The organism is Ehrlichia canis str. Jake (genome assembly GCF_000012565.1).
GTDB lineage: Bacteria > Pseudomonadota > Alphaproteobacteria > Rickettsiales > Anaplasmataceae > Ehrlichia > Ehrlichia canis.
Genome location: NC_007354.1, coordinates 1,211,104 through 1,268,774, shown reverse-complemented (window position 1 = coordinate 1,268,774; position 57,671 = coordinate 1,211,104). Strand labels below are relative to the sequence as shown.

The 57,671-nt window shown below is 28.6% G+C and carries 46 protein-coding genes and 1 tRNA gene (2 of these 47 only partly in view); 18 read left to right on the top strand and 29 right to left on the bottom strand.

Going from position 1 to position 57,671, the window contains the following annotated elements; translation table 11 throughout:
* The 11 genes from ECAJ_RS04645 to ECAJ_RS04590 all read right to left on the bottom strand — a co-directional run.
* Positions 1 to 542 carry the 5' portion of a P44/Msp2 family outer membrane protein gene (locus tag ECAJ_RS04645; RefSeq protein ID WP_011305012.1) on the bottom strand. Its footprint begins 298 nt before the window's first position, so the window shows 542 of its 840 coding nt (coding positions 1-542); it begins with the start codon at positions 540 to 542; its stop codon lies beyond the left edge, outside the window.
* A gap of 8 nt (positions 543 to 550) precedes the next feature.
* A complete protein-coding gene (locus ECAJ_RS04640; protein ID WP_011305011.1) occupies positions 551 to 1,420 on the bottom strand; it encodes a P44/Msp2 family outer membrane protein in 870 nt (289 codons plus the stop codon).
* A 560-nt stretch (positions 1,421 to 1,980) separates the two neighbouring features.
* A complete protein-coding gene (locus ECAJ_RS04630; RefSeq protein ID WP_011305009.1) occupies positions 1,981 to 2,817 on the bottom strand; it encodes a P44/Msp2 family outer membrane protein in 837 nt (278 codons plus the stop codon).
* A gap of 24 nt (positions 2,818 to 2,841) precedes the next feature.
* A complete protein-coding gene (locus ECAJ_RS04625) occupies positions 2,842 to 3,711 on the bottom strand; it encodes a P44/Msp2 family outer membrane protein (RefSeq protein WP_011305008.1) in 870 nt (289 codons plus the stop codon).
* Positions 3,712 to 3,725: 14 nt separating this feature from the next.
* Positions 3,726 to 4,520, bottom strand: a complete 795-nt coding sequence (locus ECAJ_RS04620) for a P44/Msp2 family outer membrane protein (protein ID WP_011305007.1) — start codon at positions 4,518 to 4,520, stop codon at positions 3,726 to 3,728.
* A 16-nt stretch (positions 4,521 to 4,536) separates the two neighbouring features.
* Positions 4,537 to 5,388 carry a P44/Msp2 family outer membrane protein gene (locus ECAJ_RS04615; RefSeq protein ID WP_011305006.1) on the bottom strand — a complete coding sequence of 284 codons (852 nt, stop codon included), beginning with the start codon at positions 5,386 to 5,388 and terminating at the stop codon, positions 4,537 to 4,539.
* Positions 5,389 to 5,403: 15 nt separating this feature from the next.
* Complete coding sequence (locus tag ECAJ_RS04610; protein ID WP_011305005.1) at positions 5,404 to 6,354, bottom strand: P44/Msp2 family outer membrane protein; 951 nt, start codon at positions 6,352 to 6,354, stop codon at positions 5,404 to 5,406.
* A gap of 10 nt (positions 6,355 to 6,364) precedes the next feature.
* Positions 6,365 to 6,811 (bottom strand): hypothetical protein, encoded by a 447-nt coding sequence (locus ECAJ_RS04605; protein WP_011305004.1) that lies wholly within the window; start codon positions 6,809 to 6,811, stop codon positions 6,365 to 6,367.
* 106 nt (positions 6,812 to 6,917) lie between these two features.
* Positions 6,918 to 7,745 carry a P44/Msp2 family outer membrane protein gene (locus tag ECAJ_RS04600; RefSeq protein ID WP_011305003.1) on the bottom strand — a complete coding sequence of 276 codons (828 nt, stop codon included), beginning with the start codon at positions 7,743 to 7,745 and terminating at the stop codon, positions 6,918 to 6,920.
* 757 nt (positions 7,746 to 8,502) lie between these two features.
* Positions 8,503 to 9,393, bottom strand: a complete 891-nt coding sequence (locus ECAJ_RS04595; protein WP_011305002.1) for a P44/Msp2 family outer membrane protein — start codon at positions 9,391 to 9,393, stop codon at positions 8,503 to 8,505.
* Positions 9,394 to 9,620: 227 nt separating this feature from the next.
* Positions 9,621 to 10,268, bottom strand: coding sequence for a helix-turn-helix domain-containing protein (locus ECAJ_RS04590; RefSeq protein WP_011305001.1), 648 nt, complete (start codon positions 10,266 to 10,268; stop codon positions 9,621 to 9,623).
* A 244-nt stretch (positions 10,269 to 10,512) separates the two neighbouring features.
* Between ECAJ_RS04590 and ndk the strand changes: the two genes are divergently transcribed.
* The gene (ndk, locus tag ECAJ_RS04585) at positions 10,513 to 10,938 is read left to right on the top strand and encodes a nucleoside-diphosphate kinase (RefSeq protein WP_081425148.1); all 426 of its coding nucleotides are present in this window, start codon (positions 10,513 to 10,515) and stop codon (positions 10,936 to 10,938) included.
* Between the two features lie 451 nt (positions 10,939 to 11,389).
* On the opposite strand, the gene ECAJ_RS04580 is transcribed toward ndk, so the two are convergent.
* Both ECAJ_RS04580 and recJ read right to left on the bottom strand, forming a co-directional pair.
* Positions 11,390 to 12,580 carry a CCA tRNA nucleotidyltransferase gene (locus ECAJ_RS04580; protein ID WP_011304999.1) on the bottom strand — a complete coding sequence of 397 codons (1,191 nt, stop codon included), beginning with the start codon at positions 12,578 to 12,580 and terminating at the stop codon, positions 11,390 to 11,392.
* A 1,535-nt stretch (positions 12,581 to 14,115) separates the two neighbouring features.
* Positions 14,116 to 15,870: a single-stranded-DNA-specific exonuclease RecJ gene (gene recJ, locus ECAJ_RS04575; protein WP_011304998.1), complete on the bottom strand. Its 1,755-nt coding sequence runs from the start codon at positions 15,868 to 15,870 to the stop codon at positions 14,116 to 14,118.
* Between the two features lie 295 nt (positions 15,871 to 16,165).
* On the opposite strand from recJ, the gene icd reads away from it, so the two are divergent.
* A complete protein-coding gene (gene icd, locus ECAJ_RS04570; RefSeq protein ID WP_011304997.1) occupies positions 16,166 to 17,614 on the top strand; it encodes an isocitrate dehydrogenase in 1,449 nt (482 codons plus the stop codon).
* Between the two features lie 57 nt (positions 17,615 to 17,671).
* Here the strand turns inward: icd and ftsY are convergent, their stop codons facing one another.
* Entirely contained in the window at positions 17,672 to 18,604 is a 933-nt protein-coding gene (ftsY, locus tag ECAJ_RS04565; RefSeq protein ID WP_011304996.1) for a signal recognition particle-docking protein FtsY, read from the bottom strand.
* An 84-nt stretch (positions 18,605 to 18,688) separates the two neighbouring features.
* Here ftsY and bioD point away from each other — a divergent pair, with 84 nt between their 5' ends.
* The 7 genes from bioD to ECAJ_RS04535 all read left to right on the top strand — a co-directional run bounded on the left by bioD (position 18,689) and on the right by ECAJ_RS04535 (position 27,435).
* Positions 18,689 to 19,375, top strand: coding sequence for a dethiobiotin synthase (gene bioD, locus ECAJ_RS04560; RefSeq protein ID WP_044262233.1), 687 nt, complete (start codon positions 18,689 to 18,691; stop codon positions 19,373 to 19,375).
* Between the two features lie 588 nt (positions 19,376 to 19,963).
* Positions 19,964 to 21,037, top strand: coding sequence for a recombinase RecA (recA, locus tag ECAJ_RS04555; RefSeq protein WP_011304994.1), 1,074 nt, complete (start codon positions 19,964 to 19,966; stop codon positions 21,035 to 21,037).
* A gap of 26 nt (positions 21,038 to 21,063) precedes the next feature.
* Entirely contained in the window at positions 21,064 to 21,660 is a 597-nt protein-coding gene (gene pyrE / locus ECAJ_RS04550) for an orotate phosphoribosyltransferase (RefSeq protein ID WP_011304993.1), read from the top strand.
* Positions 21,661 to 21,663: 3 nt separating this feature from the next.
* Positions 21,664 to 22,446: a HesA/MoeB/ThiF family protein gene (locus ECAJ_RS04545; RefSeq protein ID WP_011304992.1), complete on the top strand. Its 783-nt coding sequence runs from the start codon at positions 21,664 to 21,666 to the stop codon at positions 22,444 to 22,446.
* 826 nt (positions 22,447 to 23,272) lie between these two features.
* On the top strand, positions 23,273 to 24,790 hold the full coding sequence (gene secD / locus ECAJ_RS04540; RefSeq protein WP_044262231.1) for a protein translocase subunit SecD: 1,518 nt from the start codon (positions 23,273 to 23,275) through the stop codon (positions 24,788 to 24,790).
* 28 nt (positions 24,791 to 24,818) lie between these two features.
* A complete protein-coding gene (locus tag ECAJ_RS04975) occupies positions 24,819 to 24,980 on the top strand; it encodes a zinc-finger domain-containing protein (RefSeq protein ID WP_011304990.1) in 162 nt (53 codons plus the stop codon).
* Positions 24,981 to 25,851: 871 nt separating this feature from the next.
* Entirely contained in the window at positions 25,852 to 27,435 is a 1,584-nt protein-coding gene (locus ECAJ_RS04535; RefSeq protein ID WP_011304989.1) for a hypothetical protein, read from the top strand.
* 334 nt (positions 27,436 to 27,769) lie between these two features.
* Here the strand turns inward: ECAJ_RS04535 and ECAJ_RS04530 are convergent, their stop codons facing one another.
* Complete coding sequence (locus ECAJ_RS04530) at positions 27,770 to 28,687, bottom strand: hypothetical protein (RefSeq protein WP_011304988.1); 918 nt, start codon at positions 28,685 to 28,687, stop codon at positions 27,770 to 27,772.
* A gap of 571 nt (positions 28,688 to 29,258) precedes the next feature.
* Here ECAJ_RS04530 and lgt point away from each other — a divergent pair.
* On the top strand, positions 29,259 to 30,044 hold the full coding sequence (gene lgt / locus ECAJ_RS04525) for a prolipoprotein diacylglyceryl transferase (protein WP_011304987.1): 786 nt from the start codon (positions 29,259 to 29,261) through the stop codon (positions 30,042 to 30,044).
* 206 nt (positions 30,045 to 30,250) lie between these two features.
* Complete coding sequence (locus ECAJ_RS04520) at positions 30,251 to 30,412, top strand: hypothetical protein (protein WP_155799214.1); 162 nt, start codon at positions 30,251 to 30,253, stop codon at positions 30,410 to 30,412.
* 1,385 nt (positions 30,413 to 31,797) lie between these two features.
* Here ECAJ_RS04520 and ftsH read toward each other — a convergent pair.
* From ftsH to ECAJ_RS04505, 3 genes are all read right to left on the bottom strand, one after another.
* Complete coding sequence (gene ftsH / locus ECAJ_RS04515) at positions 31,798 to 33,633, bottom strand: ATP-dependent zinc metalloprotease FtsH (RefSeq protein ID WP_011304986.1); 1,836 nt, start codon at positions 33,631 to 33,633, stop codon at positions 31,798 to 31,800.
* On the bottom strand, positions 33,630 to 34,931 hold the full coding sequence (gene tilS, locus ECAJ_RS04510; RefSeq protein ID WP_011304985.1) for a tRNA lysidine(34) synthetase TilS: 1,302 nt from the start codon (positions 34,929 to 34,931) through the stop codon (positions 33,630 to 33,632). The genes ftsH and tilS overlap by 4 nt, the downstream gene beginning before the upstream one ends.
* 22 nt (positions 34,932 to 34,953) lie before the next feature.
* A tRNA-Ser gene (locus ECAJ_RS04505) sits at positions 34,954 to 35,044 on the bottom strand.
* Positions 35,045 to 35,900: 856 nt separating this feature from the next.
* Here ECAJ_RS04505 and ECAJ_RS04500 point away from each other — a divergent pair.
* The gene (locus ECAJ_RS04500; protein ID WP_011304984.1) at positions 35,901 to 37,352 is read left to right on the top strand and encodes a TrkH family potassium uptake protein; all 1,452 of its coding nucleotides are present in this window, start codon (positions 35,901 to 35,903) and stop codon (positions 37,350 to 37,352) included.
* A 277-nt stretch (positions 37,353 to 37,629) separates the two neighbouring features.
* Entirely contained in the window at positions 37,630 to 38,865 is a 1,236-nt protein-coding gene (ftsA, locus tag ECAJ_RS04495; protein WP_011304983.1) for a cell division protein FtsA, read from the top strand.
* Here ftsA and ECAJ_RS04490 read toward each other — a convergent pair.
* The 4 genes from ECAJ_RS04490 to ECAJ_RS04475 form a co-directional block, all read right to left on the bottom strand.
* Positions 38,862 to 39,347: an ATP synthase subunit B gene (locus ECAJ_RS04490; RefSeq protein ID WP_011304982.1), complete on the bottom strand. Its 486-nt coding sequence runs from the start codon at positions 39,345 to 39,347 to the stop codon at positions 38,862 to 38,864. The two genes, ftsA and ECAJ_RS04490, sit on opposite strands and share 4 nt — an antisense overlap.
* On the bottom strand, positions 39,344 to 39,847 hold the full coding sequence (locus ECAJ_RS04485) for an ATP synthase subunit B (RefSeq protein WP_011304981.1): 504 nt from the start codon (positions 39,845 to 39,847) through the stop codon (positions 39,344 to 39,346). Before ECAJ_RS04485 ends, ECAJ_RS04490 begins: the two co-directional genes overlap by 4 nt.
* An 8-nt stretch (positions 39,848 to 39,855) precedes the next feature.
* Complete coding sequence (locus tag ECAJ_RS04480; RefSeq protein WP_006011614.1) at positions 39,856 to 40,077, bottom strand: F0F1 ATP synthase subunit C; 222 nt, start codon at positions 40,075 to 40,077, stop codon at positions 39,856 to 39,858.
* A gap of 747 nt (positions 40,078 to 40,824) precedes the next feature.
* A complete protein-coding gene (locus tag ECAJ_RS04475; RefSeq protein ID WP_011304980.1) occupies positions 40,825 to 41,556 on the bottom strand; it encodes a F0F1 ATP synthase subunit A in 732 nt (243 codons plus the stop codon).
* Positions 41,557 to 41,991: 435 nt separating this feature from the next.
* Between ECAJ_RS04475 and ECAJ_RS04470 the strand changes: the two genes are divergently transcribed.
* Positions 41,992 to 43,251, top strand: a complete 1,260-nt coding sequence (locus ECAJ_RS04470; protein WP_011304979.1) for an iron-containing alcohol dehydrogenase — start codon at positions 41,992 to 41,994, stop codon at positions 43,249 to 43,251.
* Between the two features lie 606 nt (positions 43,252 to 43,857).
* On the opposite strand, the gene ECAJ_RS04465 is transcribed toward ECAJ_RS04470, so the two are convergent.
* Entirely contained in the window at positions 43,858 to 45,708 is a 1,851-nt protein-coding gene (locus ECAJ_RS04465) for a pentapeptide repeat-containing protein (protein WP_044262072.1), read from the bottom strand.
* A 387-nt stretch (positions 45,709 to 46,095) separates the two neighbouring features.
* Here ECAJ_RS04465 and ECAJ_RS04460 point away from each other — a divergent pair, with 387 nt between their 5' ends.
* Positions 46,096 to 46,722 (top strand): SURF1 family protein, encoded by a 627-nt coding sequence (locus ECAJ_RS04460; protein WP_011304977.1) that lies wholly within the window; start codon positions 46,096 to 46,098, stop codon positions 46,720 to 46,722.
* Between the two features lie 738 nt (positions 46,723 to 47,460).
* On the opposite strand, the gene ECAJ_RS04455 is transcribed toward ECAJ_RS04460, so the two are convergent.
* Positions 47,461 to 48,723, bottom strand: a complete 1,263-nt coding sequence (locus ECAJ_RS04455) for a cbb3-type cytochrome c oxidase subunit I (RefSeq protein ID WP_231243037.1) — start codon at positions 48,721 to 48,723, stop codon at positions 47,461 to 47,463.
* Positions 48,724 to 49,062: 339 nt separating this feature from the next.
* Between ECAJ_RS04455 and pgsA the strand changes: the two genes are divergently transcribed.
* Positions 49,063 to 49,620 (top strand): CDP-diacylglycerol--glycerol-3-phosphate 3-phosphatidyltransferase, encoded by a 558-nt coding sequence (gene pgsA / locus ECAJ_RS04450; RefSeq protein ID WP_011304975.1) that lies wholly within the window; start codon positions 49,063 to 49,065, stop codon positions 49,618 to 49,620.
* Positions 49,621 to 50,579: 959 nt separating this feature from the next.
* On the opposite strand, the gene purH is transcribed toward pgsA, so the two are convergent.
* The 5 genes from purH to rseP are packed head-to-tail and all read right to left on the bottom strand — an operon-like array spanning position 50,580 to position 56,612.
* Positions 50,580 to 52,094: a bifunctional phosphoribosylaminoimidazolecarboxamide formyltransferase/IMP cyclohydrolase gene (gene purH, locus ECAJ_RS04445; RefSeq protein WP_011304974.1), complete on the bottom strand. Its 1,515-nt coding sequence runs from the start codon at positions 52,092 to 52,094 to the stop codon at positions 50,580 to 50,582.
* A 32-nt stretch (positions 52,095 to 52,126) separates the two neighbouring features.
* Complete coding sequence (gene fabZ, locus ECAJ_RS04440; protein ID WP_011304973.1) at positions 52,127 to 52,573, bottom strand: 3-hydroxyacyl-ACP dehydratase FabZ; 447 nt, start codon at positions 52,571 to 52,573, stop codon at positions 52,127 to 52,129.
* A gap of 21 nt (positions 52,574 to 52,594) precedes the next feature.
* Positions 52,595 to 53,143: an OmpH family outer membrane protein gene (locus ECAJ_RS04435; protein WP_011304972.1), complete on the bottom strand. Its 549-nt coding sequence runs from the start codon at positions 53,141 to 53,143 to the stop codon at positions 52,595 to 52,597.
* A gap of 12 nt (positions 53,144 to 53,155) precedes the next feature.
* Positions 53,156 to 55,465: an outer membrane protein assembly factor BamA gene (bamA, locus tag ECAJ_RS04430; RefSeq protein ID WP_011304971.1), complete on the bottom strand. Its 2,310-nt coding sequence runs from the start codon at positions 55,463 to 55,465 to the stop codon at positions 53,156 to 53,158.
* A gap of 4 nt (positions 55,466 to 55,469) precedes the next feature.
* Complete coding sequence (gene rseP, locus ECAJ_RS04425) at positions 55,470 to 56,612, bottom strand: RIP metalloprotease RseP (protein ID WP_011304970.1); 1,143 nt, start codon at positions 56,610 to 56,612, stop codon at positions 55,470 to 55,472.
* Between the two features lie 116 nt (positions 56,613 to 56,728).
* On the opposite strand from rseP, the gene ECAJ_RS04420 reads away from it, so the two are divergent.
* Both ECAJ_RS04420 and ECAJ_RS04415 read left to right on the top strand, forming a co-directional pair.
* The gene (locus ECAJ_RS04420) at positions 56,729 to 57,010 is read left to right on the top strand and encodes a succinate dehydrogenase assembly factor 2 (protein ID WP_011304969.1); all 282 of its coding nucleotides are present in this window, start codon (positions 56,729 to 56,731) and stop codon (positions 57,008 to 57,010) included.
* A gap of 277 nt (positions 57,011 to 57,287) precedes the next feature.
* Positions 57,288 to 57,671, top strand: partial view of a protein-disulfide reductase DsbD family protein gene (locus ECAJ_RS04415; RefSeq protein ID WP_011304968.1) — the start only. The gene runs 846 nt beyond the window's last position; only the first 384 of its 1,230 coding nucleotides appear in the window; its start codon is at positions 57,288 to 57,290; its stop codon lies beyond the right edge, outside the window.

Sequence of the window (57,671 nt, the reverse complement as noted above, 5' to 3'; positions counted from 1 at the left end):
TTTAAAGAGAGATCATAACAACCATTGAATATAACGGAGGTAATGGATACTCCATCATTTCTCATGACAGTATATTCCCCATTATCGTTGGGATGATTACCACTTGTTTTTCTAGCTAATGCAAAGTACCTGTAAGTATCTTTTATTATACAATCTCCAGGGTCTGTAACATCGAACTCTTCATAAGAGCCTTCTAGCTCAAACCTTACACCTGTGCTATCAGAATAACCAATAGCACCGCTAAAGCTAATGATGTTGTTTTGAAATGTTACTTTATAAAGAGTATTGAAATCTGTATTAGTTGTTAAATTTTTAGTAGATATTGCGTCATGTCTTAATCCTATTAATGCTTTAGTGAAATGATCAGTTTCTCTAACTGAGAACTTATTAAAATAAGAAAATCCTGGTTTATATTGACCACTTATATATAGTCTAGAATATTTATCAGTATCATTGTTGATTACTTCTGAAAAAGATATGTTAGGTGATAATAATAAATAAGCTAATGTTGTTCCTACTGTAATAATTTTCTTTTTGTTCATAAAACTCCTTAAAATATAAATTTTAATCCAAATTCACCACCAAAATACTCAATATTAAGAAATGCTGTTGCAGAAGTCACTTTAGGATCTGTAGTTAACTCATTAACAACATGTTCAACATTTAAATTTTTAAATTGGGAATTTATTACCTTGTGGTAATATCCATCAGTAAATAAAATTATGTTAGAAGATAATGAATAACTGATACCTATTTTACCTTGATAAGCAAACTTAAAACGTATAGCACTAAAAAACTCTATAAAATCTCCACCAAACCCTGTGCATATGTAAGGTGACACCTTAGAATCATTTAAAGAAATATCATAACAACCATTAATTATAATAGATACAATAGATATGCCGTTATTCTTTATAATTACATATTTGTTTTCTTTAGGAGAACTTAGATAGTAAGAAGTTTTTTCTCTAGCTAAAGCAATGTACCTATGAGCATCTATTGTTGTATAATTTCCTGGGTTTTTAACATCAAATTCTTCGTAAGATCCTTCTATTTCAATTCTTGGACCATTGTTAGCAATATATCCAACAGCTATGCTGAAACTCGCAAAGTCGTCTTGAAATTTTGCAGTATAGGGAACGTTAAAATTGTTATTATATTGTGTGGTCTCTTTATTACGTAAAATAGAACTAATATCTTGTTTTAGCCCAAACAATGCCTCAGTGTTAGTATAAGTTTCTTTAATTGAAAAGTCACTAAAATGGGAAACGCTTGGTTTGTATAGTCCGCTAATATATAATCCAGTATGTTTAGTATTATATGTAACATTACTTGACTCTGAAAAAGATTGAATAGGTAAGCATGCTGCTAAACATATTAATATTGATCCTAATATAGAAAATGTTTTTTTACTATTCATAAGAATTTTCCTGATTATTTAATATATTTTTTGCCAGAATTTTATTGCTGAAACTCTTGGTACTTTTGTTATGCTGATTTGTGATGGAATACTTAGTATATAACTTATGTTGATGGATGAAACTTGTTGTATATGTAGCATTGAAAAAGTTATGACTTTTATAAGTGGATTTATAGTATGATTCATTAGAGTTTTTTTGTGTTACATTATATTTTATAAAGTACAAACTATTAAAGTTTAATATCCTATCTTTGATGTTTTTGGTATAAAAGTACATTTCATAAAAACTCTGTGTGCTTTTAAATTTTGAGCACTTATTGTATAAGGTATACAAATTAATATTGTGAAGAACTGCAATATTATCTTTAACATTTATTAGTTTTTTTGTGATACTACTCAAAATAAGCTTATATAACTTGGTAATGCATATGATAAAACTGTTATGATCTTGAACATTATTTAAAATTGATAAGATAATGTAATCAGTGAGAATGGATGGTGAAAACATTGGTTCTATAATTTTTGCTTTGTGTATCATGTAGGTTGCCATATATGTTACCTTAGAGTATAAACCTTATTCCAACTTCACCACCAAAGTAGGCAACATTAAGTGTTGCTATTGCAGAGGTTACTTTAGGGAAGGTATCAAGAGCAACAGCATGAATAACATTTAAATTTTTGAATTGATTACCTATGACCTTGTGATAATACATATCAGCAAATATGTTAAACCTAGAAGATAGTGAATAGTTAACACCTAACTTACCTTGATACGCAAGTTTGATATATAAAGTATCAAAGAATTCAATAAAATCCTCGCCAATACCTGCGCATATATAAGGTGACACTACTAAATTATAAAAAGACATATTGTAGCAACCATTAATCATAACTGATGCAACAGATAATCCACTATTTTTCATAACCACATATTTATTATCAGATGGATTACTACTTGTTGCTTGACGTGCTAAAGCAAAGATAACAGCATTTGTTGATTGATAGTTTTTAGTGCTTTTAACACCAAATTTTTCATAAGAAATTTCAATTTCAAATTTTAAACCTTCAGGATAAGAATACCCAATAGCTCCACTGAAACTTGCAGCATTATCCTGAAATTTAGCAGTATAAATACCTGAAAAATTAGTTTTTTCTATAATATGATTCTCATTTTTATTTGTGTTTAAACTTACTAATTGTTGAGTAGCGATGTTAGTTTCTCTTACTGTAAAGCCACTAAAATGAGAAACAGCTGGTCTATATTGCCCTGTAAAATACAAACCGTTAACATTACTACTTATATCACTATGATTTATAACTGAAAAAGCTTTAATAGGTAAAGATGAAAACAATGATAATAGAATTGTTCCTATTAGGAGAGATTTTTTGTTATTCATAAAAATTCCTTTTTTTAATTGTTTTTAAAACACAAACCTTACACCAACTTCACTTCCAAAATAACCAATTCTGAGTTTAGCTCTTGCAGAAGTAATAGTAGGTGCATCTTGAAGTTTGTATATATACTTGACATGTAAATTCTTAAATACATTATCCATAACCTTATGATAATGGCCATTAGCAAAAATACTGATAGAAGGAGATACAAGATAGCTAATACCAAATTTACCTTGATAGGCAAACTTAATATGCATTGTTTCAAAAAGTGTTATAAAATCTCCTCCAATACCTGCACATACATAGGGTGATATTTTTACATTACTAAAAGCAATATCATAACAACCATTAATCATAACTGATAAGATAGATATTCCATTATTTTTTATAAAAGTATAGTATGACATGTTACTGCGACTATGATCTGATGGATAAATGTTTCCAGGTTTCTTGTCACGTACTAAAGCAATGTACCTATTAGCGTTTTTTACTGGGCAATTCTTACAGCTTGCAACGTCAAAGTTTTCATAGGAACCTTCTATTTCTAATCTTGGCCCTTGACCTGAATAGTAACCTATTGCTCCACTAAGATTTATTAAACTATTTCTAAATTTTGCACTATAAGGGGTATTGAATTTTGTATTATCTTTAAGTACATATTCTGTAACATGTGTAACATCATTTGCAAGGCCCATTAATTCTACAGTTTTGTGACTATTTTCTTCTATTAGGAAGTTTTTAAAATAAGGTATACTTGGTTTATATTGGCTGCTTATATACAAACCAACATTTTGTGTAATTTCATGATCATGTATATATAATGTGAATGATTGAAATGGAAAAAGAAGTAACAGAAATGCTAATATTATATTTATAAAATTAAGCCTTTGTAACATAGATATAACCTTATTTAGTTAAATATGAACCTTACTCCAACTTCACTTCCAAAATAACCGATATCAGTATTGGCAAGGACAGTTATAGCGTCTAGAAAAGCATTGATATCAACTGAATATTGTGTGAGTAAATTTTTAAGTTTATTCCTCATAACTTTATGGTAGTACACATTGAAAAATAGCATAACATTACTATTTATTAGATAACCTAATCCTATTTTTCTTTGGTATAAAAGTTTAAAACGCATGTCATTGAAGAATCCTGTAGAACATATACCAACTGCTGTACATAGATGTGGTAATACTGTAGTATTGTTAATCAAAATATCATAACAAATGTTAACTATAGCAGATGTAATAGATAATTTATTATCTGTTGCAATAGTGAAGTTTTGAAAATCTTCATTATACATTTTGTAAGAATATTTACTTAGATTTGCCTTTAATGAATCATTGTCTTTTATATGAAATTCTTCATAAGAATCTTCTACTGCAAACCTTAATCTTTTGAAAAAATAACCAATGATGAATCTGAAATTAGTAGTACTATTTTCAAGTTGCATATTGTAAGTAATAGTATTATTACTTAAGTTTAAGATATTAATTTTTTTCTCCTTAGAATTATTTTCTTGTATTAAATAGTTACTGATCTGAGAAATGCTTGGTTTATATTGACTGTTGATATGTACACTTAAGAGTTTTATACTTTTTTCTATATTACCTATTAGTATTGAAAATGATACTCTAGGTAACAGTAAAAAGGCTAATGCTATTGTGTATTTTATTACATAATTTATTATGTTATACATATAGTCCCTTTAACTTCTAAAATATAAAACTTAAACCAATTTCACTACTAAAATGTTCTAAATCTAGAGTTAATAGCGCAGTAACATCTTTGTCCTCTGGACTATTATCTGTTCTTTTTAATGCAACAGGTTGAATAAGTGGTAAGAATTTAAATTTGTTTCCTATAACCTTGTGATATTGCCCACTAATAGACAAGACTAACTTTGGAGTGATAGGGTAACTTATACCAACTTTTCCTTGATAAGTAAATTTTACTCTCATGACATCAAAGATTTCTATAAAATCTCCGCCAATACCTAAGCATATATATGGTGTGAAATTTTTAAATTTTGTTTCGCTACATAAATTTATTATATTAGATATAATAGATATACCGTTATTTTTTGCTACAGTATAATTATCTTCATTTGGGATAACACCGAAATTGGATGTACGTGGTATAGCAAAGAACTTGTGTCCTTCTCTAGAGTGGTAATATGCAAGACGTTTTGTATCAAAGTTTTTATAAGAACCTTCGAACTCTATTCTTAGATTTTTTACTAACAATCCAATGGATAAAGCCAACCCTGATAAATCATTCTCATAAAACTTATAAGAATCTTTGTGATATAATACAGAAAAATTGTAATTATGTTTTAAAAAATCAAAATTAGTGTTTGGTGCTATTATATCAAATCCAATAGGATCTTCTGTATCAAAATCTGTTTCTTTAATATGGAAATTCTTAAAATTTGAAATAGTAGGTTGATATTTTATTGTGATATAAGACCCATGTATATTATTGTTTTTATCTATTGAAAATGCAAACCCAGAAAATAATAACTGAGCTAATGATATTATAAAACTTAAATAATATAACTTATACATAAATACCACTCACTATTATGAAATAAATCTAATGCCAATACTACCAGCAAGGAAAATCATATTCAGTTTTGCTAACATGGTAGTAAATTCTGAATAAGCAGTTGCATTATCACCAGAAGGCATAGATACACTTATGTCTGTAGGATAATCCACTAGCAAACCGGGAAATTGATTATTCATATATCCATGAAAGGATCCATCTACAAAAAACGTTAAATTTGGAGATATAGCATAACTTAGACCAGCTTTAGCTTGATAAGAGGCCTTTAGCCTTGTTTGACCTAAGAAATCAATAAAATCTCCCCCAACTCCGAGACATAAGTAGGGGGCTATTTTTTTTGCTATTTTTAAAGTAAAATCATAGCACGTATTAACTAAAAAAGATGATAAAATAATGCCAGTATTTTTCATACAATGATAGTGTACAGGTTTTGTTTTACCTTTATAAACTACAGTTGCTATAGCAAAGTACTCAGTATCATAATTATAACCAGTAGGAGCTTTGATGTTGAATTTCTCATAAAAAGCTTCAAGTTCTATCCTAAGGTTATTTATTGAGTATCCTACAATACCACCTACTCCAAGTAAGTTGTCTGTATATGTGGGATTATAACCTGGAATGAACTTATTACTATCCTTTAATGTATTTAAAGTTGTTGATCCTCCTGTTGCATAGTGTAAAAGATTTTGTTGCTCTTGCGGTAAGGAAAATAAACCTCGAACTTCTGTTGAATAGGAAAACAAATAGTCTTTAGTGTGTGAAATAGCAAGTAGATTGAATGTGCTATCATCAGCAATTGAAAATCTATTAAAGTGTGGTGTGCCTGGCTTATATTGTACGCCTATATAGAAGTGACCTATACTTTTTCCAATTTCGTGCACAAAATAGTTATTATTAGTTGCAAAGGACAATGAAGGAAAAAGAAATATAATACATACTAATATAAAAACCTTTGCATAATTCATAACTTAAACCTTAATAACTGCAACTTAGAAAGTAAAAATATGCCCTACTCACACAAAAACAATTGGTAATATTGTGATGCTTACTGAAGTAATAGTTAGCAGAAAAATTTCTTAAACTATCTGTCAATACCTTATAATTAAGAAAAATATTTTTGAAATCAAATAAAGCAATTGTGGAAACCAATTTTGAAAGACTTGTACGTAAGTAATATATTACCTGACTATTAGAATAGTCGTTTGAAAACTTTAAAAACCAACCAATACTAGAAATTTTTTTTAATTTCAACAAGATGTACTTGTAATTTAAATGTTTTAACTGACTCTTAATAGTATTTTTATTTAACCTAGATAATTTTTTTATAGGTTGCTCGTTATATTCTATATCAATAGAATTGTGTAAAGAATATGGCAATGCTAAAAGCAGTAGAACTTCATTTTGTAATACTTTGTTATTCATAGCATAACCTTTTTACATATTTACTTAATAAGTAATAAACACACTAAAATATTATTTTATACTTATATACATATAAAGACAAATATAAATTTGTCAAAAAATATTTTTACAATATAAACTTTATTCCAACACTTCCACCATAATACCCAATACTTAATATAGCTGATGCAGTCGTATGTACGTGTGGTGGTTGTTGTGGTGGTGATGTATTAGCATTATAGTTTAAAGGAAGCTGCTCAAATTTTTTACCGAATAAACCATGGTAATAAACCTCTGTAAAGACTGACATTCTATGAGAAATAGGGTAGCTAGCTCCTAGCTTGCCTTGATGTGAAAACTTTGTAGTGTATTTACTTAGAAAATCTACTATATCTATTCCAAACCCTAAACATGAATATGTTATTATATTATGTGCAGGTATGAGTACATCATAGCAAGCATTAATTAAAGCTGAAGTGGTTGAAATACCATTGTTTATTAAAGTAACATGTCTATACCCTTGCGTAGATGACGGTGGAGCAAACTTTAGTGCAAAATATTTCTCGAATCCAACTCTTTTATGTCCTTCATTTTTTAGCTGGAAAATTTCGTGGGAAATTTCTGATTCTATCCTAAAATTTTTATTGTAGTAATAGCCAAATATTACAGAGAACCCTAACCTATTATTATCATAATGTGGATTGTATTTTATGGTAAAATTATTTACCTCTTTAGTGCTGTCCAATGGGCTACCTATTGCATCATATTTCAGTGCAAGCACTTCTACAACATCTGACTTACTTTCTTTGATAAGAAGATTTGATAGATGATGCCTAGCTGGTTTATATTGAATACCAAAATATACAAGATTGTGATCGTTTAAAACCAATGCTGAAGAAACATGTGATGTAAATAATATTAATGCAATATAAAGAAGGGAAAGTTTATTATTCATGCAATCTAAACCTTAATAATTTTCAAGTAACTACACGTTTACAACTATAAGTAAATATACTAAAAATTAATTAAGTCAACAAAACTAATTATTATATTTTTACAACATATTTTAAATGTTATTGAAAGTGTAGCATATAATGATTCACAATAGTTGCTTATCTTATAAAAGGAGTGTTTAAAAAAAGTTGTTAAATACAGTCAAATAATAGATGATGTTTATTAGAATATATCTTGAGTGGTTGGTATATGTGATTCTTGTACAAAATATAATGTGATTTTATTTTAATAAATAGCTTTTTTACTCGTTTATTTTTAATCAGGTAAATGCAAAAAGCTTTGATTTTTAAGTAATATGTTTATAATTTTCATTATCTGAGTTAGTAGAAATAATTGTGTTATTGTAAAAGAGCAGATTTTTTATTTTTGGATTATAAAAACATTTATTAAAAACAGTTGAATTTTAACAACTTAATTTATGTAAAACATTTATCATTAAAATATTTTGTGTATAATGATAATTGTTAACTAAATAATATAACTTGTTGTTTTTTAGTAAAAACAATACGCTAAGAATTACTTAACTTAGAAAATATTCAATCCAACTTTACTTAAGTATTTAGGTTGTTTCTATAATTTTACTATATAATTTATTAAAAACATAATGTTTTGTATCACATACTACTAATAACTAACACAGCAATTGACTTTCAATTTAAGTAATTCTTAACCCTACTAAGGTGCATACTTTGTAAAAGTTACAAGATAAATCTTAAACCAACTTCGCAACCATAATTGTCTGCATTGAAATAAACAATAGGATCTATATGTTTTGGTGCTGCAGAAATTTCAACTGGATATTGAACTGATAAATTAGTAAAAGCATTATCCTTAGCTTTCACATAATATCCATTTGCAAATAGGATAGTTTTTGGTGAAATTAAAAATCCTAACCCTAACTTAGCTTTAAATAGAGTATGAATATTTGTACCGCCTAAAAACCTAATTATTCCTTGCCCTATACCAATGCAAGCGTTTGGTACTAAAGAAGAATTACCAATTATCATGTCATAACAAGCGTTAAACATTAAAGAAATAGCATTAAACCCTTCGTTTTTCATCACTACATAATCCTTATTATTACTGCTGCTACCACTGCTACTATTTTGAATCTCTGAGTCTTTGCTTAATGCAAAGTACCGATGTCCATCAGGGTTTTTATATTTTTGTTTGTCAACATCGAATCTTGTAAATGATCCTTCTAATTCAACTCTGAGCCCGCCGCCTGAGTATCCAATAGCTCCGGAGAATCCTGTGTAGTTTCTATTGTATACAGGACTGTAGCCTTTTTTAAAATCTCCTGCTTTTTTTAGATCTATTGTTTCAGTTTCTTCTTTTAGGCTAAATAAAGTTAATTCTTTTTCTGACTTTTCATCGGTTTTGTACTTTGCAGAGATTGGACTAAATCTAGGAAAACCTATATTGTATTGCGCACTTGCGTAAAAACCAGCCATCTCACTTTCATTTGAAAAGTCAATAGGAACTGGTGATGGAAAAGCATTAGGTGCAAATAATGCTATAAAGGAAAAAACAATTCCTATAGCTGAGAATTTAATCATAATATTATCCAAATGATATAATAACTTCATATTAATAAAACCATGCTTTAAGTCAAAAATAATACTTTATAAACCTAAGTGTATTACGTAACACGCATAATTTAACTCTTGTGCTAACATTTTTGTAAAGACTATTAGCATATCATAATCAACACGTACATGATAAATTAATAAATATGTTGTATAACCATAATAAACCTACTAAATTATTATAATTTTTATAATATGACCTAAATAATAAACTGTAACTTATTAATTTATGATTTATTGTCTAAAGATAGTGCCTTAACTAAATTATAAATTATGTTGCGTACTTTTTCATTTTTTATACAAGTGTATGCTCTAACCATCATTAAAACTTCTTTGCTATCTATCTTGCTATCGTTAAATTCCGGTAAGAACTTTTCTTCGTTGTCTCTGAGTGCATGTGGAGGTGTGATAGGATTGTCACATGAGATATTTTTTAGATCTTCTTGTAATTTTAACATGATATCTCTTACTTCAACATTGAGTACACTTGCAAGCTGGTATAGTCTGCTAATTACTATGCGATTTGTTCCTTTCTCATATTTTTGTACTTGTTGGAATGTGATTCCTAATTTATTTGCAAGCTGATTTTGGCTCATACCTCTCATAATGCGTTGTCTTTTTATCTCTTTTCCAACACACTCGTCAACTGGATGTGGTCTAACCTTTGTTGCGCTTTTTAACTCTTTTGTAGATTCAGCACCTTCTTTCTTAAAATTTTTAGAAGCATAGTCATCTACATCAAGTCTTATTCCTTCACCTGTAAATTTATGTTGTTGTATGTTTTTTTCTATCAAATCTTCGATTAAAGGGTCATGTGCTTTTATTTCATTTGCATATTCTGGTTTGTTTTGTTTGTTTTTTGCATGTATGGACATAATCGTTTTCCTATAATAAAGCAACACTATGTAAGATAAATCATGCATAAAGTGAATGCAATAGTTATTTAATGGATATATACCATTGAGTTGGTTAAAGTAGAATATTTATTGTGTAATATCAGAAATAACATATTATGCTTTATGAAGTATAATATACTTTTTCCTGATTTTTTATATTGATTGGATTGATAATCTACATTAAAATATTGAGTTCAGTTTGTTTCTATGTATGGAGATTATTTTGTTAGAAAGAACTTTATCTATATTAAAGCCAGATGTGGTAAAGCGTAACATTACTGGACAGGTTAATTCATATATAGAGAATTCAGGACTAAAAATAGTTACGCAGAAGATGTGCCTGCTGACGCGTTTTCAAGCTGAAGAATTTTATGCAATACATAAATCACAGCATTTTTTTATACCTCTTGTTGATTTTATGGTATCTGGTCCGATAATTGTTCAAGTATTAGAGGGGGAAAATGCTATAAGCTTGTATAGAGAACTGATGGGTGCTACGGATCCTAAAAAGGCAAATCCTGGAACTATTAGAGGGGATTTTGCTGAGAATATAGATGCAAATTGTGTTCATGGGTCAGATAGTTTAGATAATGCTGTAAGAGAAATAAGGTTTTTCTTTAGTGATTATGAACTTTTATCATTAAAGTAATTAGTATACGTCAGGTTAATTACTTAGTTAGTTATTTTCAATAGTTTAGTCATGACTTCTTTATTATAGTTTATCAAGTTATTTTTAGGTGTTTGTAGGTATATAAGTAAGCTTTTTTATCAAAATTTTTTTATATTTAAGCAATGAATCTTTGTAGGTACTTAGCTTATTATAGTTTGCTCTGTGTGTTAAATATGTTCTGTTAATGAGTATATTAGTGATAAAAAAGCAAAAGTGGTATGCTAATTGATAATCTTAGTAATTGTTAAGTTTTATTGTATTACAGTTGAATGCTATTTTAAAAAGCTTTAATGTTTAAAAGTTTATGTTGCTGTATGTTTTTTCTCTAAAATTTTTAATTAGATGATCGTTTATTTTATTGTGTATTGTAGGTTACTTTGTTTTTCGTATGTACTAATCATTTTCCTATTTTGAAACCGTCAGTTGGTTCTTACTTTTCTAATAATTCCTTAGCATGATTTAATAGTTGGGATTTTGTGAGTTGATATGAACTGTCTTCCCACAAATCTTTTATTTTTTTTAAAGTCTTACCAAGGTTTTTTCCTTCTTGGTATCCTATGTTGAACAAGTCTTTTCCAGAGATGGGAAATTCTGGAATAATAAATTTGTCGGCATATTCAATGTATTGTACTAGATCATGATGATTTAAGTTTAACTCTGCATGCCTTATTTTCATTAAATTGCAGTATACTTTTTTACCTAGCTTATTAATATATTTTTGTTGTTCAATAATTGAAAGTGGAAGTTCCAAATTATTATTTAATAGTAATGCAAGTATTTTTTGATCATGATTTGACAAGCACAATGAGACTTTAATTGTGTCTAGTGAACATTTGTTTGTTCTTAGCAAAGCTGCTAGTTTTGTTAGTGGATCTGTATTTGATAAGATATCAGATGACATTATGTCTGGTGTGATGTCAAAAGGGATGATTTTTTCTAATACTTGACATTTTTGCATAATTTTTAATGTATTAGTTAAGTTTGCGTAAGATAAAAGTTTAAAAAATTCATCACGAATGCGTTCTTTAGATAATTTGTTAATGCAAGATGAGTATTTTGTACAACAGTAAATTATTTGATCACTTAATGTATTTTTACTACATATAGAAGTATAAAATCTAAATGCTCGAAGTATACGTAAATAATCTTCTTTTATTCTAATCTCTGGGTCTCCAATAAAATTCAACTGTTTTTTTTCTAAATCTTCAATACCAGAAAAGTAATCATACACTATTCCTTGTTCATCGCAGTATAAAGCGTTAAAAGTAAAGTCTCGTCTTGAAGCGTCTTGTCTCCAATTATTTGTAAATTTTACTTCAGCATGTCTTCCGTCACAATTGATATCTGATCTTAGTGTAGTTATTTCATATGCTGTATTGTTCACTATTGCAGTTATTGTACCATGTTTAATACCTGTTGGAATTGTTTTAATATTAGCTGTAGTAAGAGATTCTACGATTTGATTGGGTAATAATGTGGTAGCGAAGTCGATGTCTGTAGTTTGTCTTTTTAGCATATTATCCCTTACACAGCCACCTACTAGCCTGATTTCTCCTTGAAATTTTTTTATTGCATTTATGATTGATAGAATATCATCATTGCTTACAAGAGTGTCGTACATTTATAGCGTTAGGTTATTAAATAAGAAAAATGTTAATATAAATATTGATAGTATTGTATTGTTTTTTTAAATTTCATTGATTGTCAAACACTTTGTATTTTGTTATGTTAGAACATGCTAATATAATCATAGCGTATGTTAGGGTTTTTAATACTTAATAGAATATGACTATTTGTATAGTTTGTTGTTATGAATGGCGTTGAGTAAGCTTAGTCCTATAGTGTTAGGAAATTGCTCAATGTTTTTCTGTTTGTTAAGTAAATATGTAGATTATAAAAAGAAGATGTTAGTTCCTTTCATTTTTACTTATGTAAAGTATTTTGTATAATTGCATTGGATTTTCATATAGTTTAGCCTCTATTAATTTTTTTAATACTTAGATACTTAACAGAATAAAAATATGATTCTTTATCTACATTTTGTTTTTGTTGATAACTTTGATAGAAAAACCTATTTAGCAAATCTCTCAGTATCTGTCCATGTATTGTGGTTCTAGTGTTGTAAATTATAAAAATAGAGTTTGATTTTGTTTAAAAGATTTTTTTAGACATGTTGAAGTTTTGTTTTATTGTTTGAGAACTACTAATGCTGTTATAGCATTTGTTGAATGTTTTATACTTAAGTGTGACCATTTGTAGAGTTTATGTTTGTATGCATAGTTTTGAATAAACCTGGTGAATTTAGAAAGTTACTCAATACTATAGTATAACTATAGGTTACAGAAGGAATATATTAGTGTCTTTTAAAGTATTGTATTATATTGTATTTAAACTTCTAATATAAGTTGTACCGTCTGTTAAATTTTTAATACTTAATGAGATAAAGGTATTGCTATTATAGAGACTACACTTTTGTTTTTGTGTAAGATTTTGATAGAAGTAGTACAATGAACTTAGCAAGTCCTTGGTATCTTTGTATGTGTTTAGTGTTCTAGTTCTGTAATTATAAAGGATAGATATTGATTCCTCGTTTAGGTATATTGAGATTTCTAATATAATTTTAGTATCTATTATAAGTTTAGTATTTACTATAATTTGACAAGTGTGCTCAGTGCCTTTGTATGTGTTTAGTGTTCTAGTGCTTGTAATTATAAAGGATAGATATTGATTCCTCGTTTAAGTATATTGAGATTTCTAGTATAATCTTAGTATCTATTAAGTTTAATATTTACTATAATTTGACTGTTGTGATATCCACACTCTTGTTTTTGTGTATTATTTGATAGGAGTAGTCCATTAGTAAGATATATATTGTATGTTTTGGTATTATAGTTCTGTAGATTATAAAAAATAGATATTGGAATTTCTAATATAATAATAGGATCTATTAGGTTTTAGTATTTGCTGGAACTTCACTATTGTAGCATACACGCTTTTATTTTTATGTATGATTTTAAACCGGGATTAGTACAGTAAATTTTACAGGCTACTAAGCAGTTCTTCTGTATGTTATGTGTACTAATTCTGCAATTATCTTAATTCTTTTAAGAATTACGTTCTATTGCAATGTATTTTGTATTACAGTAACTTTTAAATTTAATAGTTTTTTGTTATAGCATCTTCTATTATGAACTGTATGTTTTCGTTACCGCGCCAATAATTTACACTGATTTTGCCTAATAACATAACTGCAGTGCGTTCTAACAAAGCTAAACCTAATTCTGTGTCTACACATCTAAAACAGATGCCTTTGATAAAAGTTTTATTGTCATAGATTAAACATCTTATATGGCTATCTCCTATAATTTCTGGATTTTTTATTTTTATGTTTGTTAAAATGAATTTTGGTTCTGGATTACCTATGCCAAATGGTTCCAAAAATTGTAGTTCTTTCCATAAAGTCAGATTAATTGCTGATGCAGTGATAACGCCATCTACTTTAAATACTTTTTGTTTGTTAATATTATGAAATCTTTGTGAAAGGAATTCGTATAACGTTTTAATCTTATCTTCATTTATGGAGAAACCAGCAGCCATTGCATGTCCTCCTCCTTCAGTGATGATTCCTTCTAACTTTGCTGATAAAATAGCTGCACCTAAATCTACATCTGGTATCGATCTAGCACTTGCTTTACCAATTCCGTTGTTTAATGAAATTACTATACTTGGTAGGAAAAACTTATCTTTAAGTCTTCCTGCTACTATGCCTATTATTCCTGGATGCCAATTTCCTGCAACAATAATTAAATTTGTATTTGTTGACATAAGAGTTTCTGCTTGTTCTACTGCTTCATTGAAACTTTGATGTTCTAACTCTTTTCTTTCTAAATTAAAATTTTGCAATTTTTCTGAAATTTCTAAAGCTTCTTCTTCATTATTGCTTGATAACAATCTTGCTCCTAAACTTGCATTGCCAACTCTTCCTCCTGCATTGATATGTGGTCCTATGCTGAAGCCTAGTTGGTAAACATTAGGTTTTTCTTCTAATCCAATAACATCAGACAAAACTTTAAGACCTATATTTTGTCTTGTTGCAATAATTTTTAGGCCTTGTTTTACAAAAGCTCTGTTTAACCCAATAATTGGCATAACATCACATACAGTTCCCAGTGCTACTAAATCTAAGTAGTTTATTAGGTTTGGTTCAGTGTTGTTTGTAAAAAATCCCTTTTCTTTTAAAGTTTTGTTTAGTGCTATAAGCATTAAAAATGATACACCAACCCCTGCTAAATATGTGTATGGAGAATTTTCATCTAGGCGGTTAGGATTAATCACTGCAATTGCATCTGGTAGTGTATTCATACCTATGTGATGATCAATAACTATTACATCTAGATTTACTGATTTTGCTGCAGATATTGGTTCATGTGCTATGGTTCCACAGTCAACAGTTATGCATAAGCTGTTGCCAATTTCTTTTAATTTAAGCAGTGCTTGAGTGTTTGGCCCGTATCCTTCGCATATGCGATCTGGAATGTATATTGTTGTAGGAACACCTATTTGTGTAAGATACTGCTTTATTAATGCAGATGATGTTGCACCATCAACGTCATAATCTCCGAAAACTACTATTTTTTCTTTGTTATATATTGCTTCACAAATCCTATTCACTGCTTTATCCATGTCTAAAAGATGAAAAGGATCAGGTAGCGATGCTTTTAATGTAGGATATAAAAAATCATGAATTTCTTCTATGCTTATTTTTCTTGTTGATAATACTCTTGCAGCAATTTCTGATAGACAAAATTTTTGTTTGATTGTTAAAATGTCACGAAGATTTACATTGTGAGGTTTCCACAATGCACCTGTTACTCCAATATATTCTGAATTTTCTAAGTTGCAATGTAGCATATAACGCTAATTAAAAAAATAGTATTATAGCATTGCTGTTTGTGGTTGCTATAGATATATTTTTGATATCATAATATTTTATGTATTGATAATGAAGGTTATTTACACTGAATTTGAAATATAGTTTTTAGTAAAAATTGAGTTAAATTAATAAATAGGAAATGTAAATACTTTATATGACTGTATGTCCTGTGGTCTTAATTTGATATATTTTTGTTGTTTTTAATGTTACATTGTTTATATAATCAAAGTTATTAATTATTATTGAATTGTTGTTGAACGTGGAAGAAATATAATGTCAATCCCAATCACGGTTGCTTATGGAGATGGTATTGGCCCAGAAATTATGGAAGCTGTACTATTAATCTTGAGTGAAGCAGAGTCAGGTTTAGTTATAGAAACTATAGAAGTAGGACATAATTTATATAAAAAGGAATGGTCTTCTGGTATTGCTCCTTCATCTTGGGATTCTATTTTTAGGACAAAAGTACTACTTAAGTCTCCTACTATGACTCCACAAGGACAAGGTCATAAGAGTCTTAATGTAACATTGAGGAAGAAATTAGGACTGTATGCAAATATTAGGCCATGTATTTCTTATCATCCTGTAATAAAGACAAAATATCCTAATCTTAATATAGTAATAATTAGGGAAAATGAAGAAGATACTTATACTGGCATAGAACATAGGTTAACAAGTGATACGTATCAATGTTCAAAAGTAATTACAAGATCAGGGTCAGAAAGGATATGTAATTATGCATTTCACTATGCTACTGTTCATAATAGAAAAAAGGTTACTTGTTTGATAAAAGATAATATTATGAAAATGACAGATGGAATTTTTCATAAATCTTTTTCAAAAATTGCGGAAAATTATCCTAGTATCACATCAGATCATTATATTGTTGATATTGGTATGGCAAAAGTAGCTGCTAACCCAGAAAATTTTGATGTTATAGTTACTACTAATCTTTATGGTGATATTGTATCTGATATAGTTGCTGAGTTATCAGGTTCTATCGGTCTTGCTGGTAGTGCTAATATAGGTGATAATTATGCAATGTTTGAAGCCGTGCATGGGTCAGCACCAGATATAGCTGGGAAAAACATAGCTAATCCTTCTGGCTTACTAAATGCAGCTATACAAATGTTAATTTATTTAAAGAAGTTTGATAAGGCAGAGTTGATATATAATGCATTACTTAAAACTTTAGAAGATGGTATGCATACTGCAGATATTTACCAAAGTCAGGTCAGTAAGGGAAAAGTTTCTACTATGGGTTTTGCCAAGGCGATTATTGATAATTTTGGGCAATCCCCTACTCAATTTCCAAAGTCTATATTTCAAAATAGCGCAGGTGAATCAGGTATATCTTATACATATAAGCCATCTTATGCTACTAAAGTTCTTGTTGGAGTAGATCTGAGTATTAGTTGTGATAGTGCAGATTTAAATTTAAAGCAGTTAATTAGTAATATTCAAGGTGTTACGCATGATAAATTAGAACTTGTGCTGATTCATAGTAAAGGATTGGAAATTTGGCCTGACGAATCTTCTAATGCAAACCTTTCTTATATGGACCAAATATGTTGTAGGTTTTATATGAAGGGTCAAAGTGATAAGATTGTTAATGAGCATGTTAATCAATTACTTTTTGACATGAGTAAAAAGAAAATAGATGTTGTAAAAATGGAAAAATTGTATTTGTACGACAATCAACCTGGATTTTTCACTATGTAATATACTTTAGTAGCTGTTGTAATTACTATAGTTGTTTATAAAATAACACATGAATTGTTATGTGTTTTCTATATCAAGTAATCCTATAGCAAATTCTTTTGCTGAGAAGTCTTGGAGTTGTTCTACATGTTCACCAATCCCAATTGCATGAATACTGAGCTTGTATTTCTGTGCTATTTTTATTACTACTCCACCTTTTGCTGTACCATCTAATTTAGTCATTATTAATCCACTAATATTTACAAATTGTGAGAAAGCTTCAACTTGATGAATGGCATTTTGACCAGTTGTTGCGTCTAATATTAATATGACGTTGTGAGGTGCATTATTGTCATGTTTACCTATGATCCTTTTAATTTTAGCCAGTTCTTCCATTAAATTTTTATGGTTATGTAATCTTCCGGCTGTATCAATTAATAAAACATCTACCTGATCATTTAAAGCTTGTTGCATTGCTTGATATGCTATACTTGCGGCATCTGCGCCTTGGTTACCTGTTACTACTGGAAAATTTACTTTTTGTGACCATACTATTAATTGTTCAGTAGCTGCTGCACGGAATGTATCACATGCTGCAACTAATACTTTTTTACCTTCATTTTTGAACTTATGTGCTAATTTCCCTATAGTTGTTGTTTTACCATTTCCGTTTGTACCACATATCATAATTACATGTGGTTTGTTATTAATAGATAATGGTTTTTCAACTTGTAGTAAAATGTCTTCTATAGATTCTGCTAATTTTTGTTTTACTATGCTGTAATCTACTTCGTTAAATTTTATTTCTGCAAGTTTTTGTGTAAGTAATGAGGCATTTTCGTATCCAACGTCTGCTGTAATGAGTAATTCTTTTAACTCTTCTAATGTTTCTTGATCAATTTTTTTTTCACTAGAAAAAATTTTTTTTATGCCATCACTTAATTTTGATGAAGTTTTGAATAAGCCTTTCTTAATGTTATTGAGAAATCCCTTATTGTTTGTATCTGCCATAATCAAATTGTCCTTATTTCTAAAAAGTTGTGGATTGTGTTTATATAATATACACTAAGTGAATTATATTGTTTGATGTATGAAATGTCAGCTTATTTTATTACATCTTCTGGTACTGATGTAGGAAAAACTTTTGTTACAACAGCGTTGTGTTGGCATTTTATTAAGCGTGGTAAAATAGTACAAGCAATAAAGCCTGTTATTAGTGGATGGAATGATACTGATATTTTGAATAATGATACATATAAAATACTGTGTAGTTTAAATATTGAGTGTAATAGTAGTAATATCGCAAGAATTTCACCTTGGAGATTATGTTATCCTCATGCTCCTAATATAGCTGCTAGGTTAGAAAATATTGAGTTGAACTATAGTGAAATTTTAGAATTTTGTTATCAGTGCATTAGTCAGTCTTATGATAATTTATTCATAGAAGGAGTTGGTGGAGTTATGTCACCTATTACAGATGACAGAACTTGTTTAGATTTGATATGTGATTTAAATGTCAAAGTAATTTTGGTTATTGGATCTTATTTAGGTAGTATAAGTCATACATTGACAGCACTACGTGTATTGTCTGGTATGAGTGTAAAAGTAGTGCTTACTATTAAAAATGAAGGTGATACTAATGTTGATGATATTGTGAAATTTATTTATGAATATACGGGTAAGTCTGTATATGTTCAGCATTATGTTGCAGGTAGTTTTGATCTGTGGGAAAAAACGTCAGATGATATAGTGAATTTTCTAAATTTGTATGATAAATTTTAGTCTTCATATTGTGATGCAAATTGCTTTGTAACTTAATTGTGTGTTTATTACATTTCAAAAGAAGTATTAATTTATATATTCAAAGTCAGTATAGTAAAATAGTTATCTAATCTGATATTTTGGACATAGGTTATGGTTATTCAATGTTGGATTAATATAAGTAGTAGAAATTAAGGTATAAACCCTACACTTACCTCTGTTGCTTGTTGAATTATATTTTTTCACCTACTCATTCTCTATGTGCTCTGTCACAACAACATAGACTATAAATGACAACAATGTAAGTTGTACTAATATTTTAATATTCTTCACGTGTCAGTTGACAAATATTAGTAAATATGCGCTTCCGATTTTATTATAGCATTAGTGACAAAGGCATTATTTAGCAATTACTAACATAATAAAAAAAAAGCTATAATGTATGTTGTTGATAAATTTGAGTACTATTTCAGTATTTTTTTGAAATATTGAGGTTCTTTGCTAATACTTTATTTTGTCATATTTTTGGAATAAATAGTGTCATGATTTAGAGCTTGACAATTAATATTAAGAATGTTTAGCTTTTCTTAAATCTTATAAAATTTAATTATGTCTGATAGTAAAAATTTGAACCAAGAAAGACAGAAAGCATTGGATAATGCAATTAGTCAAATTGAAAAAGCTTTTGGTCGTGGTGCAATAATGAAGTTAAAGCAGGGTGCTATTGAAAAAATAGATAGTATTTCTACAGGTTCAATTGCACTTGATACGGCTTTAGGTATTGGTGGATTTCCTAAAGGCAGAATTGTTGAGATTTTTGGACCTGAAAGCTCTGGTAAAACAACTCTTGCTTTACATGTAATTGCTGAATCACAAAAAAAAGGCGGAAATTGTGCATTTATTGATGCTGAACATGCTTTGGACATAATGTATGCACGTAAATTAGGTGTAAATACTGGTGATTTGATTGTTTCTCAACCTGATACTGGTGAACAAGCACTCCATATAGTTGAATATTTAGTGTGTTCAGGTGCTATTGATGTGATAGTAGTAGATTCTGTTGCTGCATTAACCCCTAGGGCAGAAATAGAAGGTGATATGGGTGATCAGCATATGGGCTTACAAGCGAGATTGTTAAGTCATGCTTTAAGGAAATTAACTTCTATTGTATCAAAAGCAAATTGTGTGCTTATTTTTATTAATCAGATACGTATGAAAATAGGTGTAGTTTATGGAAATCCTGAAACTACTACTGGTGGAAATGCGTTGAAATTTTATAGTTCTGTAAGATTGGATATACGCAAAGTAAGTGCAATTAAAGATAAAGACTTAATTATTGGCAATCAAACTAAGGTAAAGGTTGTTAAAAATAAGGTAGCTCCTCCTTTTAAGCAGGTGGACTTTGATATAATGTATAATGAAGGCATCTCAAAAGTTGGTGAAATTATAGATATGGGTGTAAAGCTTAATATTATTGAGAAAGCTGGTGCATATTACTCATATAATGGCATACGTCTAGGTCAGGGTAAAGAAAATGCAAAATCTTATCTTAAGACAAATTATACTACTGCAGATGAAATAGAACAAAAAATAAGAAATATGTTAGCAAGTGATAGTGATGTGACTTGTTTTAATACAGAAGGTAGTGATAATCTTCATGAGGTAGAAGAAGCAATTTTTTAAGGAAAAACAATTTTTTAAGGAGTGGTATGGAAGTAGATTTATTAAATAATGATGCTATATGTGATGAATTTACTAGAATGGGAGTGATAATAAATGGTCACTTTGTGTTATCTTCTGGGTTGCATAGTGATACATACGTACAGTGTGCCAGGGTGTTTGAGAATCCTAATCTTGCAGTAAAGTATTGTGCTTTGCTTGCGAAAAAAATTGATAGAGTTTTGCCAAACATAGATTTGATAGTTGCTCCAGCAATTGGTGCTATTACTATTGGCTATGAAATTGCTAGACAATTGAGTATTATTAATATGTTTTGTGAGCGTGTCAATGGTGCTTTTGTATTACGTCGTGGTTTTGAGATTCAAAAAGGAAGTAAGGTTTTAATTGTAGAAGATGTCATTACAACTGGAAAAACTTCTATGGAAGTCGTAAATTGTGTAAAGAAAAATGGCGGTACTGTTGTTGCAGGTGCAGCTTTGGTTAAACGTAGTAGAGATATTAAACTGCCTTTCCCTATAATTAGTTTAATTGAGTTGAATATTAAAAGTTATGTTGATGAGGACATTCCAGAATATTTGCGACAAATACCTGTCTCGATTCCAGGAAGTAGGTATTTACAGGAATAGTTAGTGTTTGACCGTTATAAGAAACAAATTCTTATTCCAGAGATAGGGAAATTAGGTCAGAAAAAATTAAATAGTAGTCATGTGCTGGTAGTGGGGTGTGGTGGTTTAGGTAGTGTAGTTATTCCTTTACTAGCTGCTGCTGGTATTGGTCATATGGTATTGTGTGATGATGATACAGTCCAGTTGTCCAATCTTAATAGGCAAGTGATTTATAAAGAAAGTGATATTAATCAAAGTAAAGTTGCAAAAGCTAAAGAGTTTATAAGGTCACTTAACTCTGATATTAATATTCAAATACTAAATAGCTTTGTTACTCCTAAAAATTTTGAAAGTATTTTTAAGGATATAGATATAATTGTAGATTGTACAGATCGACTAGCTACAAAATTGTTTCTTAATGATGCAGCTGTTTTGATTGGTAAACCTTTAGTACATAGTGCAGCAATTGGATTTACTGGGCAGATATTAACAATTTTTCCTCGTGGTAAGCCTTGTTTAAGATGCTTTTTTGAATGTCAATATATGAGTTCCCATTTAAATTGTGCTAATGCTGGAATATTAGGACCGACTGTAGGAGTAGTCGGTAGTATTGCAGCTTCAGAAGTTATAAAATATTTGTTGGGAATTGAAGATAGTTTAGTAGGAAAGTTGCAGAGAATAGATTTACAATCTAATGATTTTTCTAAGTATAAGTTTCAAAAAAATGATGTATGCATAGCATGTAGTGACAATGTAAGAGTTGATCCTTATGATTACAATTATTATGAAAGTAGATTATGTTTTTAGCTAATAGATGTTTACTTAAATTTTGAATTTTACTTGGGTTGGAAGGTAAATTTAGTAATTTGCATTGAGTATATATCTCAAAAAATAATGCATGTGACAGCAATATAAAACTTATAGTGACAATTTCCAAATTGTATTTTTGGCTAATCAATGTTGGATATTACTTTAAGTTAACTAGGAATAGATACTAGATAATCAATTTACTGAATGTATATTAGGAAGATGTGACTATAAAATTAATAGTGATACTGAGATTGTTTAGACACAAGTAATATTTACTAAAGTTCTTGGTATAATTCTAGTGTAAATACAATAGCTAACACCTTACTAAGCATTCTTTAAGACTGCGTATACGTTAGTTGTAATAGCATTATTAGTTATTGGGTGAGTTATGTTTTTAGCTTAGGTATTTATTTGTGTTTTATATGAAATTTTTAAACAACAATGTGAATTCATTATCACATGTTAGCATAATATTTCCTTATAGATATTAATTTTTAAAGTGTTAGTCTATTATGTTAGTTTAATACAGTGCTAAATTTTGTTAATGTATTTTCATTTGATGTTTGTTCTGTTACGCACTGTAATACAGTAAGTCTAAAATTTAATATATCAATAGTTAAATAAAATCTCAGGTTTTAGTTTCAATGATGCTAATTAATGAAAGCTATAGTTGATATATCTTACAAAAATAGAGCAATTGTTGTTCTATTGGTTTGTCATTTATGTGGTTCTGTAATCTTAGAGATAATTTATGTTAGAAATATAAAATATTTTGTTTGTTATAATAATGTAATATAATTGCAGGATATGTTTAGTGGATGATATGTTTTCTAAGTTACAAATTAAGCCTATAATTGTTTCATTGTTGTGTATACTTGCTATATATTTAATATTGCCTAATTTCATTGATAGTAAATTTTTACTTTCTAAACAAAAGGTTAATCTAGGCTTAGATTTGCAAGGTGGTGTTTATTTATTGTTAGAAGCAGATTTTAAAGAATATTTAAAAGAAAGAATGTATGCACTGTATGATGAGCTAAATGAATTCTTGTTGAGTAAAAAAATAGAATATAGTAGGTTTGATGTAGAACAAGATAAACTAGTATTGACACTAAAGGATGGTAAGAGTTTTGATAAGGTAAAGTTATTTGGCAATAAAAACGTTAGAATATCTGAGCGAGAAGGTTGTGTTGAAATATCCTTTTATGATAGTTATAAGTCAGAATTATTGAGAAATGTTATATCTGATGCTATTAGTAATATCAGGCGTAGGTTAGACAAATCTGGCACGAAGGAAATTATCATAAATAGTCACGGTAAAGATAGAATATCTTTGCAAGTTCCTGGAGTGCATGATACTAGTCAAATTAAAACTTTGTTAGGTAAAACAGCAAAGCTAACGTTTCACTTACTAGAAGATGTGAAGCAGTTATCATCAATTAATTCTTTGACTACTGTTTTACTTAAGGATAATCGTGGAAATACTTATCCTATATTAAAAAAAGTTGAAATTAGTGGAGATTCTTTAATAGATGTATCATCTGGTATAAATAGTCTTGGTAATGTGATTGTGCATTTTAAATTAAATAATGAAGCAGCTAAAAAGTTTGCTAAGATTACAAAAGAAAATTTTAACAAACCATTTGCTATAGTATTGGATGGTGTAGTACTTACTGCTCCTATAATACGTGAGCCTATTTTGACTGGGAGTGGTGAAATTAGTGGTAATTTTACTGTTGAAACTGCAAAAGAATTGTCAATATTGTTAAAATCTGGTGCCTTACCAGTACCTTTAAAAGTAATAGAAGAAAAGACAATAGGTTCTAGTTTGGGTGCTGAATATATTAAGCAAGGCAGATTAGCAATGATAATATCAGTTATAGCAGTTTCTGTTTTTATTATATTTTCTTATCGTATGTTTGGTGTTTTAGCTGTAGTTGGATTAGTTTTTAATATTATTTTTATTGTTGCTGTACTTACATTACTTCAAGCTACGCTTACATTGCCTGGACTTGCAGGTATTACTTTGACTGTAGGGATGTCTGTTGATGCTAATGTGTTAATTTTTGAGCGTATCAGGGAAGAATTAAATTCTACAAAGAAGTTAAGGTGGGCTGTAGAATCTGGCTTTAAGAATGCTATGTCAACAATATTTGATTCTAATATTACTACATTAATTGTTGCTGCGGTAATGTTTGTAATAGGCAGTGGACCAATTAGTGGTTTTGCTATTACACTGTCAATAGGTATTTTATGTTCTATGTTTTCTGCAATTACTTTAACAAAGATGTTAATAGATTTATATATTAAGTTATTCAATTTGAAGACGTTGAACATATAATTTATTTAAAATATTGGAAGTGCTGTTTATGTCTAGCGATGAGGAAAATGTAAGAGTAGTTTATTGTAATGGTGAAGGAAATGATTCAGATTATATTGAACACCCAAAAATATATTTAACGGTTAAGGTGGGGGAGGAAGTTAGTTGTCCTTATTGTAGTAAAGTTTTTACTTTTAATTCTCATAATTAATATATATATATTGTGTGATATTGGTTTAAATACTTCGCAAGTATAGGGTAGGTATTACTGTATATTTTGTTATTGAGTAAAATCTGTTTTGCAACTAAAAATGGGTTTTATAATTCTGTATTTATAAAATTTTTTAGAAGTGTTAGTGTAATATTACTTTACATTTCTATTAAATTTGTATCTGATGTCTATTTAAATCTTATTAAGTCACTAATAAGCTGATAAATATTTTAAACATTTGAATAGAGACTGTTTTACTGTGCATTTTTTTAAGTGTGTGGTATTATGTTTTTGAGGTTTTTTAGCTAAAATAGATGTTATAATTTTGGATTTTTGTAGAATTTCTGTTGAATTTATATCTTGTTAAGGTCTTGTTGAGGTACTAATAGACTGAAAGATGTTTTATAACATTTCAAAAGTAAGGAAGTTATTTTAGTATATATTTTTATTAAGTTTATATATTATGACTTTCTGAAATCTTTTTTAGCTAAAGTAGGTGTTATAATTCTGGGTTTTGTAACATTTCCAGAAAGTATGAAGGTTAGTTTACTTTATGTTTCTGTTAAATTTATGTATAGTACTTGTTGAAATCTTCTTAAATCACTAGCTGAGTTTATAATGATTGTAATACTTCAGCACAGTGTTTGTTTGTCCTAAGACTGTTGTAAACGTGTTTTAGTGTTCTTTTATAACTGTTTCTTAATCCCTGTTTGTATAGTTGTAGTGTAAAAAAATACGGATGATTATGTGTGTTTTGTAAGAAAACTTCTGCATTACTTAGTGTTAATGTTTACTTTTACACTTAAATAATTAATGTGTTGTCAGGAATTATGTCGTATTCTTATAGTAGGTAGTAGTTCTTTTAGTGTTTATGCCGAATAATAATGATTATGATACATATAGCAAATTTATACGTGATATAAGAAGTACTGTTTTTTATATACGGAATAGAGGTGTTTTACATTTAGGTGATTTGGTAAGTAATGTTACACCAGCAACTTATATAATTGATTCTGCAAAAGAGGGTATACGGGAACAGTTCCTAAGTAGGGTGTTTGTACATCATTCTAATAATAAGAATGATATAAAAAAGGTTATAGATTTTATAATTTCGTTAGGGTTTATACCAGTAGTAAATGCAGATTATAAAGTTACAGAGCATGAAGGTGTATGTATTTATGATAAGAATCGCAAGTATGGAGATAAGCATGTTTTGATTGTTTCTTCTGTTGTTAGACATACTACACGTGATGTACGTAATATTATTTTAGAAAGTAGAAAAAACTTTCGTAGTAGTTTTGATGATGGTGCTAAAGACAGTATTAGAACTGTTCTATATGATCCAGATAGTAAACCATTGAAGCAAAGAATATATGATGCAATATCATATTCTGAAAAGTGGTCTTTACTGACAACTCAAGAAAAGGTGATTAGATGTATTTTTACAGTACTTTCTCTTAGCATTCCTTTGATTCCTCCACTACTTTTATTATCTTATATTGGAAATATTGATATTAGGGAAGCAGCATATAGTATGAACTTGCTTCCGTGGCAGTATCGTGTGTATATGAAAACATCAGATAGTCTTTATGATGTTATTGTGAATAATTCTGATGAAGAAAGACGCAAGATGATAACCGATAACATCATGGAAACAGCAATGGCAAAAGGATTTGTTGTTAAAGGTGAAGGGGATGAGATACAACCTACTGATTTAGGAAAACATGTGAGTGGGAAACATAATTTGCTTCTCGTAGCACATAATAAGGAACTTTCTAAGAAACAACTATTATTAAGGATTACAACTTTTTCAGTATTAGCATTTGTATGTTTTTCACAGATTATAGCATTGACATGTCATCTAGTTAGAGCTGAGAAGATAGCCTTGTACTGTTCTATATTATCGTATTTTGTAATTTTTGTGGAAGGTTTGTACTTACTTTCACTGAAAACCACAATGTCAAAGGTTTGTGCTACTTTTTGCTTAGTGTTTGCAGGGTTTATGTTAATGGTACATGCATTTTTATTGTATAATGACATTACATTTGGCTATGGACCTATAATGTCTGGTTTAATGGTTATTATTACTGGTGCTGTGTTAAGTGTTGCTTTAGCGTGTAATCAGTATTATAAGCAAGATAGAGATTTAGCTTTAAAGCTGGGTGGTATTAGTACCACAGCTTATTTGTCTATGAAGCGTGATATTGATGGAATTGATGAGGTTAAAACTGTTAAACTTGAGGGGGGATGTGGTTACCAAATAATTGATGACTTGAGTCTGGCTCTTTTTAATGCATATAATGCAGGAGTGTTTGGTACGGTGCAAGATCAAACTGTTGGTAATCGACAAGATGAAATATATAGTGGTACGCAAGAAAATGATAATTGTCCAAATACTAGTATTGGTGACTTACAATCCATTGATAGAAGTAACTCTCAAGATTTAAATCTTTAAATCCAAGTAAAGGTGAAACTTGTGTAAATTTTATAAAAGTAATAAATTGTGATTTATTAGTATTGAAATTTCTGATTTTTTGATTGTTTATAAGTAATCATTGAAAAATATAAGTGTAATCATGTAATTACTTTCTGTATTTTATTATAAAAATTTTTATTTAATTTATAAAACTACAAATTACAGTGTGCGTTACTGTAAAAAATGTTCCTGAATTATTAATTGTATTTTGTAACAATTGGATAGTATACAAGCTAAGGAAGAGTTTCTAGTTCTTGATCAGTTGAATTTTATATTATAAATGATAATTTGTAATAATGTGTGTAGTGTACAGCTATTCTGATTGATTAATTATGTTTTGTATTTGATCATGAAAGTTTTTGTTTAGTTTGTTAAAACTACGCATTATAATATGTGGTGCTGTAGAAAATTCACCTGTATTATTAATTGCATCTTGTAGTAATTTAGCAGAGCTTGAATCAAGTGATTGGGTACTTGCTAGATGTGAAAAGATGTTTTCTACATTTTTAGCTATGTTCTTGTATTTGCTTAAAGGATGATCAGTAGGGTATTGTGCTATATTCTTTACTATTTGTAGCTCATTAGATGTGAAATCATGAAAAGCAAGTTTAGTCAATTGCTGTAATGTCTTTTCTTTATCATTTTCTTCTATGATTTGTACTTTTATCAATATGTTTACAAGTGATTGTAATACTTCGTATATTACAGTATTAATTGATATTAAAATAGCATGTTGTTTATTGTCTGTAGTTATATCATTGGTATTTGTATGTGTTTGAAGTGCATTAATTAATTTTTTGTTATCTTCCGAAGATAAATCAGAATATTGTGTAGATATTGGATGTAGTATTATTGTATTATTTCTAATACTCACATTGATACAGTATAATGGCTGATTGTTAAATCTACAAATAACTAAGTTGCTGGTTTTTAAAATATTACATCCTTGTTCTAAAGATTGAGCTATAATGTTTGTACTGATTGTAAAGTTATGTTGTAGCATGTGTGTTATTATCTTATTTAGGTCACTAAACTCAAAATGTGTAGAAGAAGTTAATGTAGCTGACATATCTTGATATTGTATGTTCACTTCATTGTTGAATAAGGTTTTAGCGGCTTTATTTTTATCTAGTACAGTAAATATTTTAGTAAAATTTTCTATTTCATTTTTTTCGGTGAAAAATATTGTTATATTACTATTATCACCAATAAGAATATTTTGTATCACCACTTTTCTCTTTAAAGTTGAATATTAATATTATGCTCAACATTTATTAATAAATAAATAATATGGTAAGCTATCATTGAATATTTTTATAGAATATACTAAAATTATATTTAATAATGTTGTATATAATAAATTTGGTAAGACAATTTTATTGTAAATTACTTAAGAAAAGTACAATTATGTTTTACATGTTAATATATAGGTCCTCTAATTATATGAGCACAGTTAACTTTACATATATGTCAAAATCGTATTTGCTGTGAAGTTAAGTGGTTATATAATTTTTGTATAATGTATTGTTTATAAAAGCCTTATATAGCATCTATATAACTTACAGTCTCAGGTTTTTTCACAGGATATTATTACTATTTAGTGTTCATGTTGTAAAATTAATATCCGTAATTTTTATTTGTATCACTGTTGTAAAAGTATTGTGTTCCTATAATTCTAAGTTAATTACTATAGAAAATTTGTGCATTTGATCTTTATGCTAGTCGTATAACAGCCATAGTAAAAGTTGATAAAATTTACTATTTGTTTCATACTTATTAAAATTTAATATTTGTGTATTTTTATGATTATAGATCAAGTAGCTTTTAGGATTGGGCCTTTGCAAATAAGATGGTATTCTTTGTCATATATATTTGGCATGATATTTGCTTACTGGTATATAAAAAAGATAGATAAATATCAAGTTTTTAACAAAGAAAGTTATGAATCAGTAATATCTTGGTGGGTGATTTCTGTAATTCTTGGTGGCAGGATTGGATACATATTGTTCTATAATCTAGATTTTTATATACACTTTCCTATTGAAATGCTTAAGTTATGGAATGGAGGCATGTCATTTCATGGTGCTTTAGTTGGAGTAATGATTGGCATGTATATTTTTTGTAGAAAGAATAAAATAGATGTTCTTGCTGCTTTTGATTTAGGTGCATGTGCTGTGCCTGTTGGTATATTTTTTGGACGTATTGCAAATTTCATTAACGGGGAATTGTATGGTAAAGTCACTGATATAAAAATTGGAATGATTTTTCCTGCAAGTGGTGACCTACTTTATAGGCATCCAAGTCAGTTGTATGAAGCTTTTGGTGAAGGATTTTTGTTATTTATAATAACGAATTCTCTTTTCTTTTTTACTAAAATCAAAACATCTAAAGGAATGCTAAGTTCTGTTTTTTGTATATGGTATGGGGTAATAAGGTTTTTTATTGAGTTTGTTAGAGAACCAGATGTACAAATTGGCTATATTATTTTTGATCAAATAACTATGGGACAGTTATTGTCCATTTTTATGATAATTATGGGTTTTTATTTTATAAAATTGGCTAAAGTACAAGATAAATTTTCAATTTAAAGGTGTTGTTTTTGTCTAATTTAAGAGATTTTTAAATTATGGTTTGAGAAAACAAGTTGTTTTAAGTATTTAGTATGTGCTTTTTGAAGTATTGGCTCTGAGCATTGTTTTGGTGTTAAATTGTCTGTAAGACACTGTTGCCTTTTTATGTAAAAGGTAATATAGTGTATAAATATACTAAAATTAATATAATTTTGGCTCATATAATGAACACGCCATTATTAACTCCGTTTGCTTCAAGTAGCCAAAGAGCTGCCTTATTACAAAGTTTGTATTTAAGCAGTGGCAAGAATGGTCTTCATCCTTCTACTTATATTGTAGATGCAAGTGTAGAATCTGTAAACTCTATGTCATTAAGTGTAGGATAATATGCTGTTATATTTGTAATTGTTTGTGCATATTTAGATAATAAGTCTACAATATTTTATGATCTAATGATATTTTGGTTTATGTGCAAACTTGTGCAAGCAATAATGTGATGAATTACAGGTTGTAATAATGTAATATAGTAGTGTATTGTACTAACAATAGTAAGTTTTAATAGTGTTCTTATACATTGTTGGTAAGGAATACTACATAATATTCAGTAATTTACTGTATGTTATAAATTTTGTATCTGTAGAAATAGTATTTAATTTTTAAGGTGGGTGCACTTATTTAAGGTGTAATAGTTCAGTATTATTTGGTCTTACGTCTATTAGTTTGTACGTATGTGAAAGGGTTTTTTCAGTTTAATTTAGAGTTATTAAGAAAATAAAATTTATAACTCTGCTACATGATGTTGGTTAATTTATGGTGTACTATGTATTTTATAATCTATTAGCATTAAATTTTATAACATGCTTGTTTAGATAAGACAGTAGTATTTGATCTTATGTATGTGCATATGAGCACTGACTTTTTCAGGTTGACCTAACATTGTAAATAAAGAAAAATTAATGTTACGTTTAATATTATATGATTTATTGTCTGTACTTTTATGTTTATGGCAGAGTGGTATTCGATTTTTAGAATATATGTTTGTTTCAATACACAGTTATTCAATATGTATAGCGTTAATTTGATATGTCAATTTGTGTAGATTGCTAAAAGTTTTTTCTGATTAAAATTGCTAATAAAGTAGTTTTGATAATGGTATGTGGTAAATCCATAACTGTAATAATGTGTTTTTATGCAAATACATAATATATAGTATTAATTTAGTATATGTTAATATCAATCTATGTATATAGATATATTTCTCTTCATATTAATTAGAAATATTGATCAAATAAATCTGATAATGCATTAATATTGTGCAGAGTTGGTGTATGCATTTTATTTATAGCTATTATTTTATAGTCAATACTTTTGTTTGAGAAGTTATTCAATGGAGGTAAGATTTAGTTTTTTTTGTTTGTACATCTGGATCTCTTCAATGTCTGTAGTTTATGATATGTTATTTTATGCATATAACAAAATAGTGTTTATTTTAAAATAGATCTGCTTGTTTGAAATGCAACAGTTATAGGTAGGGCTTGGTCTGTTAACATCTGTAGATATTGTGCATACAAGTTTCTGTTGTAAAATGTTAAAAAGTGATTTTGTAAATATGTTATGGTGATTGTAGCATATTATTTCTGACTATAAGTAGTATTTGTTTTAACAGATATACTATTTGTGTATGTATAGAATTGTTAACATAAGTGAAAAATATGGATTTTTCACTTATATATCCTTGCTTGCATAAAGTGGTACGTATTTAGATGTAATACTACTGTTCTTTTGATGCAAATGATCTTTTTAAAGGTTGGGCTTCATCTTCATTATTTTTGGTTAATTCTTTGCCATTGATTACATTTTTGATGTCTTCTCCAGTTAAGGTCTCAAATTCTAGTAAGTTTTTAGCAACTATATGTAATGATTCTAAATGCTCATGTAGAAGACTTTTTGCTCTTTCCAGTGCAGATGTAACTATGGATTTGACTTCTTCATCTATCAAATTTGCTAAGTTATTAGAAATAGTTTCATTTTTTTCATCACTGTGATATAGCGGACCTACTTTGTCGCTCATACCCCACTTCATGACCATTGCTCTTGCTAGATCTGTTGCTTGTTTTATGTCTGATGATGCGCCGCTTGTGACTTTATGATATCCAAAAATTAATTCTTCAGCTGCTCTTCCTCCCATTGCTACTGTTAAGTCTGCAGTCATTTTTTCTCTTGTATGAGATACGCGATCTGACTCTGGTAGCCTCATTACTAACCCTAGACTTCTTCCTCTTGGAATTATTGTTGCTTTATGTATTGGATCCGATGCCACTGTAAAAAATGCAATAACAGCATGTCCTGCTTCATGATAGGCTGTTAATTTTTTTTCTTCTTCTGTCATCATTAATGATTTTCTTTCAGCTCCCATCATAACTTTATCTCTTGCATATTCAAAGTCACTCATTGTGACAATTTTTTTATTAAGTCTTGCTGCTATTAATGCTGCTTCATTTACTAGATTTGCAAGGTCAGCGCCTGAGAATCCTGGTGTGCCACGTGCAATGGTTCTGATGTCTACATCTGGTGCTGTAGGAACTTTTTTAATATGTACGTTAATGATCTTCTCTCTCCCATTAATGTCAGGAATACTAATAGTAACTTGTCTATCAAATCTTCCTGGTCTAAGAAGTGCGGAATCTAATACATCTGGACGGTTAGTTGCAGCAATAATAATTACTCCTTCATTAGATTCAAAACCATCCATTTCGACTAATAGTTGGTTTAATGTTTGTTCTCGTTCATCATTTCCTCCACCTAAACCAATTCCTCTATGTCTTCCTACTGCGTCTATTTCATCAATAAATATGATACATGGTGCATTTTTTTTGCCTTGTTCAAACATATCACGTACACGACTTGCACCGACCCCTACAAACATTTCTACAAAATCTGAACCAGATATACTAAAAAAAGGAACATTTGCTTCACCTGCAATTGCACGTGCTAATAAAGTTTTCCCTGTTCCTGGTGACCCTATTAATAAGCACCCTTTTGGTATTTTACCTCCTAATTTTTGAAACCTTTGTCTATGTTTTAAAAAATCTACTATTTCAATTAGTTCTTCTTTTGCTTCATCAATACCTGCTACATCGTTAAAAGTAACTTTATTACGGTGTTCAGTCATCAGTTTAGCACGTGATTTACTGAAATTTATAGTTCTATTACCTCCTATTTGCATTCGTTTGAGAAATATAAACCATATTATAACAAGTAGGAGCATAGGGAACCAAGATATCAATATGCTCCCTAATATTCCAAATAGTGTATCCTCAGGTAAAAAGGTGAAAGTAACCTGCTTACTGTGTAATGTTTTTATTAAACTGTCATATATTACACCAGTTGTTTGGAATTTAGCACTGTCTTTCAATTTTCCAGTAATATTGTGTTCACTTATGTTAATAGTTTCTATTTCATTGTTATCGATCTTGTTTAAGAATTCTGAGAATGGTAATTTTAGTACGTTTCCATTAATAACTTTATCGTTGAATTGTACATATGCTGCAGCAACTAGAACAATTACTATAATCCAAATTGCTAATCCTTCAATGATTTTTCTCATAGTAAAGGCTCCTTGCTTATAAATTCACTATAAGTTAAATTGATAAGATTTTGTTTTACCAATACCTCTTCAATTCTGATGTATGACTTAGTGTCAATATAGTCATTCTTGTTATTATTTTGTAGGGGGTAAGCAACAATTTTATTTTGATGTTTTAATACAGGTAAACAGCGTACAGCTTCCCTGTTTAATTTTTTAAGATCATCTGGAATATTGCTATCATTTAAGCTACAAATAATGAGACTATTAGCATCGTGATGGGCAATGCTTATTTTAAATCTGTTATCCCATATTATTGATGTATTTGTAGGATAGTTAACAATTAATTCTTTAATAGTTGATACCTCTCTGATAATAGAAATAGTATTATTCTGGTTTTTTACAATTTTACAACTACATAAAGTTTGAGCTGAATTTAATTCATTGTTTTGTATTTTGTAAAATATCTTGTTGATCTTCTTGTATCTTGGCTTATATTTTTGTTGACCAATGGTCATAATAGAATATGTTAAAAGTCTTAATGATATTTCTTCTGGAAGGTTTAAAAATACATCTAATTTAATATTAATATATCCTAAATTTGTGAACTCTAAGCATTCATCTATTGCTTCCCTTACATAATGCAAAATGCAATCTAAAGAGCGTTTTATATGTGTTGATGCAGTATAAAGTCTATTAATTAGTATTTCAGGGTTATCTGTAGTTTCTAACATGTTGCGATACAGAGTTCTTTTATATTTTTTATTGTTATTACTTGGGTCATTTATCCAGGGAATGTTATTTTGACTTGCATATTGTAGCAATTCTGTCCTGCTAACACTTAAAAGTGGTCTGAGTATGCATATTCCGTTTAAATATGTACATTCTTGCATACCAGCTAACCCATCTAATCCACTACCTCTTTCTAACCTGATCATAATAGTCTCTGCTTGATCGTTTTTCTGATGTGCTACCATTAAATAGTTTATTCTATTCTCATTACACCATTGCAATAATAAACCATATCTTATTTGTCTAGCAGAAGATTGTATATTGCTTTCTGGTAATTTTCCATGCCAATTTAATATATGACATTTTAAGTTTAAATTTTGTGAATGTTGAAATACAAATAATGCTTCTTGCTTTGCTTCTTGGCGCAATCCATGATTTACTGTCAAAATTATTGGAGTATTATGATTACGATGTTGTGCTGATAAATGTAACAAAACCATACTATCTATCCCACCAGAAACTGCAACTGCATAGGCACTGTTCAAGTTTTGGACTTTCTTTTGGAACAATAGTTTTAAATCTCTCATTAATTTTACTAATAAAAACAAATGGCGGAAAGAGAGGGATTCGAACCCTCGATACAGGATTACTGCATACACACTTTCCAGGCGTGCGCTTTAGACCACTCAGCCACCTTTCCAGGCTCACATTATTATAGTTGTGAGTTTTTATACAGTCTAGTAGTAAAAATGTTATTGATTTTAAGAAGTGATTTTATTAATGTTTATCTTGTGTGCTCTACAAATTATGTTTTTATTGAAAATATCAAAGATCTTTCTTTAGTCGATATAAGTAATAATATTAAATTTTTTTGCATTATGATGTTTACAGATTATATGTCTGTTGAGTCAAGGGTTTTTCTTTAGTTGATATAAGAGTAATACTAAATTTTTTTGCATTGTGATATTTGTAGATAATGTCTCTACTGAATGCCAAAGATTTTTCTTTAATTGGTATCAATGATAATACTAAACTTTTTTGTATTGAGATATTTACAGATTGTATGTCTATCAAATTTTTTTAGTTGATATAATAATACTACTACAGTTCTTTTGTTATATTGTGATGCTTGTTTTATTAGTTTGAGATACAATTATTTCTTAGTGTATAAGTGGATTTTGCTGTAATGGCTACTAGAAACTTGATCTGTTTGGATTTTCTTGGAGTATGATACTATGTTATATGTAAAAAGGTTATATAGTTAATGTTATAGTGTATCATTACTTCATTTTTATTATCATATTTAGCTTATTAATTTGGTTATAACAAGTAATAAAGCTGCGTAATATGTTTGTTACAATAGATTAAATTTTAAATCTCATTAATTGTGTATTAATAATTCTGTATTACAGTTCAGAAAGAAAATATATATTATTTATAAGACTTACACATTTATAAATGTAGTTGATTTTTGTAATGCATGTTATTGCAGACTCTTGAATTAACAGTATTGCTGATTGTTTGCTAACGTTCTGTTTAAAATTAAAATATATGTCATGTATAAGAGCTTACGTAGCATAATTTTTATTACTGGTGTATTTTCACTAGTTTTTGCGTTCCTTATGATTATTCCAACAATAGTAAATTATTATACTGGCTATGTATGGCAACACTTTTTTTGTTCATGTATTTTTGTAGTATTGTTTGGTTTGGTGTGTATTTTGTTGGGACAGCCATCTAATCTGAAGCAAATGAGTGTTGTTATTGTTACAGTTGTTATATGGATTGTTTTGTCTGCAATATCTGCAATACCATTTGTTTGTGACTCTGATCTACATTATGTAGATGCTTTTTTTGAGGCTGTATCTGGTTTGACTACTACTGGAGCTACAGTATTAACTGATTTACAAAATCAATCTCCAGGGATTTTAATTTGGAGAGCTTTACTGAATGCAATAGGAGGACTAGGAATTATTACAAGTGGTATTTTTCTATTTTCTTACTTAAAAATTTGTAATTTACATGAGTTATACCACTCTGAATCTTCTGATCAGTCTAAGAAGTTTAAATATGGAATTGTTAGATCATCAATGTACATTTTTATTATGTATTGTATGTTAATGACTTCGTGTGCAATACTATATTGGATTTTTGGTATGTCAGGATTTGATGCTATATGTCATGCAATGTCAACTGTATCTACTGGTGGGTTCTCTAGTTATGATGATTCTCTGCAACATTTTAATAATGTGTATATTGAAATTGTAGCAGTAATGTTCATGTTATTGAGTTCTTGTCCTTTTATAGTGTATTTGAAAATTGTTGCAAGACAGTGCTTTTATGATGAACAAGTTGTATTTTTTGCTGTTATTGTTTTTCTTTTTGTAATGATATCTGTAATGAATTGCTATTTTGATGAAATAATGTCAGGTCATTCTTTTTTTGATATTTTAAGGTATTCTGTATTTTCCGTTGTTTCGTTAAGTACTTCTACTGGATTTGTAAATTATGATTATACTAATTGGCATTTTTTCTCAACTTTTGGTATTTTAATGATGCTAATAGGTGGCTGTAGCGGTTCTACTAATAGTGGAATTAAGGTTTATCGGATTGTGTTATTGGGAAAAGCATTGCATGCTTATATAAGTAGTATTGTATATCCAACGCAAATAAGTACTGTCAAATATAATAGAAAACGTGTAGATGAAGATTTCATTCGTAATATAGGATTATTCTTTTCACTATATATTTTTTTGTTATTTATAGGAAGTGCAATTGTTTCTAGTGGTGGAGTAGATTTTATTACTGCCTTTAGTGCAGTGTCTGGAGCTTTTAGTAATACAGGACCTGGTATTGGACATATAGTAGGTCCAAGTGCTAACTATTATAATTTATTACCTTCAGTGAAAGTCTTATTGTCTTTTTTAATGTTAATGGGAAGGTTAGAAATAATACCATTTTTTTCTTGTATGTATTTAATGACAAATGTTCTGTTGAAAAGTAGATAAAATTTATTATATTTGAAGTACATTATATATATTTAAGATATATATGTTGTTGCTTATAAATGTAAAAAAGTGTTAATTTTTTTGAGCTATTAGTTGTAGTAATTAAAATATTTAGTTAGTTTTTACACTAAATATGATATTTATAGGAAATATTACAACTAAATTTTATTTGTATGCTTAAATTTGAAAAAAGCTTGATATTCTTTTGTAAGGATATAACATTAAATATTTAGAGTTAGTAATATTGTAAATTTTAATCATTTGGCATGTATATTGTATGTTACATTCTGCTGTTATCACAGGTTCAGGAAGGGGTATTTTTGCTATTGTAGATCTTGGATCTACGAAAATAGTTTGTTTTATAATTAGAGTCTCTCGTAATAGTAGTCCTGAGGTTATTGGAATAGGATATAAAGCTGCTGAAGGAATCAGTGGTGGTACTATTACTAATATGGAGTCTGCAAGTTATTCTATATTATCTTGTATAGAATCAGCTAAAAAAATGGCACAGGAATCAGTAATAAGTCAAGTTTTTGTTAACATTTCCGGATGTGATATTTGTTCTACAAATGTTGTTAATGAAATTAATGCAGTGATTCATGAAATTTCGGATATTGATATAAGAAATATAATGTTACAGACTTATGATAAGTGTCGTGATGATCAAATTATAATTCATAATATTCCAATAGTATATTCTCTTGATGATTTAAACAATATTACAGAATTAAAAGGATTATATGGAAGTAAGCTGAAAGCTAGTGTACATGTGATTGCTGCTTCTAAGTTTGCATTGTTGAATATAGAAAACTGCATAACTAGTTGTAGTAGTTTGGGTGTTACTGGATGTATAGCAGAACCTTATTCTTCAGGATTATCATGTCTTACTGATGACGAAAAAGAAATTGGTGCAATGATTTTGGATATTGGAGGTAGATACACATCTCTTGGGGTTTTTTATAAAGGCAAATTAATATATGCAGATAGTATACCTTTGGGTGGTATGCATATTACTAATGATATTGCATATGGTTTATGTATTAGTGTTAGGGATGCTGAACGTATAAAAGTGTTGTATGGTGATGCTATGCTAATATCTCCAGATAAGGATGGGATAATAGAAGCTGATGTTGGTGAGGATGAGATTATCTCAGTTGTACGTTCTGACTTAGTAAAAATAATTAAGCCTAGGGTTGAAGAAATTTTTGATATAGTAAACAGTAGAATAGTAAAACAGAAAGATTTAATTAATAGAGTGGTAATTACAGGTGGTTCTAGTCAATTGATTAATATTAAAGAAGTGGCGAGCTATGTATTAAAAAAACAAGTAAGAATTGGTTTGCCATTAGAATTAAAAGGAATAAGTGATGACTATAAGCGTAATCCATCTTTTGCTGCAGCAATAGGTACAGTTTTGCTAGTTTCAAATAGAATACATAATAAAAGAAAACCTATACCTAGAAAAAACAACATATTGAAGAAACTTTTAAACTTGATCCCAGTAAAAGCTTAGTGTAATTTTTTTCTTAAATCACGATCTAGTGTAGAAATAACACCATTATTATCCTGCTTTTGATTATAATTGGACTCTTTAATTAACTCTTGAATAGCACTTGTTGCAACATCAATGGTACTGAGTTTTAATGATTGTGTCATTGCTGATACTTGATGAGATATCTTTTTTATAGCGACATCAAGATGTTTCTCTAAGATATTTTCTATATCCTTTTTATTAGAAGTGATTATGAGATCATATTCTTCATGTGCTTTCTTTAATATCTCTTTAAGAATTTTTTCAGTTTCAAGATTTTGTACAACTACACTATCTAGTAAGTCTTTGGATTGTTTTTGAACTTCAGAAGGTAATGTAACTTCCTGTTTTACTTTATTCAGTCTTGTAGATAAAAACTGATTAATTTTCCTGTACAAAGGACGAAAAACTAATAAAGCCCCGATGCAAAATGCAAGATTAATAATGAAATATGAAGATATCATATTTTCTCCTTGTATAATCTAATAGTGATATCACGTAACTTGTCTTTATCAATATACTCAGTTCCTAACATTTTTTTATAATACAGCAAAGCTATTTCACATGTGAGATCAATTAACTCTTGTTCCACCTGATGTTTTAGGTTATGCATATATTCATCTGCTGTACTAAACATTTTCTTTATTTCTTCATTTAATGCAGTTATTAAATCTGCATTAGTACTCTTTACCTCTTGAAGGGCAGAGCTTATAATCTTATCTGCTTCAGCTTTTACTTCATCTAAACTGAGCAACTGCTTCTTTAATTCGTGCTGTATCAGATTTAAATCGTTTTCAACACAATTAATAGAACCTCTTGTAATATTATACCTTTTTCTTATAACATTTTCAACTTTTGGTAAAATATTCTTGCTAATTACTAAGTACAAAATGCCAAAAGATAAGAAAAACCAAAATAACTGAGACGGGTAAGAGGTTATATCTAATTGTGGTATTATATCCATAATTTACACTAGGCTACAAAAATTAGTAATAGAGCTAAAAGAAAAGAGAATAGACCCATAGCTTCAACTAGTGCAGCACCAGTATAAACATATTTTTTTAGTTTATCTTCGGTTTCAGGATTGCGTGCTAACCCATTTAGCATGGTAGAAAATATATTTGCTACTCCTAGAGCAGAAGCAACCATACCAAAAACGCTTAATCCTACAGCAATGAACTTTAAAGACTCCATATACTCCTACCTTTATAAAAAGTTAAAAGTATTATAAGTTCATCAATATATGAAGTCAATTGATAAAATTTAGTGTTTTTTGACTGTGTAGTGGTAAATATACACAAGTTAGTGCTGTAAGTGTGTGTTTTTGTAATATTGCGAGAATATTTCAAAAGCAGATTAAAATGATGATAGAAGTTATGGGTGAAATGCAAAAATATGTATTCATATTTATTAAATTTGTTATTCATTTAGTGTATTTTATTATCATTTTGTAATAGAAAAATATAATCTTTTGTGGGAGTTTATTTACTAGTCTAGTTAGTGTACACAAGTTGATATTATAAACATGCATGTGTGAGGGTTGTAGCATATTATAAGTAAAGTGGAAATAATGTATTTATTACTTATTAAGTATATTTGTTATAATTTTGTAGTAGCGAATATAATGTTTTGTGTGAATTTATTTACTAGTTATAGTTGTGTATGCAAGTTGATATTGTGAACATGCATGTGTGAGGGTTGTAGCATATTATAAGTAAAGTGGAAATAATGTATTTATTACTTATTAAGTATATTTGTTATCATTTTGTAGTGGCAAATCATATTATTTATGAGGGTTTACGGATTTGGTTTTGTGGGCATACACAAATTTGAATATTAAATTATTTCAAATCTAATGAAAATGGTGATAAAAAACGCAAGTATATAATTGTTATTACTATTAGATGTTGTCATGTTATGCCAGCAGAGCATATTAATTTTTTAGTGTTCTTTAACTGCATCTGATAGGTATACACAAGTTAATACTGTAAATATATATGCTTGTAATATTGCAACGAATATTTCAAACCCAATCAAAATAATGATAAATATCATAGGTAAAGGAGTGAGGAATATATTCATTTTTACTACAAATCCTGCTATTACTTTAATTATAGTGTGTCCTGCTATCATATTAGCAGCAAGACGTATTGATAAGCTTACAGGACGTGCGCAGTATGCAAACAGTTCAATAAATACCATCATTGGAGCTAGCCAACCTGGCGTACCTTGTGGTAATAATATGCGTAAGAAATGAATTCCTTGATGTTTAAATCCTATGATTGTGACGCTAACAAATACTACCATAGATATTGCAAATGTTACTGCAATATGACTGGTAGCAGTAAATCCTAATGGTAAGATCCCTAATAAATTACATGTTGCAATAAACATGAATATTGTAAAAACCAATGGAATATATTGTAATCCTTCTTTCCCTACATTACTTTCTATTGTTGATACAATGAACTCATAGATAAATTCAACAATTGATTGTATTCCATTTGGGATAATACTTTCTTTCTTTAATCCAATATAGCAGAATAGTGCTACAGAAATTGTCGATAGTACCATAAACAATGATGCATTGGTAAAATCTATGTTATACCCGGCAATGTTAGGTAACTTAAATATGGTCAGAATTTTAAATTGATCTAAGGGGCTTGCTGACATTTATGCTCCGTACAAACACAATATTGTTAATAAGAATTATTTAATCATATCAACTGCAAAAAGTTAGTCAATTGGAGTTATGCTGCTGTAAAGAATTATATATGAGTTGGTAAGTTCTGTAGAATTTAGTTGGTGAAATGAAATTATAGTACTGTGTTATACATGATTGGATTTTAAAATAAGTATGAAAGTATGCTACATAGTCTGTATAATGTGTATTTTTTAAAATCAACTGTTTATAATTGATGACTTTATTTTTAATCTTGTGACTTCGTGTTATATGTCACTGTATAGAAACTAATGTTTGTTGATAGAGTTAATTTTATAAAAAAGGTGTAAATCGTAGGTTGATATGTACTTTAGTAAATAAAATGTTTTTTGTGTTACTAGTTTATTAGATAATATGAATAGTTAACACATTCCTTGTTTCTTATTATGTATAATGAATTTTTAAAGCAGGTTTTAATTGATGAAAATTTTTGTGGATTGGAATCAGTAGTTAATACTATAAAGAGTATACATATTGGTAGAGGAATAAGTAATGATTTATGTGATATAGTTAAACAATATGGTAATAATGGTTTTATTGTAACGGATGTCAATATTGCACCTCTATTGAGTAAGGCTGTGTTGAATGGTTTTAAACATTTAATAATACCATATTTAGCTTCTGCTTCTCAGAAACTAGTGGAATTAGTTAAGGAGAAATCACAGGATTCGGATGTTTTAGTATCCTTTGGTAGTGGTACAATTAATGATATTTGTAAATATGTAAGTTATGTAACAAATAAAAGTTATATCTCATTTCCTACTGCTCCTTCTATGAATGGGTATACATCATCTAATGCGTCTATAATACTAAATAATGGGTGTAAACAATCACTACAATCTCATTTACCTAAAGCAATATATTTGGATGTTGATATTATTGTCAATGCTCCAGAAAGATTAATAGTAAGTGGTTTTGCTGATTTTATTTGTAGGTCTACAGCGCAAGCAGATTGGTTGTTATCGCATTTATTGTTAGGAAGTAAATATACTGAATTGCCATTTTTAATCAGTAAAGAAAGTGAAAATGCATTAATTGTTGATTACTTGGGATTAATAAAACGTGATGAATATAGTATTATGGTTTTAATGCAAGCTTTGCTGTTGTCAGGGTTAGGTATGTTTATTGTAGGAAGTAGCCATTCTGCTAGTCAGGGTGAACATATGGTTGCACATACAATAGAACTTTTGCAAAGTAATATGTCTTTCTTTCATGGTGAATTTGTTGGCGTAAGTACTATCACAATGGCATGTTTACAACATAGAATTTTGAAAATAGTACCGAAACTTTATCCTACATTGATAAATGCTCAAAATGTAAAACAGTATTTTCATATACAATATGCTGAGGAATTTTGTGATATACTAGATAAGAAATTTATTAATCAGCAAAGAGCAGATTACTTGAACAACCTGATAAGTGATAAGTGGTCTTTTATTGTTGAAAATATTAAAGAAAGGGTATTATCTGATTTATTAATTAAGGAAATGTTAATTAATATAGGATGTCCTAATAAGCCAGAACATATTGGATGGAACGCTAGTAAATATAGTAAGGTTATAGAGTTTGCATTTGTTACTAGGCAAAGGTTTACATTTCTTGATATCGCACATCATGCTAGGTTACCAATCGTTGAAGATATATAAGTCATCAGTGTATTTTAAGTTTTACTGATGTTATAGTGTTAAATGGGATGCTATTATTTTTTTTAATGGTTTAATATGTTAGCATATCTTTTTCCTGCCATAGTATAGTAAACATATATATAACATAAAAAAGTTTAATACTTACTACAAAAATGGATTTGGATAATGCAATTTTTAAATGTTTTTATATGTTGGTAATTTGTACTGTAATGCTTAGGTACAATATTTATGTTTGGTTATAAAAAAGTTATTGAAAATAGCACTGTGTAAGTTAGTATTTTTAGTGCATGTTATGTATTATTGTAATCTATAATATACACTGCTTAATTATTGATGAGTTATAAGCATAAGATAGTTTTCTTTATATTTAAAAGAAACTGTTTTTTCATATGGTAATCATATCTTTTTCTTCTTATAGTACAATAACGTTTTACAGTATTTAAATAGATTATAATATGTTAACTTGCATTATGTTACTTTTAAATAACTGTATTTAGAGTACTTGTTTAAAATATTTTTAGGTTGTTTATAAAAAGTTTTAGTTTATAATTATGTAACGCTGCTAAAACCTTAGCTTGGTTTAGTTAATGAGTATTAACAGATTTTTCAGTGAGTAAGGTCTGTTTTAACATTTCTTAAGTTTGTTTTGTGTGTATTGACTTCATTTAATTTACTATGTGATAGGTCTGCGTTTTCTAAGTTTGCGTTAGAGAAATCTACATTTTTAAGTTGTGAATTCTTAAAATGAGAAGATTGTAAATCTGCAAAGGAAAAGTTGACATTTTCTAATTTTAAACCTGAAAAGTTTGCATTCTTTAATATAGAATTTGAAAAATTTGAATTGTTTAAGTTAATTTTTCTAAAATCAAAGTTAGAAAAATTGACATCAAATTTTTTATTATTTGTTATAGTGCTTTGTAAAGATTTAAGAGATGTAATTGCTGTGCTAGGAAGTGCTGTTAAAATAAAGTTTTTGTTCTCGATAATTATTGTATTTTCTGTGTCGCAATTATTAGTTAGAAAATTAGTGAGAATATTTTTATAAATGCTTGATCCAGTTATATTTGAATTTTCTATCTTGGCAGATTCTAAATGATTGCTGAAAAAACTAACTTTATGTATTTTGTTATTGTTAAATGTTGAGAAATCAAGATTGGTATGACTAATATTGCTGTTTTCTATTGTTGAATTAGACCATATTGTATTTGCTGCAGTTACTTTATCATATGTACTGTCTTTAATGGTATTATTATCTATAATTGCAGAGGTTAATTTGCTTGAATAAATGCTGGAGTTATGCCATTCTGTGTTTCTTATTGATGTCATTGTAAGATCTGAGTTTAGAAAAACTGTGTTGTTGATAGTTGTATTATTTAGGATAGCATACTTCATATTTGATTTTGTAACATGGGTGTTATTGAATAAAACTTCTTGCATGTCTGATTCTTCCATGATGGAATTGATTAAGTTTGCATTACTTAAATCTGCGTTGGATAATGTAGAATTTTTTAGATTTACACCAACTAGTGTTCCATTACTCATGCATACTTTGTGTAAGTTTGTGTTGTTGAGATTAGTGTAATGCGCATCTACAAGGTGCATGTTTGTATTACTTAGGTCAGCATTCTGGAAATTTGAAAAAGAGATATTTGATACTTCCATATTGCTGTTACTGAAATTACTGCCTGTTACGTCTGATGAATCCAAATTTACTCCATACAAGATTGTATTTGTTAGATTGGAGAATTGGATTTTTGAGTTATGTAGGTTTGCTCCAAAAAAGTTTGAATTTGATAAATTGCAGTCTTGGATTAATATACTTTCACCTTCAACATCATGAAAATTTGTTTTTTCTATTCTAGAATTAAGTATTGAAACTAATGTTAGTTCTGCTTCAGAAAAATTTGCAAATGATCCATCTATTCCTGTCAAAATAGAAAAACGCATGTCTACATCACTAAAATTCGTATTATTGATTTTTGATTGTGTAATTATAGTTTTTTGTAAGTCTGCAGATGTAAAATTTGCAAAATTTAGATTTGAATTTTTTATGTTAGATCTGCTTAAATTAGCATTTATAAATGATGCTCCTTGCATATTAGTGTCTGTGAAAGTAGAACTAGATAAGTTAGCTCTTGTAAAATTTGCATGTAATAAATTAACGTTATTGAATACTGATCCTCGAAGGTCTAAATCACTAAAATCTGCTCCAGATAAATTGTTGCCAAACTCTTTTTTAAAATCTAAAGGTATGCCTTTAGCATGACATTTTATTATGAAACTTACGAAATCTTCTTTGGTAAGTGATGTGCGTTTAACAGTAAAGAAGTTTTCTTGGTTTGTAATGTCACCTTGTTGTTGATTTTGATCTGTTGCATTAGCATAACATATATTGATATTGAAAAATAAAGCACATGTTGTTAGAACTGTAAAAATGTATTTTATGTAATGCTTCATATTATATTTGTATAATCTGATAATATAATCTAGCTGATTATAAGTAATAAGTATCATAAAATTGTTAATGTTAGTTTCTTGATTATATATTTTTTATTGCATATTAGATATTAAAAGTTTGTTCTGTACTTAATTTTTAACATGACATACTTGTGTAACTTTTCTTATGTATCTAGCCTTCAGTATCAAATAATGGATAACACTTAAAATTATATTACTAGTGATAGTTTGTAAGTGATTTTTTGTATTGGATATCTATATTTTGTTATCATATATCATAAAAGTAGATTGATATTTTATAATTCTCATAAGAATGTTTTATTTACAGTATAAATATTATATCTGATATAGTAGCTTACTTGCAGATTGGTAAAGGATAATGATGTCATGTGGTTAAGATTGTTTATAGTTTTTATGCTGCCATTTTCTACAATGGTCTTACTTGGTACATGGCAAATATTTAGATTGAGAGAAAAAACTAATATCATACATGCTATGCAAGATCCACCTTCTAAATTAAAAAGTCATGATATAATAAAACAGAATTATAGACATGTTAGTGTGAATGGGGTTTTTGACAATAATTATCGATTTTTTGTTTTTGCTAAAACATTAGGTTATTACTTGTTGCAACCGTTTCATTTAAGTGATGGTAGATATATATTAGTTAATAAAGGGACAGTATTGAATAAGGAAGATAAGTTTGAGCTTTCTAGTACGAATTTACTTAATATTCAGGGAATTTTATCATGTGATAGTAATAAAAAAATAGGGTGGTTTGTTAAAAATGATGTTGATGCTAATATTTGGTTTTGGTTTGATATAGAGAGTATGATGAAGCAAATTAATATACCTTTAGAGAATTGTATAATATGGTCTGATAATACTTTTGATGGCATAAAACCTAATATTCCGCTGAAAGTTAGAAATGATCATCTTGAGTATATTATTACTTGGTACTTATTAGCTTTGATATGGTTGGTAGGATATATGTATTTATGCTACTATAAATAATCGTTAGGATATTCTATTGTCTTATCTTATCATGTTAAATTTTAATGAATTATTTCATGAGTAATTTTTGTGATAAAAGCTTGCATGTCTAATATGAAAGTTTCTTAATGCAATATAGTAGCTGTGTGCTTTAAAAATATTTGTGTTGTTATGGCTAATCTGTAAGCTAATGTAACTGATAATATGGTATAAGTTTATTAATGATATTTCCTATAATTTCTATAATGTGAAAATTTTCTAGTAATCTGAAAATTTCTTTAATAAAGATAGCTAGTTTTATTGTATATCTATTTATCTATTAGATTTAAAGACTTGTATATTTTACTATAGATAATTTGTACACCTTAGTGTATTTTATGATACTTAATTGATTATTTAATATGTGTAATTTTTTATATAAAAGCTTCAGTGAATAATCTCTGGAGGAGATTTCTTTAATAGAGAGATGACTTTACTTTGTGCTTGTGATTTTGATATACAATAACATACTTATACTGTGACAGATGTAAGCTATGATGAATATAAATTGCTTATATTTCAAATGTAGTTTTTAATATCAAAGCTTGTGTAATATTTTAAAATTTATTTGATAAAGAATAGCTGCAATATGTTTATTAGTTTTTCTACAATAAGGTATCTGTATTGATGCTACTGTAGATTTGTAAGATGGTGTGTTAATAGTGCTAATATTCTGAAAATGTTTAAGTAAAGTGTAAGTACTGATTTACTATTAGTAATTTATTGTACTTCATTAGATTTTTTTTTGCGAATTTGTAGTAATACTATAACTACAAACATACATCCACCAATTATTGCCATGAGGCCACCAAGTGTAAAACAGTGTTTTGCAATCTTTGATGCTGTATCAGGTAAATATGCTACTTTTCGTAGGGCTCCATATCCACCTAACCATTCTAATCCAGTTATATGTAAGAATTGTCCTAAACTGTATACATATACTTGTAGGTTAGTATAAAAGTTGTTTGTGTATCCAAAATTTAGTTTTGGTAAAAGCCAATAGATAAATCCCATGAATGCAATAGTCATACCAACAATGGATCCATGATAATGTGCAGGTATTGTTACATTCCCATGAATAGTCAGTATACCTAGTATACCGCCATAGCTAAATAGTAATGTTGTACATATTAAACTATGATAGTTATGTTTTAGTAATGTTTTTAAATTAAATAATGTTAATATGAAAACAAATACAGGTATTATCCCTCCAAGGATACGCATATGCCATATGAAAAAGTCTATAGCAAATTGGGAATCAGATGGGTGATATATGTATACTATTGGTCCTATAACAGTGGATAAAGTGTTGATTATAAATATAGTATTGATTAAGTTTTTATTAAGTAGTTTATTGTTTGTTCCAAGCATGATTAGGTACACTACTAATAGTGCTTGACTGAATGCCATTTGTAATATATGTCCTCCTCCCCAAAATACATTTTCATAGAACGATATTATGGAAAAGTAATTGTTTTTATGTATTGAGTAATAAGACATTGTGAAACATAGAACAGCACATATGAGTATTATTGAAATACCATGAACTCCCAATGCAACGTCTTGATGGATCTTTAAGTTGTGAGATTTGATTGATAATATTGAATGAAAAAGTATGCTTACAATGAATATTATTAGCCCTGATAAAAAGCATGTATTATTAATAACAGGTACATAATTATTTTTTATTGGTTCTGCATTGGGAAAGAATACAGATAACACCATTAAAAATGTACCAATAAATGCAAGATAGCATAAATATGTAAAGCATTTTGAATACTTGTTGGTAGAAATAATCAAACTTGAGATTATTGAAACAATAGAGGATGCCCATACTAATACTGATAAGTTGACATGTATTACTAGTGATGTATCGAAAACTTTATCTACATTCAGGATGAAAGATTTTGATATAGGAAGTCTAAGCAATATGACGAATATAGATAAAAGTCCAGATATTCCCAAAGCAGAGACACCTAACACCAGCCACTTATGACACAATTTTAAATTATAGGTATTAACATTGAGCATTGATGTAAACAACCTTACTAAAAGCTGAATTATAAATCTACTATTAAAATACTCAAGAATATTTAATCCTATTCTAGATATTAATTAATATTAAATTTAATAAAGCAGCACTAGTACATTATTTAATATAAAGTGCATGGATGAAGATAACTCATAGAATACAACTAGTATTTGTTATTTAGATACTGTATATTTGATGTTATATACTCAGGCAATGTATAACTTTAATATAAATATTGAAGTTATTGAGATTATCATTATTATAGGGTGGGATATAAGATATTATGCATTATGGTTGATGATTTTAGAAGAACTTTGCCTAATTTGTTAACTATATTGAGAGTATTTGCAATTCCTGCAATAGTGTGTAGCTTTTATATTGGTGATAATAATTCAAATTATATAGCATTTATTATCTTTATTTTTGCATGTGTCACAGATTTTTTTGATGGTTACTTGGCACGTATATGGAAAACACAATCTAAATTTGGGAAGTTATTTGATCCAATTGCAGATAAGCTAATTGTTGCTGCAACTGTAATTATGTTAATTTACATTGGTAAAATCACAGGTATAACTATTATTCCTGTGGTAATAATAATTTGTAGAGAAATTTTAATTTCTGGGCTAAGAGAATTTTTGATTTCTATGAATGTTGAACTACCTGTGATTAAGTTAGGAAAAATAAAAACATTTATACAAATGGCTGCTATTGCTATGTTAATGTTAAATGATAGTTTAATATTGTATATTGGTGAGGTGATACTATATTTTGCAGCTGCATTGACTATATATTCTGCATATCTTTATGTCTGTATTGCAATAAAGTACATATGTTTGCAAAAATAATAGTTTTGTTTTGAGAATTCATCTCATGATTAAAATGACAAATAGTTTTTATGTACTGTGTCACAGAAAATTATTATGCATTAGTGCAGTAATACTATAGAGCTGATAAGAATGTGTACTATATGTCTTTAATTTTATGTTATCTTTAGAAACATATATTTTTCTATATATGTAAGAGAGTGCTTGTAGTCATTAATAACAAACAGTTTCCATATATAAATCTAATAATTTGTGTACTAAAAAGTGATGCTATGGAGCATTTGATTCAGAAGAATATGTTATATATGGTTTAATTCTATGTTGTTCTTAAAAACATATATTTTACTGTATATATAGAAAGTGCTTGTAGTCATTAATAACAAACAGTTTCCGTATACAAATAATAATTTGTGTACTAAAAGTGATACTATGGAACATTTGATTCAGAAGAATATGTTATATATGGTTTAATTCTATGTTGTTCTTAAAAAAATATATTTTACTGTATATATAGAAAAGTGCTTGTAATCATTCAATAAAAATAGTTTTCATGAACTGTACAACATTATACATTGGTATGCTTAACAGTTGTATGGTAAGAATATGCTGTGTGTATTTGTATTATGATAGAATATTTGCAAAATTAGCATATATAGGAGAAATTACTCCTAGTGTATTTTAGTAATAAATAATTTTTTATGGGCTATTTTAGAGAAATATAATTTATATGGTGAATAATACTGTATTTAACAGTTGCATGATTAATATGCATTTACTTATTTTTTATATATTACTAAGTGCATGTATTTCCAAAATAATTTATGGATATTTATATTGAAAAAAATAACTGCTAGTAATTGCAGTAATGAACAGCTGCTACTGTGTAAATGTCGAGATTGTGACAAAGCTAATGTAAGTTATACTGTAAAGCCTCTATATTATCTTACTAGCATCATAAATATTAAATAGCAAGTTATTGATCAATGATAAAAATTTCTAATATTAGTAAAGAACATAGCAATTTTTTGGTTGTTTGCTTCTTCTATTACTTCTTTATCTTTTAAAGACCCTCCGGGTTGTATTATTGCACTGATGTTTACGGATGCACTTAGTAATATACTGTCTGTAAATGGAAAGAATGCATCAGATGCTAAAACTGCTCCTGTACAATCTTGTGCTTTTTTTATTGCAATTTCAAGACTGTCAACACGACTCATTTGACCAGCCCCAACTCCTATTGTGCGATGATCTTTTGCGATAACAATTGCATTGGATTTTACATGTTTACATACTTTCCATGCAAAAAGTAAGTTAGAAATAGTATCATCTGATACTGGAAAATTTGTGACTTGTATTAGGTCTTTTGCTGATAATTGATTTGTATTACTTTCTTGTAATAAAAACCCATCACTTACATTTTTAATTGTATATTTTGGCGAATTATATTGTGTAGATAATATGACTCGCACATTTTTCTTTTTTTGTATGATTTCTAATGCTTTGTCTGTAATAGATGTACCAACTATTACTTCAATGAAAATTTTGTTGATTTCCTCTGCTATGTCTTCATTAATTTCTCTGTTAAGTGCAACAATTCCACCAAAACTACTTTTTGTATCACAGGAAAAAGCATTGTTATAAGCACTTGTAATGTTATCAGCAATTGCTGTTCCACAAGGATTACTATGTTTTATGATTGTTGCTGCTGGTTGTGTAAATTCTGATACTATGTTTATTGCAGATTCTATATCTACTATGTTATTATAACTTAATTCTTTTCCATGTAGTTGTTCTAGCGGATATTTGTTTTTTGCACTACTATAAAATGCACCTTGCTGATGTGGATTCTCACCGCATCTCAATGTTTGTACTTTATTGCCATGTATAATGAATGTTTTTGGCAAAGTATCATTGCTATCTTTATTCATCCAATTGTATATATTGCTATCGTAAGATGAAGTTATCGCGAATGCCTTTTTTGCTAGATGTTTCCTATATGTTAAAGTTGTAGTATTTTGGTTGTTAGTCATTTCTGCTTTTAATGTTTCATAGTCATTGATGTCTGATACTACTGTTACATTATGAAAGTTTTTTGCTGCAGCTCTTAATAGTGTTATCCCTCCTATATCTATCTTTTCTATTATCTCACTTTCAGTTGAAGTTTTGAGACTTGCTACTTGAAAAAATGGATATAAATTTACTATAACTAAGTCTATGTCATATATTCCTAAATTTGAACATTCTGTAGCGTGATTATTTCTGTTACTTAATATTCCACCATGAATTTTTGGATGCAAAGTTTTTACTCTACCGCCCATTATTTCTGGGAAATTTGTGTAATCAGATACTTCTGTCACTTGCAGCTCTGCACCTAGTAAAGTTTGATAAGTACTACTTGTTGCAATGATTTCTACTTTTTGTGCAATAAGAAACTTTGCAAGTTCTATAATATTTGTTTTATTATATACAGATATAATTGCTCTTTTGACTTTCATATTTTTCTGTAATTGACATCTACTAAAATAAATTACGCTTCATTTTGTTTAATCATTGCTAAAATCTGTGCTTCAGCAACCAATGTATTTTCTACTTGTGCGTGACATTGGAATTTACATGTATTATTCCTTTTATGCGTCACATTTACTTCAATGATTAATGTATCTCCTGGAATGACAGGTTTACGAAATTTCGCAAGCTCTATTGACATAAAATATACTGAATAATCCTGTGTATTCTGCCCTTGGTCATTACTTATAACACATATCATACATGCTTGTGCCATAGCTTCTACAATAAGTACGCCAGGCATAATGGGATTACCAGGAAAGTGACCAATAAAAAAAGGTTCATTGAAAGTCACATTTTTTACTGCTATTGTGGATTCATTAGGCGTACATGCAATTACTTTATCAATCAGTAAAAAAGGATACGAATGCGGTATCATTTTAATGATTTCTTGAATATTGAATTGCATATGAACTCCCTAATTAATATATCACTTCTTGATTTCTATATTTGGTAATTCTTTATTCAATCTTTCTAGTACTTCATTGGAAAAATCTATGCCATCAGTAGCATAAAATACTTGATTCTTTTTTATTAAAAATAAGATTAAGTTGATATTTTTTTCTTTTGCTATTTTGGTTGATATATTTTTGATTTTGTTATAAACCATTTCCATGGCATTCATGTACATGTTTTCTAGTTCTGCTCCTTTTACAGAGATATCTTGTTGTAAATTTGATACTTTTGTTTTAAAATCTGCAACTTTCTTTTCAAAAGCTTCAGAGCTTAAAATAGTTTTTTGTTTGCTTAATTCTTCTTCAGCTTTATGCAATTCTTCTTCTCTTGCAGCAAAATCTTGCTGTAGTGCTGCACGTTTATCATCTAATTGTGCCCTGATACTTTTTACTGATAATGCTTCTGATATTATTATATCGCGATCAATAAAAGCTACAGGAATATTTTGATCATTTTTTGCTAAAGCGTAATTGCTTAGTGTAGTGGCTAATATGAAAATAATTAAAAATAATTTTAATCGCATAGGATACCTCGTTTACTGCATTGAAAACCTTATCATATCTGTAACATCATAATCTTCTTTCCTGATAGGGAAGCCGAAATCTAACCTCATTGGTCCGAATGGAGAACGCCATGAAAAACCAAAACCAGCAGAGATCCTTAGTGATTTGTTTTCATAATATTCTTTATCTGTATAGTCGAGACCGAATAGGGTTGCTGCATCAATAAACAAAGAGCCTTTAATCCCTAAGTCATCTGGTAACCCTATAGGGAAATCAACTTGATTTATCATACTAAAATAAAACTTTCCGCCTAATGCATCTAAAGTCTTTTTATCTCTTGGTCCGATCCCTGATACATGAAACCCTCTAATTTCATTACTACCTATTATGAAACGTTGATTTATTTTTACTTGTTCATCACTTTTATATGAGAAGACATATCCCATAGAGGTTTTAATACTTAGTAGGATATCATTGCTAATTTTTGGGAAAAGTTCTCTACTATAATTAAATGAACCTTCCGTTTTAATATAGTGTAGTGTACCACCTAACCCAGAGAAATTTTGGCGAAGTTTAATAAAGTATCCGTCTCTAATTTTGGATAAATTGTCAAACTTGCGGAATTGCAAAGCATAACCTATAGATGAATCAATGCTTTTACCCCCTTGTTCTTTAATTAAATCAGATGCGGTATCTTTAATATTAAATATATTGACGTGCTTATAAGCATAATTTAATGAGAGACCTAGGTCATCTGTTATATCATGTGATGTGTGTAGCATAAAGCCAGCATTACTACTACTGAAAGCACTGTCTGAATTGCCTATCAATTTAGTAGTGCTATAGTTTTTTCCTCCTGGCTTATTTTGGTGTGCATAGAATAAACCAAAACCTACAGCTGAATCAGTATCTAAAAAGTTTGGCATTACAAGGTCAACACTGCTTGATAAAGAAGAAGTGGATTTTTCTGCTTGTAGGGATAATACTTTCCCAGTACCAAATAAATTCCTTTCTTGTATATTTATTTTGCCTACAAGTCCAGTTACGCTGGAAAACCCTGCAGATACAGCAAATGTCCCAGTACCTCTTTCTTTAACTTGAAATGTCAAGTCAACTAAGCTGTCGTTTATCTTATGGTTTTCTACATTGACAGATTCAAAAAAGCCTGATCCTAGTATATTTTTATAAGATCTATTAATAACACTTGCATTATATATATCACCTTCAGAAATATTTAACTTCTGTCTAATTACTTGATCCAGAGTAGTCTTGTTATTAGTAATATTTATCTTATTAATATAAACTTTGTTTCCTGTGTATATTATGTAGTCTATGTCAACTGTATCATTTTTTATGTTATATTCATGTTTGACATCTGAAAAGAAGTTGCCATTATTACTTAAATGTTGTGTTATTTTCTCTATAGAATTATTAATGACTTCTCTGTTGAAGATATCTCCACTTTTTGACATTACAAGTTTCTGAATTTCTTCCTTTAATTGTTGATGATTAGTGACTTGTTTGTCTATAATGATGTTACTATTCCCAAACTTGTATCTTATTCCCTCTTCAACAGAAAAAATTAAGTTGATGTTATGATCATCTCTTAATTCTGGTACTACTGACTTAACTTTAAAATCTATAAAACCTTTGGATGTATAAAAATTATATAAACCTGCTTGATCAAGCATTAATCTTTCAGAAGCAAATTTTGTATTACTACTGAATATTTTATAAATATAATGTTCACTTGACTGAATAGCTTTTTTTAATATAGCATCTGAGAAAAACTTATTACCAATAAATTTGATATTTTTTATTCTTGATGTTGGCCCTTCGTTTATTTTAATGATGACATCTATTTTGTTATTTTCGAGTTCTTTTACTTCATAAGCTATTTTTGCACCTAACTTACCCTTACTTTGATAGAGCATTAATAAGTTTGATATATCTTGTTGCAGTTTTGATTTTGTAAACACTGCTAATTTTTTTAACTTTAAGATGTCATTTTGCAAGTCTTTCTTGTTAAATTCTTTGTTACCATGGAAAATAATGTTATTAACAACAGGATTTTCCTTAACATTAATTACTAAGTAATTATCTTTGTTAACGTGTACATCAATGTGTGAAAATAATTGTGTTGAGTGTAAGTTTTTAATAATTTGGTCAATAGTCTCTTGTGTAACGTTATCTTCTAGGTTGATTTTTGAATAAAAATAGATAGTTTTATAATCTAGCCTATGGTTACCATTAATTTGTACTTGCTTAACCTTAGTATTTAAAGCTTCTGCATAAGCAAAAGAAGAAGAAAATAATATTAAAATAATGACAATGTATTTCATAAAACTACTTAAACATACTTTTTATATCATTAAAAGTGACAAAAATCATTAAAGATAGAAGAAGCATTAACCCAATAGTAGATACATACCTCTGATATTTAGGGTTAAGTTGCTTACGTCGTAATATGGCTTGAACGAAATATTGGAAAATGTGTCCACCATCTAGCATAGGAATTGGCAACAAATTCATTACACCTAGATTAATAGAAATCATAGCCATACACAGCAGTACTTCATTATGTTTTACTGATTCTCCGGAATATTGTGCAATGCGTATAGGCCCACCTAGCTCAGAAATACTGCGTTTTCCTGTTAACATTTGCCCTAATACTTGAAAAATTGACTTTGACAAAAGGTAAGTATAGCTGATAGATTGAACGAATGCACTGGTAACACTTAACCTCTGTAATTCATAATTACTGAGTACATTACTCATTGTTATTCCTAAGAATGCCCTTTTTTTAATTTGACCAAAACTTCCTTTTTCTTCTTTAATACTTGGTTTGATTGTTACTGTGTGAATATGTCCGTTTCTTGAATATTCTATGATTAATTCTTGAGTATCTTTTGCATATTTTTCAATGTAGTATTTAATTTCTTCAAACCATTTGACATTATGGTCATTAATTTTCAAAATTATATCTCCAGATGCTAACCCAGCATGTTCTGCTACACTGTCTTGTAATACACCACCAATGACAGAATTGTGCTTCATTATTCCTTTAGTAGTGAAAAACATCATAAGTACTATTATGGCAAATATTAAATTTGCTAGTGGTCCAGCAAAAACAATGAGGAATTTTTGATATAAAGGCTTTTCACAAAATGCTCGTGACTTTTCTCCTTCTGATAAATGACTGGACCCTCCTTGAGAACTTGATGGATCTTCATCACCTAACATCTTTACGTATCCTCCTATTGGAATAATACTAAACTTCCATCTTGTTCCAGATTTATCATTAATTCCAAATAACTCAGGGCCGAATCCTATGGAAAAAACTTCAATTTTGACATTACATAACTTTGCAACAATGTAATGACCGTACTCATGAACAAAAACTATAACGGACATTATGGTAAGAAACGACAGCAAATAGAATGACCCACTATTTAGTATATGATATATATTATCAATAATACTTGCCATAAATAGAACACTAGATGTCTTAAAACTAATTGGATAATATAGTATATTTATATAGTTGACAACATAATATGTAATAATTTTAATTAGACAATTTAGCTGTGTTAAACATAAATGTTATGGATGAATTATTAGCAAAACGCAAAAAGTTGTTGTATAGAAGTTTGCATAGAGGATGTAAAGAAATGGATATAATACTTGGTAATTTTGCGTCGTATTATATACATCTTTTATCTGATGAAGACATTAATATATATGAAAAAATTGTTGATACTAATGATCATCAGCTTTATAAGTATATTACAGGAGAAGAATTTATACCACAGGACTTAGATGGTAACGTTATGAGAAGTATTATCGCACTTAATGAGTCATTGGTGAAATCAAGATTAGTAGAATAGTTATATGGATGTAACACACATTGATATTTTTAGGCAATGTTAGTTAGTGTTATGAAGCGAGGTTCTGAGTAATATTTATTAATTATTGAATTTATTATTAAATAATTTAGAATTTAGGACTGGTGCATTTTATGTGGTAACAGGTTTAATACCTTACCACTTATCAATGTGAGTTTGTTATTAATAATTTTTTAGCTATACAAACTTATAGTTGCTATTTCTAGTTTTTTATAGATTTAAATTTGGTATATTGTAATTAGTAATAATTTTATAAATTATGTTTTTTAGTGTTAATCTGGATTTAATATACATTTTGATATCAGCTTTGCTTGGTGGAGTTATTTTAAACTGTATGCCATGTGTGTTCCCAGTATTATCATTAAAAATAATGTCACTAATTAAAAGTGCAAAATATAAGAAAAAAATATCAGTGAAAGGTGAGGGTCTGTCATATACACTTGGAGTTATGACAAGTATGTTTGTACTATCTTCAGTGCTTTTGATATTACGTCATTTTGGTCACTTAGTAAGTTGGGGATATCAGATGCAATCTCCAATGTTAATTACACTCTTAATGTATGTAATGTTTTTAATGGGATTGTCTTTTTCTGGGTTTTATGATTTTCCGTTTATTTTTCCTAATTTAAATGGTGTTAATACT

Excerpts from the sequence above, each read along its gene's own strand:
- ftsH (WP_011304986.1), bottom strand. The coding sequence starts at position 33,633 with ATGAGAAAAATCATTGAAGGATTAGCAATTTGGATTATAGTAATTGTT.
- ftsY (WP_011304996.1), bottom strand. The coding sequence starts at position 18,604 with ATGGCAGATACAAACAATAAGGGATTTCTCAATAACATTAAGAAAGGC.
- tilS (WP_011304985.1), bottom strand. The coding sequence starts at position 34,931 with ATGAGAGATTTAAAACTATTGTTCCAAAAGAAAGTCCAAAACTTGAAC.
- bioD (WP_044262233.1), top strand. The coding sequence starts at position 18,689 with ATGTCAGCTTATTTTATTACATCTTCTGGTACTGATGTAGGAAAAACT.
- ECAJ_RS04610 (WP_011305005.1), bottom strand. The coding sequence starts at position 6,354 with ATGAATTATGCAAAGGTTTTTATATTAGTATGTATTATATTTCTTTTT.
- ftsA (WP_011304983.1), top strand. The coding sequence starts at position 37,630 with ATGTTACATTCTGCTGTTATCACAGGTTCAGGAAGGGGTATTTTTGCT.
- pgsA (WP_011304975.1), top strand. The coding sequence starts at position 49,063 with ATGGTTGATGATTTTAGAAGAACTTTGCCTAATTTGTTAACTATATTG.
- ECAJ_RS04470 (WP_011304979.1), top strand. The coding sequence starts at position 41,992 with ATGTATAATGAATTTTTAAAGCAGGTTTTAATTGATGAAAATTTTTGT.
- purH (WP_011304974.1), bottom strand. The coding sequence starts at position 52,094 with ATGAAAGTCAAAAGAGCAATTATATCTGTATATAATAAAACAAATATT.
- ECAJ_RS04600 (WP_011305003.1), bottom strand. The coding sequence starts at position 7,745 with ATGAATAATAAACTTTCCCTTCTTTATATTGCATTAATATTATTTACA.
- ECAJ_RS04620 (WP_011305007.1), bottom strand. The coding sequence starts at position 4,520 with ATGTATAACATAATAAATTATGTAATAAAATACACAATAGCATTAGCC.
- ECAJ_RS04480 (WP_006011614.1), bottom strand. The coding sequence starts at position 40,077 with ATGGAGTCTTTAAAGTTCATTGCTGTAGGATTAAGCGTTTTTGGTATG.
- ECAJ_RS04630 (WP_011305009.1), bottom strand. The coding sequence starts at position 2,817 with ATGAATAACAAAAAATCTCTCCTAATAGGAACAATTCTATTATCATTG.
- ECAJ_RS04490 (WP_011304982.1), bottom strand. The coding sequence starts at position 39,347 with ATGATATCTTCATATTTCATTATTAATCTTGCATTTTGCATCGGGGCT.
- ECAJ_RS04520 (WP_155799214.1), top strand. The coding sequence starts at position 30,251 with ATGAACACGCCATTATTAACTCCGTTTGCTTCAAGTAGCCAAAGAGCT.
- ECAJ_RS04615 (WP_011305006.1), bottom strand. The coding sequence starts at position 5,388 with ATGTATAAGTTATATTATTTAAGTTTTATAATATCATTAGCTCAGTTA.
- ECAJ_RS04500 (WP_011304984.1), top strand. The coding sequence starts at position 35,901 with ATGTATAAGAGCTTACGTAGCATAATTTTTATTACTGGTGTATTTTCA.
- ECAJ_RS04595 (WP_011305002.1), bottom strand. The coding sequence starts at position 9,393 with ATGAAGTTATTATATCATTTGGATAATATTATGATTAAATTCTCAGCT.
- pyrE (WP_011304993.1), top strand. The coding sequence starts at position 21,064 with ATGGAAGTAGATTTATTAAATAATGATGCTATATGTGATGAATTTACT.
- bamA (WP_011304971.1), bottom strand. The coding sequence starts at position 55,465 with ATGAAATACATTGTCATTATTTTAATATTATTTTCTTCTTCTTTTGCT.
- ECAJ_RS04420 (WP_011304969.1), top strand. The coding sequence starts at position 56,729 with ATGGATGAATTATTAGCAAAACGCAAAAAGTTGTTGTATAGAAGTTTG.
- ECAJ_RS04580 (WP_011304999.1), bottom strand. The coding sequence starts at position 12,580 with ATGTACGACACTCTTGTAAGCAATGATGATATTCTATCAATCATAAAT.
- secD (WP_044262231.1), top strand. The coding sequence starts at position 23,273 with ATGTTTTCTAAGTTACAAATTAAGCCTATAATTGTTTCATTGTTGTGT.
- ECAJ_RS04605 (WP_011305004.1), bottom strand. The coding sequence starts at position 6,811 with ATGAATAACAAAGTATTACAAAATGAAGTTCTACTGCTTTTAGCATTG.
- ECAJ_RS04975 (WP_011304990.1), top strand. The coding sequence starts at position 24,819 with ATGTCTAGCGATGAGGAAAATGTAAGAGTAGTTTATTGTAATGGTGAA.
- icd (WP_011304997.1), top strand. The coding sequence starts at position 16,166 with ATGTCAATCCCAATCACGGTTGCTTATGGAGATGGTATTGGCCCAGAA.
- fabZ (WP_011304973.1), bottom strand. The coding sequence starts at position 52,573 with ATGCAATTCAATATTCAAGAAATCATTAAAATGATACCGCATTCGTAT.
- recJ (WP_011304998.1), bottom strand. The coding sequence starts at position 15,870 with ATGCTACATTGCAACTTAGAAAATTCAGAATATATTGGAGTAACAGGT.
- ECAJ_RS04485 (WP_011304981.1), bottom strand. The coding sequence starts at position 39,847 with ATGGATATAATACCACAATTAGATATAACCTCTTACCCGTCTCAGTTA.
- ECAJ_RS04460 (WP_011304977.1), top strand. The coding sequence starts at position 46,096 with ATGTGGTTAAGATTGTTTATAGTTTTTATGCTGCCATTTTCTACAATG.
- recA (WP_011304994.1), top strand. The coding sequence starts at position 19,964 with ATGTCTGATAGTAAAAATTTGAACCAAGAAAGACAGAAAGCATTGGAT.
- ECAJ_RS04535 (WP_011304989.1), top strand. The coding sequence starts at position 25,852 with ATGCCGAATAATAATGATTATGATACATATAGCAAATTTATACGTGAT.
- ECAJ_RS04625 (WP_011305008.1), bottom strand. The coding sequence starts at position 3,711 with ATGTTACAAAGGCTTAATTTTATAAATATAATATTAGCATTTCTGTTA.
- ECAJ_RS04640 (WP_011305011.1), bottom strand. The coding sequence starts at position 1,420 with ATGAATAGTAAAAAAACATTTTCTATATTAGGATCAATATTAATATGT.
- ECAJ_RS04435 (WP_011304972.1), bottom strand. The coding sequence starts at position 53,143 with ATGCGATTAAAATTATTTTTAATTATTTTCATATTAGCCACTACACTA.
- ECAJ_RS04465 (WP_044262072.1), bottom strand. The coding sequence starts at position 45,708 with ATGAAGCATTACATAAAATACATTTTTACAGTTCTAACAACATGTGCT.
- lgt (WP_011304987.1), top strand. The coding sequence starts at position 29,259 with ATGATTATAGATCAAGTAGCTTTTAGGATTGGGCCTTTGCAAATAAGA.
- ECAJ_RS04475 (WP_011304980.1), bottom strand. The coding sequence starts at position 41,556 with ATGTCAGCAAGCCCCTTAGATCAATTTAAAATTCTGACCATATTTAAG.
- rseP (WP_011304970.1), bottom strand. The coding sequence starts at position 56,612 with ATGGCAAGTATTATTGATAATATATATCATATACTAAATAGTGGGTCA.
- ECAJ_RS04590 (WP_011305001.1), bottom strand. The coding sequence starts at position 10,268 with ATGTCCATACATGCAAAAAACAAACAAAACAAACCAGAATATGCAAAT.